Here is a 46,890-nt window from a genome sequence, read left to right as displayed (position 1 = left end):
TTAAGGAGACGCTCAGAAGAAGAAAAGCACTTGTCTATCTTCTGAACAAAGGAATCTGCCAGCTCCAGAATGTTTTGGATAAAAACAGGGGAGCAGGACTTGGCCTAAAAGATTTTGCAAGATTTGGTGTGATAAAGAAGGTGTGTCAACAACAGGGGTTTTTGCTGGACAATCCCCCTTCAAAATTGAAAGATAGGATTGTATCACTCCATAAACCATATCTACGGCCAATAGTAAGAGGGAAAGAAAAAAAACCTGTAGAGTTCGGTGCCAAAGCCCACGTTCTTCAGGTTGATGGCCTTACATTTATTGACAAACTCGATTTTACTGCATTCAACGAGTGTACCAGGCTAAAACTATCGGTAGCGAAGCATAAAAGGTATTTTGGTCCTGCCAGACAGCTTGGTGCGGACAGAATATATGCTACGAACAAAAACCGTGTATTCTGCACTGGGAAAAAAATCTTTACCTGCTTCCCAAAGAAGGGCCCGAAAAAGCTAAGTAAGGCAGAAAAAACTTTGAGCTCGGAAATTTCCAAACAGAGGGCAACCGTGATGGAGGGTGTTTTTGGAACAAATAAAAACTATTACGGACTTGGAAAAATCAAGGTGAAAGGGGAAAAAAGAGAGAAATTGATGATATTTTTTGGAATCATGACAGCCAACGCTGTCCTGATCGCTAAAAGAAGGAAAGCCAACGAAAGCCCACCGAACCAAAAATCAGCCTAGAAAAGCGTCCAAAAAGCACCTTTATGGGACAGGTGTGTCCATACGGAAAATCCAAGACGTTTTCTTACAAAACCTGACCCAAAATTGTACTTTTCCGTGCATAAATTGACTCTTGAACTACACTCAAATAGCTCAAAAAAAGAAAGTAGAGCTTAGTTTTTGCCCTACTTTCAAATTCCGAAGGAATTTTCCAAGAAGCCCTTGTTAAGCTTAACCTCTGCAAAAGTCACTGTTTTTTCAATTTCATTGATTGCTACTATATCTATTTCATCCAAATTTCCTTTAGACCACCATAGTCATTTGTGCCTGTTTTTCAGACTTGGTTATTAATTTGTCGAGTGCGACGAGTTCTTCTTCTCTGTTATAAAATTTCACCTTCTTAATTATTGTAATTTAAATTACAGTAATTTTTTTTTACAATAAAAACAATCCCTGATACATTTCTTCGAGCTTACTTACTTGGATCACTTTGATGGAGTATTTGGTCATATCCATGCCTTTGACTGCATATTTGGAGACCATGATTCTTTTGAATCCTAATTTCTCAGCTTCGGCAATCCTGTTTTCTATCCTGTGGACAGCTCTAATCTCACCACCCAAACCAACCTCTCCTGCAAAGCATAAATCTGAAGGAACAGGTGTGTCTTCATAGGAAGAAATAAGGGACGCACATACGGCCAAGTCCAAAGCGGGATCATCTACCCTCAATCCTCCAGCGACATTCAGGAAAACATCCTGTTGTCCCAAGCGCATACCTCCTCTTTTTTCCAGTACAGCCAAGAGCATATTGAGTCGCTTGGCATCATGTCCTGTACTGCTCCGCTGTGGAGTGCCATAGGTGGCTGGACTTACCAAAGACTGGATCTCTATCAGAAGTGGCCTATTCCCTTCCATCATCGCTCCGATGGCAACTCCATTGAGTAATTCTTCCCTTTGGGTGAGTAATATCTCAGAAGGGTTCGCTACAGGACGAAGTCCTTCTGTACGCATTTCGTATATCCCAAGTTCATGGGTGGAACCGAATCTGTTTTTTGAAGTACGGAGTATTCGGTAAGTCAAATGCCTGTCTCCCTCAAATTGCAAAACAGTATCCACCATATGCTCCAAAACCTTTGGCCCTGCTATTGCACCGTCTTTGGTGATATGGCCAACCAAAAACACGGGGGTACCGGTTTCTTTGGCAAACTTCATCAACTCAGCGGTACATTCCCTCACCTGGCTCACCGATCCTGCTGCAGATTCTACATGTTTGCTATGCAGTGTTTGGATAGAGTCAATCACCAAGACATCTGGGTTGAGTACTTCTATCTGTTGAAAAATAGCCTGTGTGTTGGTTTCTGAAAGTACATAGCAATTCTCAGATTTGAGTGGCATTCGCTCTGCGCGCATTTTGATCTGGGATTCGCTCTCTTCACCTGATACATAAAGGATTTTGGTCTGGTTCAGCATCAGGGCAATCTGAAGCATCAAGGTGGATTTCCCGATCCCGGGTTCGCCTCCAATCAAAACCAAAGAGCCTGCAACGATTCCCCCACCAAGTACCCGATCCAATTCAGCATCGTGTGTGATCAACCTAGGCTGATCTTCAAAGTTGATTTCCTGCAATCTTTTTGGAACACTCGCTCTTTTTTCTTTTGCTCCACCTTGCTTCCAAGAACCTCTGCCCACTTCTTCTTTTTGGACGACTTCTTCAACATAGGTATTCCACTCTCCACAGGATGGGCATTTGCCAAGCCATTTCGGGCTTTGTGCCCCACAGTTTTGACAGAAAAAAGTTGTTTTTGTTTTAGCCATGCAATTTAGGATTTTAGAGGGTAGATTTTAGATTGGGTGATTTGGGGGGTGGGTGAATTATTAAGTAATTCGTGGATTGGTTAGGTAAAGTTTAGAATCTAGGGAGTTAGCCTTTTCACTTGTTCTATTTCACAGCTTACATCTTTGTCTTGAGTCTCACGTCTTGTGTCCCCGATATTCACCGGGGCAGGCTTTGCATCTTTTCTCTTGCTTCACTGATTTGGCTCTCGCCTCTAAACCTCTCGCATCTCGTCTCTCATTCCACCGTCCAACCTTCCTGCCTCCCCATCGCTTAGTGTGCTTCCAGCCAATCTTTGCCCAAGCCTACTTCCACTTCCAAAGGGACTGCAATCTTCACGGCATTGGACATGATTCTCGGTATTTCCTTTTTCAGCAATTCGACTTCGTCTTTGTGGGCGTCGAAAACCAATTCATCATGTACCTGCAGGATCATTTTTGATTTCAGGTTTTCTTGGATCATCCAATCATGAACCTGGATCATGGCTACTTTGATCATGTCTGCGGCAGATCCTTGGATAGGGGCATTGATGGCATTTCGTTCTGCAAATCCACGCATCGTTTGGTTCCTGCTATTGATGTCTCTCAGATATCTTCTTCTTCCTAGGATGGTTTCTACATATTCATGTTTTCTCGCTTTTTCGATGCTGTTGTCCATGTATTCCTTCACAGCGGAGAATTCCTTGAAGTAGGAGTCTATAATTTCCTTGGATTCTGATCTGGGGATACGGAGTCTTTGGGAAAGTCCGAATACGGAGATGCCATAAATAATCCCAAAGTTTGCGGTCTTTGCCTTTCTTCTCATGTCGGAGGTCACTTCTTCAAGTGGGACTTGGAAGATTTTGGCAGCAGTCGTGGCATGGATATCCCTTCCGTTTCTAAATGCCTCAATCATGGATTCATCCTTGGAGAATGCAGCCATAATCCGCAATTCAATCTGGGAATAATCGGCTGCTAGGATCACATGGTTTTCATCTCTCGGCACAAAGGCCTTTCGGATTTCCCTGCCTCTCTCTGTCCTGATTGGGATGTTTTGAAGATTTGGGTTGATCGAAGAAAGCCTACCTGTCGCTGCTACAAATTGGTTGTAGGTGGTGTGGATCCTTCCTGTTTTGGGATTGATCATGGTTGGCAATGCATCCACATAGGTGGATTTAAGCTTGACCATCTGACGGTATTCCAAGATAGCGGAGGCAATTTCATGTTCTCCGGCCATTTTGCTCAACACTTCCTCTCCAGTTGCGAATTGGCCAGTTTTGGTCTTTTTGGCTTTTGGATCCAAAGCAAGCTTCACAAATAGGATCTCACCTAGCTGCTTGGGTGAAGCCAAGTTAAATTCTTCTCCTGCGAGTTCGTATACACGTTTTTCTATGGCTTTGCTTTCTTCTTCCAACACTCCGGATAGTTCAGCCAAGCTGTCCGTATCGATTTTGACACCTTCAAATTCCATCGCCGCCAGTACATTGATGAGTGGATTTTCGACTTCATGAAGGAGTTTTTCCAAGGCATTTTCCTTGATCATCGGATCGAAAGTCTGCTTTAGCTTCAGGGTGATGTCTGCATCTTCCCCAGCATATGCAGCTACCTCATCTATTTCTACATCACGCATGTTACCTTGGTTCTTGCCTTTTTTTCCGATGAGGGATTCTATGGACACAGGTTTGTAATTCAGGTACTGTTGGGCGAGCCAATCCATAGAATGCTTGCCTTCAGGTTCGATTAGGTAATGTGCCAGCATGGTGTCATAGAGTTTTCCCTTGACCTCCATCCCGTAGTTTTTCAAAACCAAAATGTCGTATTTTACATTTTGGCCTATTTTTGTGATGTTTTTATTTTCGAAAACACTCCGGAATAATTCCAGTTTTTCTATAGCTTCTTTTTGGTCAGCAGGGAATGGTATATAAAAAGCCTCTCCTACAATGTATGCAAAAGACAAGCCCACCAATTCAGCTTCATTAGGGTTGAGGGATGTGGTCTCGGTATCAAAGCAAAATTCCTCTTGCAATTCCAGATAGCCAATAAGTTCTTTGATGGCAGCTTCCCCGTCTACCAAATGATAATCATGTGCTGAGGTAAGGATGTTGTCGTGCAGCTGTATCGCAGGCAATGGATTTTCTTCCACAGAGACTTCAGGTTCATTCTCTTCTTCCAAAGGTGCAGGCCCTGTGAAAAGTCCAAGCTGTTCGCTTACTTTTATTTTTGGTTTTTTGATAGCTTCGCCAAAGACTCTTTGGGTCAATGTCCTGAATTCCAATTCAGCAAAGAGGGCTTTGAGTTGCTCTTCCTTTGGACCGTTGTATTTCAGGGCAGTTTCATCAAACGCTACAGGAACATCAAGACTGATAGTTGCCAGTTCTTTGGATAGGAGACCTTGTTGCCCAAAATTTTCCACATTTTCCTTTTGTTTTCCCTTCAGCTCATGGGTGTTTTTCAACAGTTCTTCAATCGAGCCATAGGCTTTCAGCAGTTTTACGGCTGTTTTTTCTCCGATACCCGGGATTCCGGGAATATTGTCTACTGCATCTCCCATCAAGCCCAATATATCCCTGACCTGATCTACATTTTCGATGTCCCATTTGGCACAGACTTCTTTTGGTCCCATGACATCCACTGCATTCCCCATAAATGCGGGCTTGTATAGGAAAATATGTTCCTCCACCAACTGCCCATAATCCTTGTCAGGAGTCATCATGAAGACTTGAAAGCTGGTTCTTTCTGCTTTTTTTGCGATCGTCCCTATAATGTCATCAGCTTCAAATCCGTCCAATTCCAAAATAGGGATATCGAATGCTTCCACGATTTGCTTGACCCATGGGATTCCAATCTCTATGTCTTCGGGCTGGGCTTGCCTATTTGCTTTGTAAGCTTCGAACTGTACATGTCTGAAAGTAGGTGCCTTAGTATCAAAAGCTACCGCAATGTGGGTGGGTTTTTCTTTTTCAAGGACTTCCAGGAGTGTGTTTGTGAAGCCCAGCATGATGCCGGTGTTGAGCCCTTTGGAATTGATTCTTGGGTTTTTGCTAAATGCAAAATGTGCTCTGTAGATCAAAGCCATTGCATCGAGTAGGAAAAGTTTTTTATCTCCTTTTGAAGACATGGGAAGATTGTTTTTTGAGTAGAAAATATTTTCGGGGTTACGGAAATTTCCGCATCGCTATGAAGGGCTAAATTACAAATAATAATGAAAAGGAATGGTGCTATTAATTATCAATTGAGGAATAAAATTATTACATTACAGTAAGGATAGCCTTCAATGGTCTGATTTTTGGACTGGATACATTGATGGAGGCTTTTAAATCCATTATTCTAAATTTATTTACTAACCTAAACAAATCAATATGAAAAAGGTAGCGTATTTTTTATCAATTGTATTTCTGTTTATGGCTTTTGGCCCAACGGCAATGGCCAAAGATTCTAAAAAGGAAAATACAGAGCTTACGGTAGAACAGCAGGAAAGACTTGATGAAATCAATGAAAGAGTTGAAGAAATCAAATCTTTGGACTTTGCTGATTTGACAAAATCAGAGAGAAAAGAAGTTAGAAATGAATTGAAAGAGATGAGAGCTGAAGCCAAAGCAATGGGGAATGGTGTTTACCTTTCCGTAGGTGCAATCATCATCATATTGTTGATTCTTATTCTAGTGACTTAATCAATACGGGAATTCAAATAAAAAAAGCCCTGCAATAGCTGCGGGGCTTTTTTTATGCTAAATGGGGAAATTTGCATGAAAAATACATCCTTCTCCATATTCTACCATTTCAGGTTCCTAATTGGTTGTTTTTATATTCTTAGGAGATTTTGCCATTGATAGCATCTACCAATTCCCTTTTGAGCTTTCTTTCCCTATCAAGTGTGTTTTTTCTGTGCTGTTCAAACTCCTCTACCGTTTCCTCAAGATTTTTTCTTGCAAGGGTAATCACTTTGTGGCTTTTGCTGTATTTGTAGAGGAAGAATAAAAATGCCGCCAATAGACCTGTCACAATAGTCCACATGATTGAGTTGTAGGCGCTTTTGTGGATAGGAAGACCAAAAAAGAAAAAGCTATCCCTAGCTTTATTGGCAGCTTCCAATTCTGCCTGTGTATTGTTTATTTCCTCCTCCAATTGATTGATTTTTGCCTGTTGGTCTTTGACAGTTACATGGATGTCGATCAATTCCTTTTTGAAAACATGAAGCGAGTCTATGACGTTGGATTTGATTTTGTCAAGATTGGTTTTTTTGACAACTTTATATTCTTGGAAATTATTTGAAATGCTGTTGAGATAGTCAAACTGGCTAGAGATAGTTCCACTGTTCAAAGAGCCTGTTTCTGCAGTGTTTTCCTGAGCATGACCGGAGTTGATAAAAAATGAAGTTGCGATCAATACTAATAGAATTGTTTTATTCATGAGGTGATTGGTGTTTTTTTGCGTAATATACTTATTATTTGTTTTTTGCGTTTCTGATTTCGAACTGCACTCAATAACTGTGCCTTAGTAGACTGATTGATTGACTAAAAATACTTAAACGCAATGGAGATCAAAAGTTATATGTTTTTTTTTGATATTTATGGGAAAGATTTTGTTTGCTTGCCTATCATGTAGCCAAGGTTATCCATAGTTATTGAAGTTTAGTATGGGGAAGCCAGAACAAAACAAAAGGATCACCCAGGTAATGAATTCCTAAGTGATCCTCTAAGTTCTTCGTGCCAAACTGCCTTTTATTGCCCCACGAAGAAAATTGCGTTTGCCATAATCAATTTCCCTGACTCCCAAAAGCTTCTGAACATTGGATTGTCAACAAGGTAGACTATCCCACCTCTTCCCTGGTATTCCACTCCATATACCATGGTTTGGTTCATTTGCGGTTTGAGCTTGTTGCCTATAAATCCAAATCTGTATTGGTCCAGACTTTGGATTGTTCCTACATTGACGCCACTGGTTAGGTAGGCATAGCGCCTTCCGTTATTCTTCAGCGTATAGTAATTTTCTCCTACCCCAAATGAAAGTGGGTGGGTTTGGTCCATTTTTACTTCAAAAATAGCACCTGCAGCCGAAGTGGAAATCCCCATTCTTTCACGGTCTTGGAAGGATCCCAGTCTTTCGGTCTTCTGCGATTCCATGTCGATTTTTTGTTGTGCTTTTTTCTCTTCCTCGGTGTCAAATCTACTCAGACTAAAACCTTCCTTGTCAGAAAACATACCTACTGCACCTTCTACGGCGATAGCTTTGCCTCCAGCTTTTACCCAATCCATTACTTTTGTGAAGTTGTCTCCATTCAGATAGTTCCCGGATGGTAAAATCAACACATCATATTTGCTCAAATCAAATCTTCCCAACATGTCGGCCTCCAAAATTGTCAGTGGGTAATCCAATTCTTGCTCAAAGTAATACCAGATTTCACCAAAATTAAGGGATGAAGTCCCCTGGCCACCCACAAGTGCTACTTTTGGGGCTTTGATGATTTTGACGTCCGAAGAGCCGAAATCTTTTCCCTTGTCAACATAGGATGAGTTGGAAGTGCTCAGCTTGATCTCGAATTTGTTTGCCAGATCAACCACTGTTCTGTCATAATCGGCTACATACTGGTTGCCATTTCTCATAATCAAAAGTGTACCTGCATCGTATGACTCACCATTGATTTCAAAAGGATATTCCGATACTCTGGTCCTAATCCCGGTTTTCAGCAATGCTCCCAAAAACTTTGCATGTTTGGTGGCATTCCATGGGGCTATGTATGCCAATGGCGTTCCATTGACACTGTTTAGCTCAAATGCTGGTTTTTCAAATGGTTTTGCTGCTTCCAATTTAGATTCCAAGGCATAAGCCTGCAATCCATAGGCGTAGGGTAAAGCCCAACTCGTGATGTCATAAGTGATGCTGTCCTCCAAAATCGCCTCAGGCTCAAACAAAATTTGTGTCAACACTGATTTTGGTTGGTAAGCATTGACGATGATGTCTTTTTCTGTGGTGGAAAAAGACGTTGACTTCCCAGTATTGTAATCCAGTCCCCGAAGGCCAGAACGGTTTCCGGCAAAGCCATAGCCGATTTTGTTTTTGTCCAATAGTTTCAACAAGGCATCCAAACGGTCAGACTGATCCTCTCCTTTGATGACAAAGCTCTTGTACTTGGCTTTCGGGTTATTGCTGTTGCTTTTGAAATAAGTTGCAAATTCATCAGCCAATCTTTCTGCATTCTTTGAAGTGACTTCAATAGCGGAGATTCCGGCTGTATGTTGGTGGATTATCCTCTCTTCCAAGGTGACCGTGTCCCCCAAAGCATTGAGCATCCCAAGGCCTGCACGGCCCGATCCTCCTTTTTCGATGGTCATACCGATTGCCCCATTATACATTGGGTAGGTGTCTCCATAAGCTGGGTAGAGTAAATCAAACCTTTCTTTGGTAAAATACTGCCAGTTGTTTGCATCAAATTTTTCGGCGGTATTTTTTCCATAAATTTCCTGAAACTCATGCTGAAAGGGTGATACCTGTTCGTGGATTGGCTTGGCTGCAGGGGCAAAGTAAAATGGTTCGTTGATGCCTTGCTCATGATAGTCTACAAACAAATGTGGCATCCATTCGTGGTAAAGTTTGATTCTCTGCTCTGTCTCAGCTTGGGTCTGCCATGCCCAGTCCCTGTTGAGATCCATCAGGTAATGGTTTGGACGGCCTCCCGGCCAAGGTTCATAATGCTCGGTAGATTGTGGGTCAGGCTGGAGTAGCTTGTTGCCCTTTTGGTTGTACCAGACGGTATAGCGGTCTTTTCCATCAGGATTGGCGCAGGGGTCTACTATAAGGATTTGGTTCCTGAGCCATTCTTTTGTCTGTGGATTGTTGGGATCCGCTGCTTCCCAAAAAGTCATCATCGCAGCTTCTGTAGCTACAGCTTCATTGCCATGTACATTGTATTGCATCCAGTTGATGGCTACTTTCGTACTGGGGTTTCCTTCGAGCATCCCTGTTCGCTTAAGATTATCTGTTCGGATTTGGTCCAGGTTCTGCATGTTTTCCGGAGAGGAAACAATGGCTACAAACAAGGGTCTGTGCTCCACCGTTTCTCCATAATATACGATTTGGACATTGGGTAATGTACTTGCCAAATGTTCGAAGTAATCGACTACTCTGTGGTGAGGAGTAAATCTTTCTCCTGCTTTGTAACCCAAAAAATCATCTGGGCTTTGTTGGGCAAATGTCATTGCCGACACGAATATCGAAAGGATAAGGGTGTATATTTTTCTCATAAAGTTAGGTAAATCTGATTTTGAATTAACGGGGTAATTTACACCCTTTGAATGAATGATTCAAACCGTCCTTGGAAAATTACTGTTTGGTAAGAGTTTCTGTTTTTTCGTCTCTAAGCTCTATCTGAATGCTCTCACTATCCAAAAAAACCTGAAGCCTTATCAAACTTCCTTTCCAAACCACCATGTCATCAAATACCATATCATTCGGTGGGCCTAATCTTTTCTCAAAATAGGATAAGAAATCCGAGTAAATAGATCTTAAAAATGGAAATTCATTCTTTTTAAACGTCCAACGAACTTTGTAAAGTTCTTCTTTATAAAAGTGTAACCGTGTATCACTTGATTTGGATCCATTGATTACGTCCATTTTATTTCCTTCATAAATCGCCTCCTGCATCCCTTTTTCAAGGTTTCTCTTGTAACTTTTTGCCAAGAATTCATTGTTTTGATAAATGGATTCTTTGCCCGTAATCAAATACAGTTCTGGCTTCAGGTCTTGCAATTTAGCGCCAAGCTCTAGGCCATTGATTGCATTGTATGAATCAATCTGCGTTTGTGATAAGGAAAATGTAGAATTTAAAAAAAGCAAACATGCAAATAAGGCAATCTTTAAGTATAGGCTATAGATGTATTTATAATTTCTTTTCATAATTTCTTTAATTTTCACTTTCTGATCCTGCTCCATAGCTTGGTTGTAAACCTAGGTCTGTCTTCCATTACATTCAAATCATCTTCACTCACCCTTTTGACACTTTCTATTGTATAGAATGCTTTGTCATTGAATGATTTTACTTTGCCGACAAATTCCGTCAGGGCTTCTCGTTTCATGACTGTGAAAAGAAGGTTTACCTTCCCAAATCTCCCTTCTGCCCCAACCGAGGTGAATCTGAAATCTTTTTCTTTCATATATTCTATCAATTCAGGCATGGGGGTTGGGGTAATGACACGGACCAAGACCCTTCCGAGGGCCAATTTTTCTTCAATTGTCATTCCAACGAATGTCCCCATCGCAAAACCGCCTGCATAGGCAAGATAGGACATTGGGTTGTTGATGTTTTGAAAAATCTGACCTATAGCCAACAGCCAGATCAATGCTTCAAAAAAACCTAAGATGGGAGCGATTTTTTTCTTGCCATTGAGCATAAACATGATCCTAAGGGTGTTGATGGACACATCCATCACCCTTGCGAAAAAGATCAGCAATGGCATGATGAGGTAGTTGAATATTTCGGTAGATATTCCAAATGACTCTAAATATTCCTGCATCTTGATAGGTGTTTAAATTGTAGAATGTTACAAAGGTAATGAAAATAGACCTCTGGACATGGCTCTTCGGAGATTCAATTGGAGGATAGTGCTAGTAGACTTCTTGTCAATTGATTATATTCGGTCTGGTTAATTTGAGTTTTCCAATATGGTAGTAGTATAAAAGTGACAACCCATGTTGTGGGTCTTTATAGAGATTGTATTGGAAAGGTTTTGTATGTGTTTGATGATAAATTTTGATGATTATGAAGAAACAGATTGTACTGATTTTGACGTGGCTGGTTTTATACTCTTGCAATTCAAAAGAGATGACCCTTTTTGAAGAAATTGGTCCTGGTTATCCCATTCTAAAAAAGGTGCTGGAAAACAAGGAGGCATATAAAGTCCAGATTCTTTTTTCCCAGATCAACAGGGATAGCTTGGGGAATCCTGTTTTGGAGGATTATTCGTTCAATCTTGATGATGGGGAATACTTTTACCCAGCAAGCACGGTTAAGCTACCTGTAGCTGTATTGGCTTTGGAATGGTTAAATGAGCAAAAGATAGATGGGCTTACTGCCAATTCCATCATGCTTACCGATTCGGTGAGGGATTCCCAGATTCCTGCATTGTACGACAGTACCTCCCAAAATTTTCTTCCGGGCATAGCCCATTATATCAAGAAGATACTGTTGGTCTCGGACAATGATGCTTATAACCGACTGTATGAATTGTTGGGGCAGGAATATATCAATGGTAAATTGAAAGAAAAGGGGCTGGAAAATACCATCATCAACCATCGGCTGAGTATCGCTATGAGTCCTGAGGAAAACAGGAATCTAAACCCAATCAGATTCATCGATGAAGGTGGGGATTTGTTGATGGAAATACCCGCTAGAGAGACTTCAGTGATCTACCAAAATCCTGAAAGGCCATTTGTGGCCCAGGCATACAGAAGTGGAGGGGAATTGGTTTCCGAACCGATGGATTTCACATTTAAAAACAGATTCTCTATCAGTGATTTTCATGGAGTGTTGCAGCGGATAGTTTTTCCGGAGCTTTTTACAGAAGCTGAGAGGTTTCATATTTCGGATGAACATAGGGATTTTGTCTTGAAGTATATGTCCATGCTTCCCGGACAAAGTGATTATCCCCGCTATGAATTGCCGGATTATTACGATAGCTATTCCAAGTATTACATGTTTGGGACAAATAAAGACCCGATGCCAGAGGAGTTCAAGATATTCAACAAAACCGGGCAAGCTTACGGACATCTGCTTGATGGATCATATTTTGTCAATGAATCGGAAGGTGTTGAGTTTTTTGTAACTGCTGTGATTTATGTCAATGAGAACAATACCCTCAATGATAATGTCTATGAATACGATCAGGTTGGGTTTCCTTTTTACAAAGAGCTTGGCGATTATTTGTATGACCTGGAATTAAAAAGAAAGCAGATAAACAAACAGTAAAGAAATTGGCCTATCAATTATCATCTTGATAGGCCAGTTGTTTTTATGTTATTGTCTGTGATTATTCCGGTAAGTAAAAGATATAGAGTTGTTTGTCTTTGGGTTAATGTCCATGTTCTGCCATGAATTTATCCAAGTCCTGGAGGGTGATTTTTCCTTCGTAAAACGCCCTTCCGAATACTACGGCTGTTACTCCATTGTCCTTAAGCTGCTTAAAATCATCAGTGGATCTGACGCCTCCATTTGCGGCTAAGTGGATCGTGGGGAATTTCTCGACGATTTCTTTATAAAGTTCGAAATTTGGTCCTTCCATGACACCATCTCTGGTTACATCCGAACACTTTAGGTACTTTAGGCCTCTCGAATAGAAGTTTTCGATATGGTCAAATAGATCCACCTCCGTTTTTTTTGTCCAGCCTCGGGTTTTGATTTTATGGTCAGCAGGATTGGTGTCTGCGGCCAGGTTGATTTTTTCCCTGCCATATGACATGATCCATTGGGCAAACCTTTCAGGGAAAGTGACTGAGACAGAAGCGGCAGTGATGGCCCGTGCGCCATGCTCAAATGACTTGATCACGTCACCATCTGTAGATACTCCTCCTGTAAAATCAACATTTAGGTTGGTGTATCCGGCAATTGCTTCCAGGATATGGTAATTTTTTGGCTCACCCCTTCTTGCTCCATCAAGATCAACCAAATGAAGCCACCTGATCCCATGATCTTCAAAAGCCTGCGCGATTTCCAGGGGATTGTTGGAAATAACTTCCTCTGTAGAAAAGTCACCTCTCTTGAGACGGACACATTTTCCGTTTATAAGGTAGATTGAAGGGATAATATCAAACATGGTAGTATAAGCTTTAATTGAGTTTATTTGGAAAGTCCACTGGTGAATCTGGATTGGTGGATGATTCACCTTTGTTTCAGATTTCTAAAGATAATAGAAGAACGCATTATTTGATAATTCTCCTTTAAATTGTTTGGTTTCTAATCGGGAGGAGCTTCAAAATAGGCGTATGCCTAGTTTCAATAAATAAGACGGCCAATTTTTCCATTGGCACCAGATGCCCAAATACTGCTTTGGGATTTGTCCATAAATACTGCATGGAAGCCCTCTTCCGAAAATTTCTCCCAATTGATCCCCCCATCTTTGGAAAAATCACTGCCATTGGTCCCTACGGAAATCACCCAATGATGTCTGGGGAAATAGGCTACCCCTGATCGGAATCCTGTGGGTAAATCCCCTGATAAAAGCTCCCATTTTTCTCCCAATTCCTGGGAATAGATTGCATTGTTCTGTGACAGATCTGGTTGTAAATAATCTCCACCAACTGCAATTAAGTTATCATGGTCCAACTTTGAAATCGAGAAAATCCCCTGTGAAGGTTCTCCTTGTAGGATGGGGGTTTCTATGGCTTCCCATTTGTGTCCACTGTCATTCGAGCGATAGACTTTGCTTTTGATTCCGCCACTTGAAAACCAGATATAATCTCTATCTACCAATATCGTTGATCCGCTTGCTGCAAAGGATCCCTCTCCAAGCTCTGCCATTGGACTGGATTCTAGCCAAGACCAGGTCTCACCTCCGTCGGTAGTTTCCAAAACCATCCATTTCCCTTCGATCGGGTCGCCAATTGCATAACCTTTTTTGTTTTTGTAGAATGAAATACCATCAAGGAATGCTTCTTCAGGACCTTGGTATTTTTTCTGCCAAGTCTTGCCGCTGTCTACCGTTTTGTAGATGACAGAAGGTTGTCCAGCCGATACCGCAACAGCCGTGGAAGCGCTGAGGCCTTCTATGTCTCTGAAATCAACTGAATCCAATCCATCGATAATTCCTGTTGACCAATTTTTCCCACCATCCAAAGTAAGAAGCCAGGTACCCTTAGAGCCACTTGCCCAGATGATTTCTGAGGTAAGTGGCGATAATCCTCGGATTGAAGCATCTGTGGGTACATCCATGATCTCCCAACCAGTTGGGGATTCAATGTAGGCTTGTTTGCGATTTTCCTTGCATGAAACAAAAATGGAAATCGAACTTAGTAAAATCAGAAGTCTAGTTTTCATAAATAATGATATAAGAGTCTCCGCAATTATGCCAGTAAGATTTTAATAAGCAGATAATTGTTATTGGTTATCAGTAGATCAGTCATTGGTGCATTAAATGGCATAAAGCGCAAGTGTTTTATTAAACTTGGTTTTGTTGATTTACAAAATCATACCTGAAAGGTCTTCCGACCTATTAAGCAGTTTTTATTTATAATCTTTTGGCCACTTCTGACTTTGGAATCCTGATACTCCACATACCCCTGAGTTCGCCAATCTTGTGGTTCTTCGCTTTATCCTCCGGATACAATTGCTGCAATTTTTCTAAAGTTTCCGCATCGATATCTGTACCCGGTGCTCCATGACAATTCAGGCAAAGGGCATTTTGGATATGGATCGCTTTGGTATAAAGTAAAACCTCTCCTTTTTCCAGCTTTTGGATGTTTGGTTCGCTTTTGATGTTGTTTTCTGCATTGTAGGCATAGGCGTCCAAAATCGAAAGCTCATTTTCTGTGGGTTGATCTGTGGGGTTTCTATAGTCTAAGGAAGCTCTTTTGATGGAAACTTGGTGTTTCTGGCTTACCTCTTTCAGTATTGGCAGGGCCTTGGTATTGCAAAAAGCTATGGCTTCAGGTATGCCTTTGTCGGAGATTGCGGTCTGGAGTGCGGAAAGCAGTTGGTTTTGTGCTTCTGTACTGATTTCATCCCCCCATTTCATGGCTTCCTCCAAGATGTCAACCTCGCTCAGTTTTTTGACTTCCATACTTTTGTTCACCTCCTCGAAGATGTCTTTGCTGATTTTTTCGTTGGAGTTGCAGGACAAAAGTATGGTTGCCAAGCATAATATAGATAATGTTCTTTTCATGCCCCTATTTTTCTTTTCCTAAAAATAAGGCTAAAAAACGGTTTCTTAAAAGGTTAATATGGTTATGCGCTTCTTTTCCAGTATTAATGGTTGCATTGGATCAATCCCGATAAACTGGGACAAGTTGTCTATAAATAACTTGTATCAATTTGTATCGAATTGAATCAGAAAGCAAGTATTTGTTTTATTATCCGCATCATTCCGTATATACATAAAGGTTAGATGCTCTTAGTGCAGAATAAACTTATAGGTGGTTTTATTTGATAGGTAAAAGATTACAGTATAGAGGTATCCGCGTTAAAAAAGTTTTTCCAAGACTTTTTTTCCTACGAGATCCCCTTGTTTTTGTCCTTCTACTATGCCATCCATATAATGGATTCCTCCATAAAACCTTGAAATAGCGGCTTCTTCGGCGGCATGCCCAAATGAACTGAAGCTTCTGGCAGGAAGTCCGTATTTCATTTCCACTGTATCTGTATAGGCAAATCCACCTCCAAAATAATGCGTCAGGATAACAGCCGAGGCTGTGGAAGCTACTGAGTGTCCACTGAGATATTCAGGAAATGGAGGGGTCTGTAGCAATGGGGTATATTTTGGGTCAATGTGTTTCCGGATGGCCGTCTCAGGCCTTATTCTGTTGCTTCTGTATTTTTCATCCCAGCAGGCCATAAATGCGTCTTGTAGCGTCATCGCCAACACGGTGTTGATTTCCATCACTTTGATGAATTCCAATTCGGCATCTTTGCATGCGATATTGGCAATTCCCATCCAATGGGCTCCGGGTGATATTTTTTTTAAGCCGATCATCAGATGTCCCCTGTCTTCCAATGCAAAGGGGTTGCAGTCCCAAAATGATGCGATGGTCTTTTTCTCTTCCGTAAGACTCTGGGAATAGACTTCATCTGCCAACTTGAAGAATTCCGAATCTTTTCGATCTGAAAATGATATAGGTGGAATAGGGGTGAACTGGCTGGAAGAGTCTAGAAAAAATGGGCGAACGGTGTGGAAATAGGGTTCTACTGGAGGGAAATATCCAGGAGGTGTTGGATACCAGCTGCCTTCAGTTTTTAGGGCGCTATAGCGGGGGAGATTGCTGGTTTGGTTGTACCTATCGGAAAGCGCAAATTTCAAAATCTGTTTGCTGATCGATTTGGCATAGACTTCCGAATCAAGGATTGTCTGTTGGGAAAATCCCAAAGCAATGTGTTTGGCTTTGAAATTTTCAATATGGTCTGAATGGTTGAATCCTGATGGTTGGAGTGAAGATGCAGTGTGCAACATTGCCAATACTGCACTGATCTGCGGATGTATTTGGGACTTGCTGTTTTTTTCTTTCGATATTCCAGGGTATTCATTGATTTTTGCTGTAAGAATATTTGTGGCAGAATCATCCAATGCTTCCAGTCCCGACAGGCATATATAGGCAAAAAACCTCGCCGCCAAAGGAGGGTTGGTGACATCATGTACCATGACTTCTGTTACCTGATCAATGACCTGGGAGATTTCATAGGGAGAGATGCCTTCAGGTTGATTTGAAGAAGGTTGACATGAATATATGGTAAGCAATATCAACCCTATGATGCTGTTGCTGAATGCTGTTTTTAGTGTTCTTTTGAGCATACTTCGTTTTGGTTATCCCCAAGCCAATTTGAGGTTTTTTTCTGTCCTCTAGTGGAATGGTATGTATTTTTAATATCCCCTCCCTATTGTTGATATCATTCAAAGTCCCTACAAGCCAATACCTACCTCAAATCATTCGCAACATAGTAGGGTAAGCCATAAATCAATCCTTAAATTCATAGCGGACAATTCCACTTCCAACAATATTGAACAGGAATGTGTTTTCTTTCTCTTTTATGATATTTCTGGTGTCTCCTATCAATTGTAGTCCTGATAGGTTTTGGGTAATGTATTTCAGATCCCCATTCTTACCTATTTGAAACAATAGTCCATGATTCGCATCTATCTTTCCGATTCTCAACCTACCAGTTTCTGTATTTCCTGCCATCAAAAGATATTTTTTCCCTGTGTTCGGGTTTTGGAAATACTGGATGGCATGTACTGGTGCAAACTGTGCTTCCAATGGGATTTCCTGAGGTCTATATTTACCATCCCCACCCATTTTGAACACAGCTGTTTCTAGGGTTTCGGCAACTAGATGTCCTGCACCTTTCATTTCCTCTGGATCAAATATATCCCCAATCTTTGCAGAAGAATAGCTTTCATAACTGGAAAATTTTGCTCTTTTGTTGGTGAACTGTTCCAATAACTCATCCCTGGTCAAATAGGGGTATGATTCTCCCTGTATATAAAAAGTAAGTATGGGGTCCACTGATCCATTTTGGTCAAAATCTTTGTAAAACAGCTCTGCTGGTTCATTTGGTTTCGCTTTTACCTGGCTGTTTAACCCATAGTTTCCTACGATAATCTCTGGAGTTCCGTTTCCGTCTAAATCCTGAATGGCCAATGTGTTCCACCAACCTTTGTATTCTTTATCAAAGTAGTTTTCTGTACCAAGGACCAGCTTGTTTCCTTGGTTTAAAAATACCGTGATGGGCATCCATTCCCCAACCAATATCAGATCCTCTTTGCCATCTCCATCCATATCTGTCCAGGCAGCATCGGTAACCATTCCAATGTGTTTCAATGCTGCATTGTATTGCTCAGTCTGATCATTGAATTTTCCATTTCCGTCATTGATCAGGATATAGCTTCTGGGCGCTTCAGGATATTTGCCTGGGATGACCCGACCACCGACAAACAAATCTGGATGACCGTCACCATTGATATCCGAAACCCTGACGCAGCCAGTGCTGCTGAGCATTTTTGGTAAGTGGGCTGGAGAAGGTATCAGCCCGCCTAGTCCATCATTGAGATATAGCATGTCTTGCAATGCCGGGTCTTCCGGCGAAAAATGGCCATAGCCACCCCGGGCAACATAAATATCCAAGTGTCCATTTCCATTGGCATCAAAAAACAACACATCAGTATCCTCAGAGGTTTTTTGTTGGTCAAACATGTCTGATTGTGGATGCAGTTTATATCCGCCTGATTTTTCTTGTAGATATAGCTTGGCAGAAAACCCTGCCAAGCCTCCTATAAAGATATCATCAAGCCCATCCCCATTGATATCTCCCATTCCCATGGCTGTTTTTGATGCAGACAGTGGATTGACTAGCAATGCCTGTCTCTTGAAATCATTGGTGACCCTTACTTGTTGGTTTTGGAATGGTGAATTGACTAGGCTAAAAAGTTTGTTGGGATCATTCTCTTTGGTTGAAATAGGCTTGATAGCTTCACTTTCGAGGATGGTCAGCTTTTGGTTGGAAACAATAGACTTCAGCGTTTGGGTATCTCCTTTGGGCCATTCTATGACCAACGAATCTACTTTTTCGGAATCTCCAAGTCCAAAATGAATGACTGGTGACACACTTGATTGGTAGCCCCGTGTTGGCATCTGTTCAATCATCTGAAATCTTCCATCATGAAAGATACTTACTTTAGCACCTAGTCCAAACCTGTTTTTGCCTTCTCCCTCCAGAGCGACTTTTAGGTAATTGTTGTCTAGGTGGATCTCGGATGTATTGTTGAATATCGAGGCTGGAAGATTGACGTTATTGACTATAAGTTCCAAGTCCCCATCATTGTCCAGATCAGCATAGGCAGCCCCATTGCTGTTGGAAACATGATCCAGACCCCAAGCTTTGGTCATATTTTCGAAGGATATCCCAGACTGGTTTTTGAAAACATAATTGACAATGTCGGAGGCAGGGATTTTGTTGACCAGCTCCAAGACATTTTGCCTTTTGAGGTTTCCCTCGTGGGTCTGTACATAATCCCCCATGTATTTTAGGAAATCCAAATTTGTATAGTCCCTCAAATACCCATTGGTAACGAAGAGGTCTTTCCAGCCATCGTTGTCAAAATCGGCAAAAAGAGCCGCCCAACTCCAATCTGTATTTGAAATTCCTGCAAGCTGGCCTATTTCACTGTAATGTCCATTTCCATGGTTGAGGTGAAGCATATTCCTCATATATTGGTGATGAAAGCTGGCACTGACCATGAAGTCAAATTTTTCATAATTATCGGGAGCCATCAGGAGTTTTTGTCTTTTATTGCCTTCGGGAAGCATGTCTATGGTGAAAATGTCTATAAGCCCATCATTGTTGATGTCTGCCAATTCATTTCCCATAGAAAACTGACTGATATGCCCCAAAGATTCTTTGATGATGTCTTGGAAAGTGCCGTCTCCATTGTTGATGTACAAAAAATCAGGTGCCATATAATCATTGCTGACATATATATCCAGCCACCCGTCTCCATTGAGATCTGCAATGCCTACACCCAAGCCATAAGAAAGTGCGGAATTTTGGATGCCTGCCATTTGGGTAACTTCTACAAATTTCCCCTTGTCATTTCTGAACAATTGAGAACCCGCTGGATCTTGGTGTTTCAACAGCTCAGCTGTACTGGCTTCATCCAGTACCGGCAGTGACTTGGGATTGTGGTTTAATAAAAACATGTCCAAATCACCATCTTTGTCATAGTCAAAAAACACAGCCTGAGTGGAGTAGGAGTCAATGGCCAAGCCATAATCTTCCGCCTCGTCCTTGAATACCGGAATGCCCGATTCATTGACTCCTTGGTGGATAAATAGTTGGTTCTTTCTTTTTTCTGGTGCGACACTTCCGGAATAGCATACATAAATATCCAATAGCCCATCCCCGTTGACATCGACCATAGTGACTCCAGTAGTCCAGGGACCTGGTCTGCCCGCTACACCTGAGGTTTCGGTAATGTCTTCGAATTTAAGGTTTCCTTTGTTTAGATAAAGTCTGTTGGGAACCATATTTCCCGTGAAATAAATATCATCCAAACCATCTCCATTGAGATCCCCCACAGCCACGCCACCACCATTGTAAAAATATTCGTACATCAGGACGTTTGTATTTAGCCCTTCGGTCAGGTCATTGCTGAAATCTACGCCTGTATACTCAGCTGTCAGCAATTCAAATATAGGTTGCACAGAATCATCTGATTTATTGCTTTCCGCAGAGTCAATGGACTCTGAGCATCCATTTAGGAAAAGCAATGTACAGATCAGTAAAGTTAGAGTAGGGGACTTCAGCATAGGGCAATTTATCAAAACATGGCAAATAAAGAAGCAACTTAACCAAAAAACCAAAGGTTATGGGTTAAGTTGCTTGTCTTTGGGTTAATAGGTTGCTAGTATCCTGGGTTTTGAATCAGCTCAGAATTCCTGTTCATTTCATCGAAATGTATAGGCATCCAATACATTTTGTCCAGCCACAGTCTATTTTCCTTACCGGGATCAATATCAAATACCTGATAGGTATAATCATAGATGTCCGGGTCATATCTGTAGAGGGAGTTGGACTGTCCTGGCTTCAAGGTGCCACGGATTTGTATTCCATTGGCTTGCCTTCCCAAGGTCTGTGGTGCAATCATCCACCTTCGGGTGTCGTAATATCGTTGCTCTTCGAAGGCGAGCTCTACCCGTCTTTCATTGATATATTTTTCTCTCAGTTCTTGACCGGAAGCAGTGATGGCTGGCATTCCTGCCCTAAACCTGATTTTGTTTAGCCAAACCTTTGCTTCATCTTCTTGCCCAAGTTCTATACACGCTTCGATGTAATTCATGACTACTTCTGTGACCCGGATAGCTGGCCAGGGAATTTCTTGCCATGTGTTTTGATCAACATGGGCAGGATCTGGTTCGATGAATTTTCTGACATAATAGCCTGTATAACTTCCGTTCCAATCTTCTATGGCACTACTTCTGGTGTCCAGACCCCAATGGGTAACTTTGGCCCCCGATGCATTAGTGATTTCATAACTACCCGTTTGGATTTGTCCAAGAGGATCTCTTGCTTGGTTGGCCGGTGATCTGGGCTTCCACTGGGCACCATCGTAAAGGAAAGTTGCATAGAATCTTGGGTCTCTGTTGTCATATGGAGCACTGGCATGACTAGGATTGCTCCAATCGAAGTCACTCCCATCCATCATTTCATAATCGTCGATCATCAATTGGACAGGCGTGTTTCCTGCCCAGTTGTTGTAACCATTTGGACCGTTGAATAGACCTTGCCGTCCGCCCCATTCAGGTTTGGAGTTGAGGTAGTACCTCCCAAAGATCATTTCATTTTCCCCTCCATTTCTTGAAAGGGAGTTGTTGTTATACACTGTCGCTGCCTCTTCAGGGTTTAATGGGGCTGTCAATTCCAGCTGGTTTCCGGGCATGAGATCCATGGCAGCTTTGGCAGCGTCTTTTGCTCGTTGCCATCTTTCGATTCTATTACCACCGGTGTACCCCAACAATTCCTTGTTAGAATAATTGGAAATTGTAGGGGAGTTGGCAGATGCGGTTGGGATATCATGAAGGTCACTTGCAGCATATAGCAAGACTCTGGCTTTGAGTGCCAAGGCGGCGACCTTGTTTGCTCTTCCCCTGACGAGGTTATGTCCGTCTAGGAGTTGGGCTGCATTGTCAAGATCTGATATGATGAAATTGACACACTCTTCAAAAGTGTTTCTTGGAATTTCATAAGTTTCTTCACCTAGCTCGTAGGTCCTGTCTGCAATGGGAAATGCACCATAATTTCTCAGCAACTGGTGGGAAAAATATGCACGCATAAATGTTGCTTCTCCCAATAACCGGTCGGCAATTCCACCTGTATTTTCAAATTGTGGTTCAGTCAGCTTTTCAATGGCAATATTGGTGGATCGCAGTCTTTCATACATATTTGACCATGCCCTTGACTCGTCTATCCAGCCCGGATTCTCGGGATTGGATCTGGATTCTGTCACAATATTGATACTTCTACCCGGATGGGTAAAGATGGCTTCATCAGTCAAGGAAGCAAGTGCCTGTTCATTGAAACCACCCCAAAACAACCCACCATAAATATCGGTAACAAAGGCTTCTGCCAAGCCAGGATCATTCCATACTACTGATTCTGAGACTTCCCCTAAAGGTGGAGTGTCCAGAAAATCATCGTTACAGCTCCCCAGCAACCCTAGTAGCGAGAAGGCGAATAAATAAATTCTATTATATCTTTTCATAACTAAAGCTCAAATTTTAAAATGTGACTGAAAACCCACCATTGATTACCCTTGCCTGTGGATAATATTGGCCTGTGGAATTGTTAGATTCAGGATCAAAAACCTTTAGCTTATCCCATGTTATCAGATTGAGTCCATTTACGTAAAACCGAAGGTTGCTTACACCTATTTTCGAGCCAAGATGGGTAGGTAGTGTATAGCCAATCTCAAGGTTTTTCAATCTGATGTAGTCAGTTTCCCTATACCAATAGGTATTGTTGTTGTCCCCATCAGAATAATATTGGTCACCTCTGTTGGCTATTCTTGGATGGGTGCTGCTGGGGTTTTCGACTGTCCATCTGTTTTCGTAGAAATCCAGGAGATAGTTTCCTATATTCCCGGATTCTGCAGCACTCACAAGCATGATCGCCCCGGTAGCTCCTTGGAAAAGGACAGACAAATCAAAGTTTTTATAACTCCCATTCATAATCATACCCCCCTGGAATCTTGGAATGTCATTTTTGTCTAACCTAACCCTGTCCAATGGTGAAATGACGCCATCTCCATTTACATCCTTGAATTTCATGTCTCCCGGGCGGAGTTCGTTGGTAATCGCTGAATAGTCCAGAGTATTGCTTGCAATATCTTCCTGATCTCTGAATACGCCATCATAAATGTAGATCGGACCCGGGGCATTCATTGGCCTTCCTGTACTTCTCTGCCAATCTGGGGCTCCAGGAGGTTCGTCCCAGAATAGGATTTTGTTTTTGGCATATCCACCATTGACACTAACACTGTACTTAAAATCACCTTTTGTACCTCGGTATCCCAAGTTGATATCAAAACCCTTGTTCTCGATTTCACCGATGTTTTCGGCAGGCAACAGCGAAGAAAGTCCTGTGCTTTGAGGGATCGAGGCGTTCCTTCTCCATAGGATGCTTGTCCTTTTATTATAAAAAACATCAAATTCGAAGAATATCCGGCCCTGTAGCAATTGGCCTTCTATACCTATATTGCTGTTGTTGGCCACTTCCCAAGTGATCATATTGTTTGGGACCCTGGTTTCAAACAAAGTTTTTGCTTCCTGCCCTTCGAGTATATGGCTCCTAAATCCATAGGTCGATAGGAACTGATACTCCTGAAGCGCATCTTCGTAGTAAATTTGGTCATTTCCCATTTGTCCCCAGGAACCTCTGATTTTGAAGAAGTCAAATGCAGGGAGTGAGTTTTTCCAGAAGTTCTCTTCGGAAACTACCCAGCCTGCCATCACACCGGGAAAGAACCCATATCTCGTATCCCTTGGGAAAATGTAAGAAGCATCATACCTCCAAAGGAACTCCATGAGGTATTTTTCCTTATAATTATAAGCTACTCTACCGAAATAGTTCAATCGCCCACGTTCAAATGCTCCACCTCCATTGTCTTTCTCGTCATCACCTCCAGCGAACATTTGGTCTATGGCTGTGGAAATAAAGAACCTTCGATATGCGAAGAAATCATCTGCCTTTACAGTTTCCTTGTTGGTTCCTGCCAAAGTCTGGAAGCCATGGTCCCCAAATTGTCTTTCATAGCTCAATACACCACCTAATAAGATATTCATCTGGTTGTAGTTGGATTGTCTCAACCTTGGTTCCGCCGGGCCTCTTTCGGTCGGAATGAGGATTGGGGTTGTGCCATCTGCCTCGAAGCCACTTCCTCTTTGGTACAAAATCCAAGGGGTTTCCCATGTTTTATTGAATTGGCTAAGATTATCCACAGCGGCTGTACCTGTGAATTTCAATCCTTCTATTCCCGGGATTTTTATGTTCAATGCACCATTTGTCTGAAAATAGTCCTTTAATTCTCGGTCATAGCCTGTGGCATTGGTGGTGATTACCACTGGATTTTCTCCATTTTCGATATCAGGTCCGGGTCTTCCATCAGGCCAAAAAGCCGGTTCATTCGGCTTGCCACGCATCTGCATCCTGAAAATTGCCGAAGCAGGCCTGGTAGGGAAAAACCTTTCTTCCCTTCTACCCAATACCCCGAGTTGCACGTCGATATAATCATTGATCTTTGCATCGAGGTTAAGGCGCATATCGTACTGCTTGTAGCCTGTCGCAGAGTTTTTATAATAAGCGTCCTGGTTTTGATAACCCAAAGAAGCCATGTAATTGACATTGTCGCTACCTCCGTTTAGTTGGACATTGTGTCTGGATTGGGGTGACCAAGTTTTGAGCGTGGCGGCATACCAATCAGTGTTTGGGTAGTTCCATGGGTCTGTACCTGCCCTGTGCAGAGCCAAGGCTTCTGGACTAAAAGGTGCATTCCGTATTTGGCCGTTTGGCCTGGTATAGGTGCCTGTAGTGGCAAATCCGGTAGTGGCAGCCTGCCATTCAGATACAGGAAGTTCATAAATACTTAAGTCATTGAGCATTTCTCCATATTGGGCAGCATTTGCAAGTCTTGGGACGACGGTTGGTTGGGCAAAACCTTGGTTGAATTGGTAAGTAAGTTCAGGTTTCCCGCTTTTACCCCTCTTGGTCGTAACCAAGATTACCCCATTGGCAGCCCGTGCCCCATAGATCGCCGCAGAGGCATCTTTCAGTACAGAAATAGATTCTATATCGTTGGGGTTCAGTCTTTCTATACCTCCGGCCCTTGCTGGAATCCCGTCAATTACTATCAATGCGTCATTGTTTCCAAGGGTGTTTGACCCTCTGATTCTGATGCCGGAACCATCATGGCCAGGTTCGCCACTTCTGTTGACTGCCACTACACCGGACATTCTTCCAGCGATAGAGTTGGTCAGGTTCATGGCCGGTGACTTGACGAGCTCCGAGCCTTTGACAGTAGCGACCGATCCCGTGATGGTTTCTTTCTTTTGTTCACCATATCCTACGACTATCACCTCACTTAGGGATTGAATGTCGGTAGCCAATGTTATGTTCAGGATGGACTGCCCGGCTAATTGTACCTTTTGTGAAGTAAACCCTATAAAAGAAAAAACAAGGACACCGTTTTCCGGAGCCTCGATGGTAAACTTCCCGTCAATGTCTGTTACAGTACCTACTGTGCTGCCTTCCAGAAGAATAGTCACTCCCGGCAATGGATCGCCCAATTCATCTACAACGACACCTGATACGGTCACATCCGCATTGTGTATGATGGAGACTGGATCGTTTTTTGATTTTTTGGTAGTGGGTTTGACATGTATATTGTTGTTTACCTGAACAAAGCTCAGCTCTGTTTGTCGGGTCAAAGTTTCCAATACCTCATATACTGTTTTGTCATATTCGGCAATGGTCAACTTTTGGCTTTGAGAAAGGAGGTTATCTTTGAAAGTAAACCTGAATTCTGTCTGGTCTTCTATTACCTTAAATACCTTTTTAATTGGCTGATCCTTAAGGTTCAAAGACACTTTCACTTCTTCAATGGTCTTTCTCTGTGCATTGCCGGTATTTGCCAGTAATACCGAGCACATGAACAGCTGTATCAAAAAACCATACAACATCCTTTTTGACAGCATAATAAGTTGTCTAAGTATATTTTTTTTCATAAAATTGAGTGGTTTAAGTGTTGAAATCTTGAACTATTGCCTCTTGGATGTAAGAATAGTATAGAGGCAATCCAGAAGGCAGGATGTAGTTCCCCCCAGAACTTATTCTGCCTTCGTTTTTTATGTGGAATTTTCTGCAATGCTTTTCATAGTCTAGTAGGTTGAAATGGTTATGGTTTTATTGTTGATATTGTAAGTGAAACCAGAAGTAAGTTTGATCCCCTCCAATACATTTTCTAGGGTCTCATTTTCATAGGCACCTGTGTATGTCCAGCCCGGTTTGATTTTTCCTTTTTGTAAGACTTCTACACCGTACCATTTTTCGATCTTCATCTTTACCTCTTCAAAGGTGCATCGTTTAAAAATCAAGTGCTTGTCTTTCCATCCTGTGATCTCCAAAGGGTCAAAATCCGTTTTGTAGAATGCACCATCACCTTTCATGACGAGCATCTCCTTGGGATCCAACAAAACTTGATTTCCCAACTCGTCATTGATTTTTACTTTTCCGGTAACCAGAGCCACCGATACATCTCCTGCATTGGTTTGGTTGACATTGAAGCTGGTGCCCATTACATGAATGATTTTGCTGTCAGTCTTCACGACAAAGGGACGCCCATCTTTTTCGACCTCAAAAAATGCCTCTCCAGTTAAGGTCACGGTTCTAGAAGAATCGGAAAATTCACGGGGATATTTGAGCTCACTTCCGGCATTAAGGTAGATTTTGGTCCCTTCCGAGAGTGTGATCATTGATTTTTTGCCAAAAGGATTGCTTCTGGTGATATAGGATATTTTACTTGTATCGGTTGGCTCTTCAGTAGTTTGGGAAATCACATTGTAACCCAACCAACATATCAACCCAATAAAAATGGAAGCAGCTATTCTCCTAATCGAAAAAAAAATGTACCAGCTGTTGGAGCTTTTCTTTTGTCTGCGGTCTGTTTCCGTGTTATCATGTTTGATGATATTCTCAAAGGTCTCAATGTAAGTTTTATCGCTTAATTCAAGGGCTTTCTTATATTGGATTGCTTGGATGATTGCAGCGGCACTTTGAATTGTCTCCCTTTTTTCAGGATGCTCAGCTAGCCATTTTTCCCAAAAATGCCTGTTGTCATCATCTGGGCTTACCACCCATTGGATGAAAAATTCGTCACTTAGGAAATGTTGTATTTTATATTCGTTGTATTTCATTCTCTTCTGGATTGGACCAATATTTACTTGGGACTCCCAAACATTTTGGTTTCAATTATATTTTTTATGCTTTCCAATGCCCGATAAATCAATTTGCGAGCTGATTTTACCTCGCTGAATTCCAGGATATCAGCAATTTCTTTATAAGACATCCCTTCTTTGTATAATAAGAGGACTGCCTGTCGCTGTCGAATTGTTAATTTATTCAATGCATCTTCAATGAGTCGGGTCTTTTCTGTCTCCATTTCCAACTGGATCAATTTTGTCTCGTGGGATACTTCGATCAGAAATGATTTTTCAAAGGATTCTATGTTTTTTGACTCAATAGATTTGTTCTTATTGAGTTTTCTGATGATTTCTCTTTGAAGGGATTTTAATAGATAAGCTTTTATGCTGTGTACTTCTTTCAACTCTCCCCTTTTTCTTCTCAGGTAGATAAAAATATTCTGGATGCAGTCCTGAACCACTCCAATGTCATTGGTGATTTGTATCCCAAATTCAAACATGGACGGGGCATGGAAACGGTAGATGTAATTAAATGCTTTTTCATCACCCTTGTTAAAAGCTGCCCAAATCTCGATGTCAGGTTTTTTTTCATATTGCTTCACGGCTTCGGCGTGCCCGATCAATATGACTGACTGATTATTTTGTTTTTTAGTGCTGTTGGTCATTATGGGTTGGTATTTCTTAGAATACTTAATATTAAGAGGAAGCAATTCGATAAAACGACCCCATAATATTTTAAAAAAAAATCTTTTGGAAAAATTTTCTCCAGTAAATAAAAAGTAAGAAATCTTTCTTAGACAGTGTTTGGTACTTTTTTGAAAAAATATGCTTATCTGCTTGGGTATTTTACTTCCTGTATTAGTAAATATATGCTTATATTGTTGTATTTAATTATATTTTTGTAAATAAACCTTCCTGAATAAATGCCCTTGAAATGAAAAGATTTATACTATTGATGCTTTTCTGTTTTTCAATACAATTCTTCACCCAAGCCCAAACTTGGAGAAGGGTAGGTGGCTGGGGGAACGAGTTTACCGGGATCTCTTGGGTAAATGATGAAGTGGGCTATATGTCAGGGAATCAGGTTATCCTCAAGACAATTGATGGAGGTCTGAGTTGGTCAGAGCAGAAAGCCCCGACGAAAAACAAAATGAATGGCATAGATTTTTTCAATGAAAATGTAGGGTTGATTGCTGGAGACAATGGAGAGGTGTATAGGACAACAAATGCTGGCGTTTCATGGGTTTTGATAGCCTTGAATACCGAGAGTTCATTGAGAAAAGTAAAATTCCTTAACCAGAACAGGGCATATATCATTGGTGACAATGGGGAAGTATACCGATCCACCAACAGTGGGCAGTCATGGGCAAGGCAAGCTGTAGGGACGAATGTTGATTTGACCGGATTGACCTTTGTCAATGTGGATACAGGCTACGTGTCAATGGCAAACGGAAATGTCTTGAGAACAGTGAACCAAGGAAATAATTGGGCGATACTGAATACTGGGAATGCCAAAAAGTTGAACGATATTTATTTTTTGAACGGGAGAAATGGTTATGCAGTAGGTGATGGGGGTGCCATTCTCAAAACGGTAGATGCAGGGGCCAATTGGGGCTTGGTCAATTCCGGTACAGAGAGGGATTTGTTGGGTGTGTCATTTAACAAGTCCAACAGCAATCTGGGAGTGGTAGTGGGTAAGAGGGCAACCTTGCTTAGGACTACCAATGGTGGGCTTACTTTTGATGGGATCAATAGCAATAACACACAGGATTATCTCGCGGCAAGTTTCAGGGCCAACTCAAATATTGTTTTTGCAGTTGGTACCAGTGGTTTCGTATTGGCATCGACCAACTCAGGTGGTTCATGGACGGTGAGGCTGTCAGGAATAGACAATGACTATTTTGCGACGCAGTTTAGAACTGAGAATATAGGCTATTTTGTGGGGGCAGATGGAAAGTTTTTTGTCACTACCAATGGGGGAAACAGCGTTTTGGATCGTTCTAGGCCTTTGACGGTTGATTTCAACAACCTCTTTTTCACCACCAATGCTTATGGGTATATCATAGGAAATGGAGGGACTGCTTTGAGAACATCAAATACTGGTGGGAATTGGACATCGCTCAATTTAAATACAAATTTGGATCTTCGGGGAATCTATTTTTTCAACAATAACATAGGATACATTGTAGGCGAAAATGGCTTTATTTCAAAAACAGTAAATGCGGGCTTGAATTGGGAGCTGGGCACTGTAGGCAATACCACTACGAATCTGAACGAAATCCTTTTTTTTGACGATTCCTTTGGTTTGCTGGTTGGGGAAAATGGCTATTTGAGCCGAACCGAAGATGGCCAAGAATGGGTTCAGGTAGCTGTACCCACTTCCGCTTCTTTGGTCGATTTGACATTGGTGGATGAAAACACCGCATTGGCAGTAGGAGAGGGTGGAACGATCATCAAGACTGAGGACAGGGGGCTTACTTGGAGAAAAATCGTCACATCTTTCGACACGGATTTTACGGGAGCAGATTTTTTGGATGAATCGGTAGGTTTTATTTCTGGTAAGGAAGGCTTGATTCTAAAGACAGCAGATGGAGGTGAAACATGGACCAAAATGCCAACTGGTACTTTTCAGGATTTTACTGATTTGAGTTTCGGATCTCTAAGTGTAGGGTATGCAGTAGGGGAGCAAGGTACTTTATTTCAGTATAGATGTGCAGTCCCAGATACCCCAACTTTGATTTTTGGGGAGGCTAATATTTGTTTGAGCCAACAAATCTATAGAGTCCAAAGCTCAGGGGAGTCTGGGGAGATTTTTGAATGGAGAGTGGATGGAGGAACGATATTGGAGGGGCAGGGTACCAATAGAATTGTCGTGAGATGGGATATTCCCGGAAGAAATGCGGTATTGGTAAGGGGGCAAAACGAATGTGGGAATGGCGGGACCAAAGGCCTTGAAGTATTGGTGTCTGTCACCCCGCAGAATATACCGGAGATCGATGGGGGAGGTGTAGTTTGTTCGGGTTCATTTGTGACATATTCTGTGGAAGATGTACCCGGGACTGAGTTTGTGTGGTTGGCTACCGGGGGATTGGTAAGAGAAGGGCAGGGGACGGCCACTGCAACGATAGAATGGACTGGAAATGGTTCCCAAACCTTGTCTGTGACTCCAAGAAATCCATGTGGGTCAGGTACTTTGTTTTCCAAACCCATCACCATCCAAAATGCCCCTACAGCACCTTCTTCAATCAACGGAGCCGAAATGGCGGGATTGATAGCGTATGATTATGAGGTGGTAAATATTGCTGATATCAATTATACCTGGTCAATTTCAAACAATGGAGGGACTGTTCTCGAAGGTCAAGGGACTAATAAGGTCAGGGTTAAGTGGGAGAAAGAGGGAAGTTTTGATCTGACGGTGACTCCAATGAACAGCTGTAATACTGGTCCTGCCAGCACTTTGAAAGTTGATGTTAATCTGATTACAAGTATCGAAGATGAGAAATTGGCAGAGGTTTTTGTCCAAGTATACCCTAATCCTTCCAATGGAAATATCAAGATTATGACCTCCGGACTTTCAGGTATTCGGGAAATCAGCATCGTCAATAGTCTGGGGCAGGTTTTGCAACAGGTCAAGCCGAATCAAAGCGTCTTTGAATATAATGTCAATAATTTGCCAAAAGGGCTGCATACTTTGATCCTTAGAACAAGGGATCATGAATTTTTCAAAAAAGTAATAGTTGAATAGGTTTTTGGATTGCAAAATAGCAGGGAATTCGCTTTTGTCCAAAAACTGACTTCGAGGGTTTGAACCTAATCACCATTGGACTATATCCCCACGGACTAACCCGCCTAAATTGGACAACTCTCGAAGGGTTTCTCACTTTGAAATTGTTCAAAGCAATTTCCTTGGGGAAAAAAGTAGATAATTCGTGATCGATATTTTTTTTATTTTCTCTCCATTATCAAGATTGTTTGCAGAACAATATTTTGTTTATTGAAAATAATGACAAGTAAATTCCTATTTTCAAAATATTAAGTATAAAATTATTTTTAATTCAGAATAATATTTTGATCAATATTTTGATTTTGATTTAGAAATTTTGCTGATTTGCAGTCATAACCCCAAATTTATGATGAATAGAGAATTTCATCCTGAGAGTTTGATGATGACTCATGGATACAAACCAGAACTTTCTGAAGGAGCGATCAAATGCCCTATTTTCCAAACCTCCACTTTTGTTTTTAAATCTGCGGAAGAAGGGAAGGCATTTTTCCAGGTTGCCTATGGGCAGCGGGAGAAAGAGCCAAATGAAGAGCTGGGACTGATTTATAGTAGGTTGAACAATCCGGATTTGCAGATATTGGAAGAGCGCTTGTGTCTCTGGGATGGAGCAGATGAATGTGCGGTGTTTGAAAGTGGGATGTCGGCTATTTCTACGGTAATGTTGGAATTTCTGAGACCTGGAGATATTATGCTGTATAGCAAGCCAGTATATGGTGGTACAGATCATTTTGTAAACAAAGTATTGCCTCAATACGGGATCAAAGGGATAGGTTTTACCAGTGTACAGAGCAAGGAAGAAATTCTGGAATTGGTAAAAGGCGAAGAAACAAGAGTAAAGATGGTGTATGTCGAAACACCGGCGAATCCAACCAACGCACTTTTTGACCTACAGATATGTAGGGCTGTGGCAGATGAATTGTCAGAAGGGGAAAAAGAAGTTGTGGTGTGTGTGGACAATACTTATATGGGGCCACTTTGGCAGCATCCGTTGAAGCATGGGGCGGATTTGATTGTATATTCGGCGACAAAATATATAGGCGGTCATTCGGACCTGATTGCTGGAGCGGTTTTGGGAAAATCCAAGCATATGGTCAGAGTGCGTACCCTCCGGACTTTTCTTGGGAATATGGCAGGTCCTTGGACGGGATGGTTGCTGATGAGAAGTCTTGAGACCTTGAAAGTGAGGATGACAAAACAGGCAGAAAACACAGTGAAGGTGGCTGATTTTCTTCAATCCCATCCAAAAGTGGAAAAAGTATATTACTTAGGTCACTTGGAGGAGGGTACTGTCCAACATGAAATTTTCAAAAGGCAGTTGACTTCTGCTGGAGCGATGATTTCTTTTGATGTAAAAGGTGGAGAGAAGGAAGCATTTACTTTTTTGAATAATCTTAAACTGATGAAATTAGCTGTTTCTCTTGGGAGTACCGAATCGCTTGCCGAGCATCCTGCCACTATGACCCACAGTGATGTTTCGGCAGATGACCGTGCATTGCTGGGTATTTCCGAAAAGTTGGTGAGGATTTCGGTAGGCGTAGAGCATTATACCGATATCATTTGGGATATTGAGCAAGCACTTGAGAAGGTATAGACAGGGTTTAAGAATCGACATTGTCAATAAAAAGAAGCCCATACCCTTCATGAATTAGGTATGGGCTTCTTTTATTTTTGAGATCTAGATGTGGGAAATGTGGAGAGGGGGTTGGGGTGCTGTTTTTTTGTTGAACTTTTGGGAAAATGTTAAATAGTGTCTAACTTTTTTCGTTTATTTCGTTTATTATTGTAGAACGAAGGATAATTGCAGCTATGGAAACATTCAATATAGTAAATAGACCATCAAAAGAAGACCAAAAATTGGCATTGAAATCATATGATGCCTTGGTCTCTGTGATTAGTCAATTGAGATCCGAAAACCCTGAGATAGAAATAGAAGAGACTCAAGAGAGGTTTAAAATACCTTTAAGCGCATTGATTTTTTTGAAAGATATTTTAAAGTCGATGGGAGAAGGGAAGCCTTTTTCGCTTGTGCCTGTTGCCATGGAAGTTACAACGCAGAAAGCTGCGGAGATATTAGGGTGTTCAAGACCTCATTTGGTAAAATTACTCGAAGCAGGTGAAATTGAGTATACTAAAGTTGGCAGACATAGGAGGGTTAGGTTTGATGAAGTAATGAATTACAGGAAAAAAATGAAGGAGAGGCAAAAGCTGAAAATTATTGAGATTATGAAGTCGGATGAAGATTTGGGTTTGTATGATACATAGTGTAAGATTTATTTGTGTATTGGATACTAACGTGATTTATCCGATTGAAATTAGAGACTTACTTTTTTGGTTTGCTTTCTATGATATGTATACACCAAAGTGGAGTGAACATATTTTTGACGAGTGGATTGATGTAATGAAACGGAAAGGGGTTAAGGAGGAAGAGGCGATTAAAAGAGTGAATAATGCCAATATAGCGTTCCCTGATGCTTTGGTTAGAAACTATTCTGGGTTGATTAAAGGTTTGACGCTTCCAGACCCAAATGATCGACATGTATTGGCTGCTGCTATTAAAACAGATGCGAACATTATTGTGACCAACAATCTTAAAGATTTTCCCGAAGAATATTTGGCTTCTTTTGGTTTATCAGTCAAGTCAGCAGATGATTTTTTGACTGATATCATCGATCTAAATCCTGAGAAAGCAATTGGGGCATTCAACGATTTGGTACTAAACAGAACAAATCCAAGTTTAAATGAATATGAAGTTTTGAATATCTTAAGAAAGAGAGGCTTGAAACAAACTGCAGATTATTTGCATTCATTATTGTAGCTTTCAAGAAGATTTTTGGATCGGTTGAAGTGTTTGAGATATTGGCTAACCCATTTTTTCAACTTCTGCCCTGATAATGACATATTGGAAAATATCTCCAATTTTGTCTTCTTTGATGTAGGCATCTTTGAGTATGGCTTCAGGGATAAAGCCAGACTTTTCGAGAACTTTCATACTTGCAGTATTGAAGTCAAATACTTGGGAGAAAATCCTTTTGATATTGGGGAATTTATCCAGGACATATTCGCAGTATAACTGGACGGCTTCGGTTGCGATTCCTTTTCCCCAAAATGGTTCCGCTATCCAAAAGCCTATTTCCAAGCTGGTTCTCAATTCGTCTTTGCATATTTCCCCACCTACCGAACCGACCAGTTGATCGTTGTACTCTATGGCGAAATTTTGTGGAGGATTGAACTTGATATTGTGTTCTATCCAATGACGGGCATCATGTATGGTGTATGGTTGTGGGAAAGTGTCTTTTAAATTCTTTGCTATTTTCGGGTTGTTCGCAATCGGATAGAGGTTGTGAAAATGACTTTCATTCCATCTTGCCAATGCAATATTTCCCTTGCCTGTAATCTTCATATGGTCTCGTTGGGTTAGATTACCTTAAGTTACCTTAATTTTCGAAGAAGCCAAATAATTTGTTTCACAGGTAATTGGAAAAATAAGTTAGTTGAAGAATTGGTGTATCGGAAATAGGGTTTGAAAGTTACAAAGTTGCAATGTTATAAAATTGGGAAAATTGGAAGATTAGTTGAAAGGTTCGAAGGTTACAAGGTTGGAAGGTTAGGTAGACCTAGCAATATGGGTAGCCTTTGTACATTGTACTTGGTACAAAAAGATTGGAAAATTAGTTGGAAGGTTACAAGGACATATTCTCATTTCTTTTGTCATGTCTTTGTCACGCTTTGATTTTACTTGATATTTTTTTTATTTGCAATCCTCATAGATACCTCTTAGTCCAGGTAAAGAGATCTCTCCTGCCGTCGAGGTGACCTAGTCGTTGAAATCACACTTTTGTCTTGAATCTTGTTTCTCGTCTCTTATTTCTTTCTTTCCTCCTTCCTCCTTCCTCCTTTTTCTACTCTTCCATCCCTGTGGTTTTCATTTTTTCTACATTTTCTGCAAACCGCAGGGCGGAGATGAAATCTTCAATATTGCCCTCCATCACATCTGGGAGATTGTAGACAGTTTTGTTGATTCTGTGATCTGTGACGCGGCTTTGGGGATAATTGTAGGTTCTGATTTTGTCGGAGCGATCACCACTTCCTACCATAGACCTTCTTTGGGCGCCTACTGCATCATTGTGTTTGGCAAGTTCGATTTCATAGAGCCTTGATCGCAATACTTTAAGTGCTTTTTCGAAGTTTTTGATCTGCGATTTCTCATCTTGACATGTCACGACAAGCCCGGATGGAATGTGGGTCAATCGTACAGCTGAATAAGTAGTGTTTACCGATTGTCCACCTGGACCAGAGGAACAGTAGGTGTCTTTTCGGATTTCATTCATGTTGATGTTGACTTCTACTTCGTCCATTTCTGGAAGTACAGCAACAGAAGCAGCAGATGTATGTACCCTTCCTTGTGTCTCAGTCATTGGTACACGCTGTACCCGGTGTACGCCGGATTCAAATTTCATCATGCCATAGACATCTGCACCGGTGATCGTACTGATGATTTCTTTGTAGCCACCCGATGAGCCAAAAGTCAAATCGAGCACAGTAAGTTTCCAGTTTTGTTTTTCACAAAATCGCTGGTACATCCTAAATAGATCTCCTGCAAAAATCGCAGCCTCATCTCCACCAGTTCCACCTCTGATTTCCAAAATACAATCTTTGGAGTCGTTGGGGTCTTTGGGGATTAGCTGTTGCTTGAGGTCTTCTTCCAGCTTGATTTGACGGTCTTTGAGCTCATCCAATTCGGTTTTTGCCATTTCCCTGAAGTCAGGGTCTTTTTCTTTCTCCAGGATTTCCTTGGAACTTTTGATATTGTCCAATACCAGTGTGTACTCGTCCAAAAGCTCTACAACTTTTTCCAAATCCTTATATTCTTTGGAAAGTTTGGTGTATTTGCCCATGTCGGACATGGCATCCGGTTGGATGATCAATTGTCCGACTTCAATAAATCTATCTTTTAGCGCTTGTAATTTGTCAAGCATAAGTTTTGCGTTTTTTTTTGATAAGAATGGCAAAGATAACTCCTCTAAGCCTAGGAAGAAAATAATTGGAAATATTGGGGGTAAATGAAAAGAGATTGCAATGCGATATACTGAGTTTGCATTACAACACCATCAATGCTCAATATTTATGGAAATTTGTAGATATTCTTGACAGCGTTTTCCTACTTGTGTAAACTTCGAATGCTACTTCAATGATTTCGAATACCCGGATGATCAGAAGTTGCATGTTGAAACATGTCAATTTCCATCAAAAGCCTCTCTCAAATACTTTGCGGTATAGTTGTCTGTCACCTCCATCAAAGCTTCCGGTGTGCCTTCAAAGGTGATATTGCCACCTCTTTCCCCTCCTTCTGGACCGATATCTATCACCCAGTCGGCTGATTTGATCACTTCGGTGTTGTGCTCGATGATGATGACGGTATGTCCCTGATCTATCAGTGCATTGATAGAATGGAGGAGTTTTTTGATGTCGTGGAAATGCAAGCCAGTAGTCGGTTCGTCAAAGATGAAAAGAATGTGCTCTCCCGATTTGTTTCCCCCTTTGCCAAGAAACGAAGCCAATTTTACCCTTTGTGCTTCGCCACCAGAGAGGGTGTTGGATGATTGTCCCATTCCGATGTAGCCAAGTCCTACTTCTTGAAGTGGTTGGAGTTTGTTGATGATTTGGTTTTTTCCATGGAAAAATTCCATGGCTTCATCTATCGTCATGTCAAGAATATCAGAGATGTCCTTGTCTTTGTATTTGGCATCCAATATTTCCGCTTTGAACCGCTTGCCTTTGCAGGATTCACAGGTCAGGTGAATGTCAGCCATAAACTGCATCTCTACAGTCTGCGTGCCTTCGCCCTGGCATGCTTCACAGCGCCCTCCATCTACATTGAAGGAGAAGAAAGCTGGCTTGTAACCTCTTTGCTTGGAAACAGGAAGTTCGGAGAATAAGGCCCTGATAGCGTCATATGCTTTGACGTAAGTTACAGGGTTGGAGCGGGAAGATTTCCCGATTGGATTTTGATCGACAAATTCGATTTGGCTGATTTTTTTATAATCTCCTTCCAGCTTGTCAAATTTCCCCGTTTCGTCGATGACAGTACCATGGATCTTGCCCAAAGCTGGGTAAAGTACTTTTTTGATTAATGTAGATTTTCCTGACCCACTGACACCTGTTACCACTGTCAGTGCATGGAGAGGGAATTTTGTAGTGATGTTTTTGAGGTTGTTTTCCCGTGCACCTTTGATGACAATGCTGTCTTTCCACTTTCTGTTGGATTGTTTGATGTTGATTTTTTCCTCTCCCTTGAGATATTGGGCAGTGTAGGTATCCGAAGTGGATATCAACGCTTCCAAGTTGCCTTGGAACATCAAATGCCCTCCTTTTACCCCTGCATCAGGGCCAATGTCAATGATTTCATCGGCTGCTTTCATGATTTTTTCCTCATGCTCTACTACGATGACGGTATTGCCCATGTCGCGAAGTGCTTTGAGGACTTCTATCAACCTATCTGTGTCCCTCGGGTGGAGACCAATGCTTGGTTCATCCAAAATGTACATGGATCCTACCAGGGCAGAGCCCAAAGAAGTCGCAAGTTTGATTCTTTGGAACTCCCCACCAGAAAGGGAGGAAGTGAGCCGGTTGAGTGTCAGATAGCCCAAGCCTACTTTGTCTATGTATTCTAATCTATTAAGGATTTCTTTTAATAGTCTATTTGCCACTTTTTGCTCAGCGGGACTGATTTCGAGGTTTTGGAAAAAATCCAAAGCTTTCTCGATGGGCATCAGAACAATATCAGTGATCGAGTGTCCTGTGATTTTGACGTATGAAGCGTCTTTTCTTAGGCGTGTTCCCCTGCAATCTGGACAGGTAGTTCTTCCCCTAAACCTTGACAGCATTACACGATACTGGATTTTATGGGTTTTGCTTTCCAATTCACTGAAGAATTCATTCAATCCTTTGAAGTATGAATTACCAGTCCAAAGCAATTCCTTTTCTGCTTCAGAGAGGGCCTCATAAGCGCGGTGGATTGGGAAATCAAAGTAAATCCCTTTTTTGACCAATGGTTCGAGCCATTTCCCTGTTGTCTCTCCACGCCATGGAGCAATCGCCCCTTCATATACGGAAAGTGATTTGTCAGGTATCACCAAATCGGGATCCAAACCAAGGACTGACCCAAAGCCTTCGCAGGTTCTGCATGCGCCATAAGGATTGTTGAAACTGAAGAAGTTCACCGATGGCAGTTCGAATGTGATATTATCCAGTTCAAATTTGTCGGAAAAGGTTCTGTTTGCTTTGTCTGGAATCAGGATGGTGCATTCACCATGTCCTTCAAAAAACGCGGTCTGAACAGAATCGGCGATTCTGAATTGATTGTCTTCGTCTTCTTTTTGCACAGTAGCCCTGTCGATCAGAATCTCGTAATGGCCTTTTGGCATCTTCTTTTCAGTAACCAAATCTTCCACAAAATAAGCTTCCCCATCAATCAAAATCCTGGTAAAGCCCTTTTGTAAAAGCAGTTCTAATTCTTGTTTGATAGATCTTGCATTCAGGATTTGGAGAGGGCAAGAGATCATCACCCGATCACCTTCTTCAAAAGAATGGATGAAATCGACCACATCAGTGACCGTATGGTGTTTGACTTCTTCACCGCTTACTGGGGAGAAAGTCCTTCCGATTCGACTGAAAAGTAGTTTGAGATAATCATAGATTTCTGTTGTAGTGCCAACGGTCGATCTGGGGTTTTTGGTACTTACTTTTTGCTGGATCGCAATGGCAGGGGATACACCTTTGATGTATTCCACATCCGGCTTTTCCATTCTCCCCAAAAATTGCCTTGCATAGGAACTTAAGCTTTCCACATACATCCTCTGCCCTTCGGCAAAAAGTGTGTCAAATGCCAAAGAAGATTTTCCCGATCCCGAAAGCCCAGTCACTACTACCAATTTGTTTCTTGGTATGGCTACACTTAGGCTTTTGAGGTTGTTTACCTTGGCATTTTTGATGATGATATATTCCTTGGGGTCAAGGTCGTCGATGGGTATTTTCTGAACTGGCATGCTTGAATTCATAACTTACAAAGTTACCCAAAAACCTATATAATGATAATTTGTTGGAGACTTTAGCTTTGGATTTTTGATAAAATCGAATTTTCCTGATGGAAATTTGTTTTCTTTGGATCAAGGATAGTCAACCGAGTAAGTATATGAAAGTAGAGAAAAACAAAGTAGTGGCCGTAAGCTACGAACTCCATGTGGATGATGGGGAAAATGGCAAGCAGTTTTTTGAAAAGGTAGAAAAAGAAAAGCCATTTCAGTTTCTGTTTGGGACAGGACATGTATTGCCTGCTTTGGAGGCGGCAATGGAAGGGAAGGAAGCTGGAGAAAGCTTCGAAGTGTTTATAGATTTTGAAAATGCCTATGGTGATTATGATGAAAGCAAAAAAACCATTGTCCCCAAATCAAATTTCAAAGAGAATGGCAAGAAAAACAAGGATTTGCTCAAAGTGGGAAAGGTAATTCCAATGAAGGACGACCAGGGAAACCAACTCAGGGGAGAAATCACCAAAATCGACTACAAGGGTATCCATATGGATTTCAACTCACCTTTGGCAGGTTTTGATTTGTATTTCAAAGGGGAGATTATTTCGATCAGAGAAGCAGATCCTGAAGAAATCGACCATGGACATGTGCATGGACCTGGAGGTCATGAACACTAAAGGAAGGGTAAGAATGTGACGGTTTAGCCAGGAGGAGAACAGGAGGAGAAGGTGATGGCTTGATATAGGGGGGCAAAGTCGATGATGGACCAATGACCCAGAAGGGCTTGCCTGATGCAGGCAAGGTTGGATTTATTCAATTGAAAAATTTAGCAAGAGACAAAGATGGGAGTTACATAGCCTTAGAGTGCGCTTGGGCGTACTCTAAGGTTGTCATTATGAAAGAATAGAATACACAGAACTTAACTCAGATGGCTGAGGAAATCGAGATGGGGGACATATTTTTGCTGAAAATTGATGCCTCTGGTCATTTCTCTAGAGAGGCAGCTATCACTGAAATCAGAGGAATGTAAGAGGCAAAATGTTAAAACGAATATTCTGAAAGTAACCTGATAAAGTTCTAAAAAATTGTCTGTTAAACAGGATTGACTTTCAGTGATATGTTAAGGTTTAACTAGCTTTAACCATTTCGAAGCCACCCAATCCGCAAGACCAAGTACAATGGGCACTCCTATTTCTCAAGTACTCCTTACCATTGTGACTTACCAATAACCAAATCCCCTAATAACCCAATCAACTAATCTCCAACAATCCGTAGCGGCCAAGCTCTTTACCCCACAATCTTCCAATCCTCAATCAACTTCTAATTTTTCGTGCGTTAGCCACCTTTCAAACTTTTCAACATTGCAACTTTCCAACATAGTCTTCCAACCTTCCGGCCCCCCTAATCTTCAAATTTTTCAATCTCTAATCCCTTAACCTTCCAACTTTTCAACTTTACAATTTAACCCTTACCCTCCTTTCTTCTTCCACTTCCCTTGGGTCTTCATTTGATTCCTGTTTCGCTTGGCTTTGGAGTTTTTGTTGCCACGCTTTTCTTTTGGTTTATTTGGATTTGGTTTAGGGCGGGCTTTTTTGTCATGGAAACCTCCTTTGAAATCAGGGTTTTCCTTACGTTTTTGTCCGTCAATCTCACGCTCATAGATTTGTTTTTCTACAAATGGTGTAGGAGTGATAGAGACTTCGTCAGGGATGTTGGCTTCCGTGACAGTCATCCGGATGATGTCTTCGATCTTCTCAAAATGATAGATTTCAGCAGGATTGACGAACGTGATGGCTGCACCATCCTGTTCGGCGCGACCCGTTCTACCAATTCTATGTACATAATCTTCGTAGATCAAGGGCACATCAAAATTGACCACATGGCTGACCATGGTGATGTCCAGTCCTCTAGCGGCTACATCTGTGGCTACGAGAATTCGCACATTGCCAGCCTTAAAGTCCTCCATGGAATTGATTCTCGTGTTTTGGCCTTTGTTTGCATGGATCACCCTGATTTCTCCAAGGTTTTTTCTGCTCAAATAAGTGTAGACAGACTCTGCGTTCTTTCTTGATTTGGTAAAAATTATCACCCTTTTTACATTTTCATCCGCAAGGATGTGCTCAAGAAGATTTGTCTTGGTTTTGATGTTCGGAACAAGGTATTTGATCTGGTGGATGGTCTCTGCCGTAGTAGCTTGGGCGGATATTTCTACCCTTTCAGGGAATTCCAAAAATTCGGTGGAAAGTCTCTCCACTTTTTCACTGAAAGTGGCGGAGAAGAGGAGGTTCTGTCTTTTGGTTGGAATCACTTCCAAGATTGCCCTGATTTGGGGGGTGAAGCCCATGTCAAGCATTTTGTCAGCTTCATCCATCACCATGGTTTTGATTTCACGGACGAAGATTTCCCCTTTTTTGTACAAATCCATAAACCTTCCAGGGGTTGAGATGATGATGTCGACACCAGCCTTCAGTTTTTCAATCTGTGATTTGGGACCCAATCCGCCAAAAAGACATACGTACCTCAAGTCTGTATATTTCCCAAAGCTGATGACAGCTTCTTCGATTTGCATACAAAGTTCCCTGGTAGGTGCCAATATAAGTACACGTGGGTTTTGTCCTTGCGCATATTTTGCTTTGAATAAGATAGGGAGTACATAGGCTGCGGTTTTGCCAGTACCTGTCTGTGCGATTCCCAAGACATCATGTCCTGCCAACGCAAGTGGAATGGCCTTGTCTTGAATTGGAGTAGGTTTGGTGTAGCCCGCTTCTTTGACTGCTTCTAAAAGCTGTTTATTTAATTTAAAATTTTCAAAAGATTGAGTGCTATCGGACATGATTGATTATTTTTGAAGAATTGGGAAAAAGACTTGAAATTAAACTCAATGAAAGTTTTTTTGGTTGGTATTTAGTAATGGCTTTATCCCTTTTGACAATTACTGATTAAGCAGATTTTCACTTAATAAATTAAAATTTCATGAAAAGCATATTGATTACCGGTGCAAATATAGTAAATGAAGGCAAGATTACCCCCTTAGACATACTTATCAAGGACGGCTTATTTTATAATGTGGGAAATGACCTCTCGGAATTTGATGCCGATATCAAGATTGATGCGAGTGGGAAATATGTTTTTCCTGGGCTAATCGATGATCAAGTGCATTTTAGGGAGCCGGGCTTGACCCACAAGGCGGATATTTACACCGAAAGCAAGTCGGCAGTGGCTGGAGGGATTACGACTTATATGGAAATGCCGAATACAGTTCCCCAAGCGACGACTTTGGAGCTGCTGGAAGATAAATATAAAATCGCCTCGGAAAAATCCCTCGCAAACTACTCTTTCTATTTTGGGGCGACCAATGATAATATCGATGAAATTCTGAAGGTAGATCCGGAAAGTGTATGTGGAATCAAGGTTTTTCAAGGTTCTTCGACTGGGAATATGCTGGTAGATAATCAAGAGAGTCTAAAGCGGATTTTTTCAGAATGTAAATTGCTGATCGCTACACACAGCGAAAATGACAATATCATCAAGGAAAACCTGGAAAAATACAAAGCAGAATTTGGTGATGATATACCACCTTCATACCATCCAAAGATCCGGACTGCAGAAGCCTGCTATGACGCTTCCAAAAGGGTGGTTGATTTGGCAAGACAGTATGGGTCAAAGCTACATGTCCTCCATATCAGTACAGCGAGGGAGGTAGAATTGTTCGATGAAAATTTGCCATTGGAAGAGAAAAGAATCACAGCAGAGGCCTGTGTTCATCATTTGTGGTTTTCTGATGGAGACTATGAAGAAAAGGGTAATTTTATCAAATGGAACCCAGCGATCAAAACCGCTGATGATAGGGATCGTATTTTGGAAGGTGTTCTAAAGGGCAATATTGATGTCATTGCCACGGATCATGCCCCACATACTTTGGAGGAGAAGAGCGGGAATTATATGAAAGCTCCTTCAGGCGGGCCATTGGCGCAGCATAGTTTGGTGGCTTTGTTGGACATGTATCATGACAGGAAAATCAGGTTGGAGGAGATTGCACAGAAAACAAGCCATAATGTCGCCATCCTTTTTGAGATAGATAAGCGGGGGTATATTAGGCCGGGATACCATGCCGATTTGGTGATTGTAGACTTGGAGAGTCCTTGGGAAGTGAGCAGGGAAAATGTGCTTTCAAAGTGCGGGTGGTCGCCTTTTGAGGGACATACTTTTAAGTCGAAAGTTACGCATACGGTCGTTTCGGGACACTTGGCGTACGAAAATGGGACGTTCCATGAAGAGAAGAAAGGTGAGAGGTTAAAATTTTCAAGAAAATAAATAGAAATTATTTGCTTTGAAAAAACCGAAATACTACTTTTGCAGTCCAATCAGATAGATGATCTGAGAAAAGTAAATATATGGTGGTTGTAGCTCAGCTGGTTAGAGCGCTGGTTTGTGGATCCAGAGGTCGCCGGTTCGAACCCGGTCTTCCACCCTTAAGCCCCTCGTAAAGAGGGGTTTTTTCATTTTAATGAAAAGTCTTGGCATTAATTTTGAGTCAATAAAATTCAAACTAAAAATCAACTATACGGCAATGTTTACATTATATAAAGCCTCGCCAAAATTTCCAAAGATTCAGCCTTTGAATACCAAATTCATACAGCGCTACATTGAGAAGTTTGAAGAATCGATCAGGAACTTCGAAGAGTTACAAAAAGAGAGGGTTAGCTCTTAACATCAGAATATTTTAAAGGTTATGGAAACATAACCTTTATTTTTTGCCTAATAGTTTTTCTTTTGAATTGTAAAAACTATTTTTATGGAAATCTCCAAACTTTTAACCAAATGAGTTACATCCATTTTGACAAATCCCAATTAATTAATCTCAATTATTCCCTAGATCGCGAAATTATCAGAACCAACAGAGGTGGTTCATATACAAGCACAACGATTATTGGATGTAATACGAGGAAATATCATGGGTTGTTGGTGTCTCCTCAGCCACAAATCGACACACAGCTTCATGTACTTTTATCCACTGTTCACGAGACAGTAATTCAAAGGGGAGCAAGTTTTAACCTAGGCATCAATAAATACCCAGGGAATTATTCGCCCAGAGGCCACAAGTATCTGGAAGATTTTGTATCAGAGCCAATCCCAAAATTGACCTATCGGGTTGGCGGTGTCTTGTTGCAAAAAGAGCTGATTTTGGATACCAACCGAGACAGGGTAATGATCCGCTACACATTGTTGGAGGCCCATTCTCCAACGAAAATCAGAATCAGCCCATTCTTGGCATTTAGGGGCTATCATAATTTGTCAAAAGAGAATGAAAAAGTAAACAGAGACTTTCAAAAAGTATCAAATGGGGCAGTTTTCCAGCTTTACCCGGAATATAGTCCCTTGTTTATGCAGTTGTCCAAAAAGAGTGGGTTTGTGTCTAACCCAAATTGGTACCACAATGTAGAATATATTTTGGAGCGGGAAAGAGGCTATGAATACCAAGAGGATTTGTTTGTGCCTGGGTATTTTGAATTTGACATAGAAAAAGGGGAATCGGTGATTTTCTCAGCTGGCTTGACAGAGGCTGATCCAGGTACCAGGCAGCGTGCATTTGAAAAGGAATTGGCAAGAAGGATTCCCAGAAATAATTTTGAGAATTGCCTGAAAAATTCCGCAGGACAGTTTATTCAAAAAAGAGATGGTAAAACCCATGTGATTGCGGGATATCCATGGTTTGGCTGGTGGGGCAGGGATACTTTTATAGCTGTGCCGGGCTTGACTTTGGCCAATGGTGATAAGGAGGTGTTTCTGGATATCATTGACACCATGGTGGCGGACTTGCATGGAGCGCTTTTCCCGAACGTAGGAAGTGGCGTGATGCGCAACATGAATTCAATGGATGCCCCACTTTGGTTTTTTTGGTCACTTCAACAATATGTGGAAGTGACGGGTGACGACAAGACGATCAAGAAGAGGTATGTGGAGAAAATGAAGGGCATCATTGATGGGTATCGCTCAGGTACAGATTTCAACATCCATATGATGGAAAATGGGCTTATGTATGGAGGAGAGGAAGGGATAGCCCTGACATGGATGGATGCCGTGAATTCGGATGGACCGGTGACCCCAAGGATTGGCTGCCCAGTTGAAATCAACGCGTTATGGTACAATGCCCTGCGTTTTTACCATGAGTTGACCTCTGAGCAAGAGATCTTTGATTTGGCAGAAAAAGTAAAATCATCTTTCAATGAGGTGTTTTGGGATGAAAAAAGAGGCTATTTGGCAGATTACGTCGACGGGGATTTTAAAGATTGGGCTATCAGGCCAAACATGGTTTTTGCGACATCTTTGCCATACAGTCCCCTTGAAGAGGGACAAATGGATAGCGTATTGGAGATTGTTAAATCCAAACTGTTGACTACAAGAGGACTTCGCTCACTTTCACCAGATGATCCAGGTTATAAAGGTTATTATTTTGGCAATCAGTATACCAGGGATGTTGCGTACCACAATGGTACAGTCTGGCCTTGGTTGTTGGGGCATTTTGCAGAAGGGTATCTGAAGCTGCATGGCAAATCGGGTAAAAATTTCATAGAGAAAATCATAAAAGGTTTTGATGGGGTGATGTCGCAATATGGTGTTGGGGCGATAGCGGAGATATATGATGGAGATCCACCGCATCGTCCAAAAGGGGCAATATCCCAGGCATGGAGTATTGGTGAGTTGTTGAGAATGATGTATTTGGTTAATAAAGTATAAACAATTTTTATGAAGGTTTTAATGTTTGGGTGGGAATTCCCACCACATATCTCCGGTGGTCTTGGGACTGCCTGCTATGGATTGGTCAAAGGGCTGGTGCACCACAAGCAGGATATTATTTTTGTTGTCCCGAAGCTTTGGGGTGATGAAGAGCCTCTTGCCGATTTTGTAAATGCAAGTGGAGTGACGATTGATTACAGGGAAAAGAAATTTAGACAAATCTGGAAAAACCTGACCTATTTGGAAGTAGGGAGTTTTTTGGTGCCATACCTAAGCCCGGAGGAGTTCAAAAAATATACGGATTACGCCATGCATGACCGTGTGGACGTAGACGAAAGTGTTTTCAGCAATAAGTTTGAGTTCAGTGGGAAGTATGGCAAGGACCTGATGATGGAAGTCTCAAGGTATGCACTGGTAGCAGCCCAGATTGCCAAGTCCAAAGAGCATGATGTCATCCATGCACATGACTGGTTGGCATATCCTGCTGGTATTGCTGCCAAGCACATGAGTGGCAAACCACTGGTAGCACACATTCATGCTACGGAATTTGATCGATCTGGAGAGTCTGTCAACAAGCCCGTTTTCGATATAGAATATGCAGGGCTGCACGCTGCAGACCATGTGGTGGCAGTAAGTCATTTGACCAGAAACATTGTCATCAATAAATACGGGGTACACCCAGACAAAGTGAGTGTGCTGCACAATGCAGTATTGGATTCAAGTATCATAGAATCCAAAGTGAAAAAGAAAGTACCGGAGAAAATTGTCACATTCTTGGGGAGGATTACTTTCCAAAAAGGGCCTGAATATTTTGTGGAGGCAGCAAAAAAAGTGATAGATAGAGACCCGAATGTACGGTTTGTAATGGCTGGGAATGGTGATTTGCTCAATAGGATGATAGATCGTGTTGCCGAACTCGGTATGGGGACCAGATTCCATTTTACGGGGTTTCTCAAAGGCCAGGATGTAGATGACATGTATGCCATGTCGGATGTATATGTCATGCCTTCTGTTTCCGAGCCTTTTGGGATTGCACCTTTGGAGGCAGTCCGGCACAATACACCAGTGATTATCTCAAAGCAATCCGGAGTAGCGGAAGTGCTGCAAAATGCTGTCAAGATAGACTTTTGGGATGTGGATGCGATGGCAGATGCAATTT

The 46,890-nt window shown here is 41.7% G+C and carries 32 protein-coding genes and 1 tRNA gene (1 of these 33 cut by a window edge); 13 read left to right on the top strand and 20 right to left on the bottom strand.

The window, feature by feature from the left end:
* A partial coding sequence (locus tag ACFSKL_RS13050) for a transposase family protein (RefSeq protein WP_465252695.1) occupies nt 1-728 on the top strand: 728 nt, incomplete at its 5' end.
* Nucleotides 729-898: 170 nt separating this feature from the next.
* Here the strand turns inward: ACFSKL_RS13050 and ACFSKL_RS13045 are convergent.
* The 3 genes from ACFSKL_RS13045 to polA form a co-directional block, all read right to left on the bottom strand.
* Nucleotides 899-1,003 (bottom strand): hypothetical protein, encoded by a 105-nt coding sequence (locus ACFSKL_RS13045; RefSeq protein WP_376886654.1) that lies wholly within the window; start codon nt 1,001-1,003, stop codon nt 899-901.
* A gap of 139 nt (nt 1,004-1,142) precedes the next feature.
* Entirely contained in the window at nt 1,143-2,522 is a 1,380-nt protein-coding gene (gene radA / locus ACFSKL_RS13040) for a DNA repair protein RadA (protein ID WP_376886653.1), read from the bottom strand.
* A 292-nt stretch (nt 2,523-2,814) separates the two neighbouring features.
* Nucleotides 2,815-5,637, bottom strand: a complete 2,823-nt coding sequence (gene polA, locus ACFSKL_RS13035) for a DNA polymerase I (protein ID WP_376886652.1) — start codon at nt 5,635-5,637, stop codon at nt 2,815-2,817.
* Between the two features lie 241 nt (nt 5,638-5,878).
* Here polA and ACFSKL_RS13030 point away from each other — a divergent pair, with 241 nt between their 5' ends.
* On the top strand, nt 5,879-6,190 hold the full coding sequence (locus ACFSKL_RS13030; RefSeq protein ID WP_376886651.1) for a hypothetical protein: 312 nt from the start codon (nt 5,879-5,881) through the stop codon (nt 6,188-6,190).
* 139 nt (nt 6,191-6,329) lie between these two features.
* On the opposite strand, the gene ACFSKL_RS13025 is transcribed toward ACFSKL_RS13030, so the two are convergent.
* The 4 genes from ACFSKL_RS13025 to ACFSKL_RS13010 form a co-directional block, all read right to left on the bottom strand.
* Nucleotides 6,330-6,929, bottom strand: coding sequence for a hypothetical protein (locus tag ACFSKL_RS13025; RefSeq protein ID WP_376886650.1), 600 nt, complete (start codon nt 6,927-6,929; stop codon nt 6,330-6,332).
* Between the two features lie 311 nt (nt 6,930-7,240).
* Nucleotides 7,241-9,760 (bottom strand): M14 family metallopeptidase, encoded by a 2,520-nt coding sequence (locus tag ACFSKL_RS13020; RefSeq protein ID WP_376886649.1) that lies wholly within the window; start codon nt 9,758-9,760, stop codon nt 7,241-7,243.
* Nucleotides 9,761-9,839: 79 nt separating this feature from the next.
* Nucleotides 9,840-10,412, bottom strand: a complete 573-nt coding sequence (locus ACFSKL_RS13015) for a hypothetical protein (protein WP_376886648.1) — start codon at nt 10,410-10,412, stop codon at nt 9,840-9,842.
* Between the two features lie 14 nt (nt 10,413-10,426).
* Nucleotides 10,427-11,029 (bottom strand): DUF2179 domain-containing protein, encoded by a 603-nt coding sequence (locus tag ACFSKL_RS13010; RefSeq protein ID WP_376886647.1) that lies wholly within the window; start codon nt 11,027-11,029, stop codon nt 10,427-10,429.
* 245 nt (nt 11,030-11,274) lie between these two features.
* Here ACFSKL_RS13010 and ACFSKL_RS13005 point away from each other — a divergent pair, with 245 nt between their 5' ends.
* Nucleotides 11,275-12,480, top strand: a complete 1,206-nt coding sequence (locus ACFSKL_RS13005) for a serine hydrolase (RefSeq protein WP_376886646.1) — start codon at nt 11,275-11,277, stop codon at nt 12,478-12,480.
* A gap of 103 nt (nt 12,481-12,583) precedes the next feature.
* On the opposite strand, the gene ACFSKL_RS13000 is transcribed toward ACFSKL_RS13005, so the two are convergent.
* From ACFSKL_RS13000 to ACFSKL_RS12960, 9 genes are all read right to left on the bottom strand, one after another.
* The gene (locus tag ACFSKL_RS13000; protein ID WP_376886645.1) at nt 12,584-13,324 is read right to left on the bottom strand and encodes a 1-(5-phosphoribosyl)-5-[(5-phosphoribosylamino)methylideneamino]imidazole-4-carboxamide isomerase; all 741 of its coding nucleotides are present in this window, start codon (nt 13,322-13,324) and stop codon (nt 12,584-12,586) included.
* A 179-nt stretch (nt 13,325-13,503) separates the two neighbouring features.
* Nucleotides 13,504-14,544: a YCF48-related protein gene (locus ACFSKL_RS12995; RefSeq protein WP_376886644.1), complete on the bottom strand. Its 1,041-nt coding sequence runs from the start codon at nt 14,542-14,544 to the stop codon at nt 13,504-13,506.
* Between the two features lie 190 nt (nt 14,545-14,734).
* A complete protein-coding gene (locus tag ACFSKL_RS12990) occupies nt 14,735-15,388 on the bottom strand; it encodes a Tll0287-like domain-containing protein (RefSeq protein WP_376886643.1) in 654 nt (217 codons plus the stop codon).
* A 297-nt stretch (nt 15,389-15,685) separates the two neighbouring features.
* On the bottom strand, nt 15,686-17,008 hold the full coding sequence (locus ACFSKL_RS12985) for a vanadium-dependent haloperoxidase (RefSeq protein WP_376886642.1): 1,323 nt from the start codon (nt 17,006-17,008) through the stop codon (nt 15,686-15,688).
* A gap of 163 nt (nt 17,009-17,171) precedes the next feature.
* The gene (locus ACFSKL_RS12980) at nt 17,172-20,519 is read right to left on the bottom strand and encodes a VCBS repeat-containing protein (RefSeq protein WP_376886641.1); all 3,348 of its coding nucleotides are present in this window, start codon (nt 20,517-20,519) and stop codon (nt 17,172-17,174) included.
* A gap of 95 nt (nt 20,520-20,614) precedes the next feature.
* Nucleotides 20,615-22,471, bottom strand: coding sequence for a RagB/SusD family nutrient uptake outer membrane protein (locus ACFSKL_RS12975; protein ID WP_376886640.1), 1,857 nt, complete (start codon nt 22,469-22,471; stop codon nt 20,615-20,617).
* Nucleotides 22,472-22,487: 16 nt separating this feature from the next.
* Nucleotides 22,488-25,988, bottom strand: coding sequence for a SusC/RagA family TonB-linked outer membrane protein (locus tag ACFSKL_RS12970; protein WP_376886639.1), 3,501 nt, complete (start codon nt 25,986-25,988; stop codon nt 22,488-22,490).
* Nucleotides 25,989-26,141: 153 nt separating this feature from the next.
* The gene (locus tag ACFSKL_RS12965) at nt 26,142-27,176 is read right to left on the bottom strand and encodes a FecR family protein (protein ID WP_376886638.1); all 1,035 of its coding nucleotides are present in this window, start codon (nt 27,174-27,176) and stop codon (nt 26,142-26,144) included.
* Between the two features lie 23 nt (nt 27,177-27,199).
* On the bottom strand, nt 27,200-27,847 hold the full coding sequence (locus ACFSKL_RS12960) for an RNA polymerase sigma factor (RefSeq protein ID WP_376886637.1): 648 nt from the start codon (nt 27,845-27,847) through the stop codon (nt 27,200-27,202).
* A 269-nt stretch (nt 27,848-28,116) separates the two neighbouring features.
* On the opposite strand from ACFSKL_RS12960, the gene ACFSKL_RS12955 reads away from it, so the two are divergent.
* From ACFSKL_RS12955 to ACFSKL_RS12940, 4 genes are all read left to right on the top strand, one after another.
* Entirely contained in the window at nt 28,117-30,927 is a 2,811-nt protein-coding gene (locus ACFSKL_RS12955; RefSeq protein WP_376886636.1) for a YCF48-related protein, read from the top strand.
* Nucleotides 30,928-31,312: 385 nt separating this feature from the next.
* Nucleotides 31,313-32,557, top strand: coding sequence for a cystathionine gamma-synthase family protein (locus ACFSKL_RS12950; protein ID WP_376886635.1), 1,245 nt, complete (start codon nt 31,313-31,315; stop codon nt 32,555-32,557).
* 215 nt (nt 32,558-32,772) lie between these two features.
* The gene (locus ACFSKL_RS12945; RefSeq protein ID WP_376886634.1) at nt 32,773-33,228 is read left to right on the top strand and encodes a helix-turn-helix domain-containing protein; all 456 of its coding nucleotides are present in this window, start codon (nt 32,773-32,775) and stop codon (nt 33,226-33,228) included.
* On the top strand, nt 33,200-33,781 hold the full coding sequence (locus tag ACFSKL_RS12940) for a PIN domain-containing protein (RefSeq protein WP_376886633.1): 582 nt from the start codon (nt 33,200-33,202) through the stop codon (nt 33,779-33,781). Before ACFSKL_RS12945 ends, ACFSKL_RS12940 begins: the two co-directional genes overlap by 29 nt.
* 45 nt (nt 33,782-33,826) lie before the next feature.
* Here the strand turns inward: ACFSKL_RS12940 and ACFSKL_RS12935 are convergent, their stop codons facing one another.
* The 3 genes from ACFSKL_RS12935 to uvrA all read right to left on the bottom strand — a co-directional run bounded on the left by ACFSKL_RS12935 (nt 33,827) and on the right by uvrA (nt 39,023).
* On the bottom strand, nt 33,827-34,366 hold the full coding sequence (locus tag ACFSKL_RS12935) for a GNAT family N-acetyltransferase (RefSeq protein WP_376886632.1): 540 nt from the start codon (nt 34,364-34,366) through the stop codon (nt 33,827-33,829).
* A 499-nt stretch (nt 34,367-34,865) separates the two neighbouring features.
* The gene (gene prfA, locus ACFSKL_RS12930; protein WP_376886631.1) at nt 34,866-35,942 is read right to left on the bottom strand and encodes a peptide chain release factor 1; all 1,077 of its coding nucleotides are present in this window, start codon (nt 35,940-35,942) and stop codon (nt 34,866-34,868) included.
* A 258-nt stretch (nt 35,943-36,200) separates the two neighbouring features.
* The gene (gene uvrA, locus ACFSKL_RS12925; RefSeq protein ID WP_376886630.1) at nt 36,201-39,023 is read right to left on the bottom strand and encodes an excinuclease ABC subunit UvrA; all 2,823 of its coding nucleotides are present in this window, start codon (nt 39,021-39,023) and stop codon (nt 36,201-36,203) included.
* A gap of 134 nt (nt 39,024-39,157) precedes the next feature.
* Between uvrA and ACFSKL_RS12920 the strand changes: the two genes are divergently transcribed.
* Nucleotides 39,158-39,670, top strand: a complete 513-nt coding sequence (locus tag ACFSKL_RS12920; protein WP_376886629.1) for an FKBP-type peptidyl-prolyl cis-trans isomerase — start codon at nt 39,158-39,160, stop codon at nt 39,668-39,670.
* 791 nt (nt 39,671-40,461) lie between these two features.
* Here ACFSKL_RS12920 and ACFSKL_RS12915 read toward each other — a convergent pair.
* Entirely contained in the window at nt 40,462-41,826 is a 1,365-nt protein-coding gene (locus ACFSKL_RS12915; protein ID WP_376886628.1) for a DEAD/DEAH box helicase, read from the bottom strand.
* Nucleotides 41,827-41,966: 140 nt separating this feature from the next.
* Between ACFSKL_RS12915 and ACFSKL_RS12910 the strand changes: the two genes are divergently transcribed.
* The 5 genes from ACFSKL_RS12910 to ACFSKL_RS12890 all read left to right on the top strand — a co-directional run.
* A complete protein-coding gene (locus ACFSKL_RS12910; RefSeq protein ID WP_376886627.1) occupies nt 41,967-43,307 on the top strand; it encodes a dihydroorotase in 1,341 nt (446 codons plus the stop codon).
* Nucleotides 43,308-43,389: 82 nt separating this feature from the next.
* Nucleotides 43,390-43,465: transfer RNA gene (locus ACFSKL_RS12905), tRNA-His, on the top strand.
* Between the two features lie 98 nt (nt 43,466-43,563).
* Nucleotides 43,564-43,704, top strand: coding sequence for a hypothetical protein (locus tag ACFSKL_RS12900; protein WP_376886626.1), 141 nt, complete (start codon nt 43,564-43,566; stop codon nt 43,702-43,704).
* A 110-nt stretch (nt 43,705-43,814) separates the two neighbouring features.
* Complete coding sequence (locus tag ACFSKL_RS12895; RefSeq protein WP_376886625.1) at nt 43,815-45,731, top strand: amylo-alpha-1,6-glucosidase; 1,917 nt, start codon at nt 43,815-43,817, stop codon at nt 45,729-45,731.
* A gap of 9 nt (nt 45,732-45,740) precedes the next feature.
* On the top strand, nt 45,741-46,890 hold the 5' portion of the coding sequence (locus ACFSKL_RS12890) for a glycosyltransferase family 4 protein (protein WP_376886624.1). 131 nt of this gene lie beyond the right edge of the window; 1,150 of the gene's 1,281 nt are visible here — the first part of the coding sequence; it begins with the start codon at nt 45,741-45,743; its stop codon lies beyond the right edge, outside the window.

The sequence above is a fragment of the Belliella marina genome (assembly GCF_042682445.1).
GTDB lineage: Bacteria > Bacteroidota > Bacteroidia > Cytophagales > Cyclobacteriaceae > Belliella > Belliella marina.
This window is presented reverse-complemented; position numbering and strand designations above follow the sequence as displayed.

What these genes read in the sequence shown, in the direction of transcription:
- uvrA (WP_376886630.1), bottom strand. Translation starts at nt 39,023, where the DNA reads ATGAATTCAAGCATGCCAGTTCAGAAAATACCCATCGACGACCTTGAC.
- ACFSKL_RS12895 (WP_376886625.1), top strand. Translation starts at nt 43,815, where the DNA reads ATGAGTTACATCCATTTTGACAAATCCCAATTAATTAATCTCAATTAT.
- ACFSKL_RS12915 (WP_376886628.1), bottom strand. Translation starts at nt 41,826, where the DNA reads ATGTCCGATAGCACTCAATCTTTTGAAAATTTTAAATTAAATAAACAG.
- prfA (WP_376886631.1), bottom strand. Translation starts at nt 35,942, where the DNA reads ATGCTTGACAAATTACAAGCGCTAAAAGATAGATTTATTGAAGTCGGA.
- ACFSKL_RS13030 (WP_376886651.1), top strand. Translation starts at nt 5,879, where the DNA reads ATGAAAAAGGTAGCGTATTTTTTATCAATTGTATTTCTGTTTATGGCT.
- ACFSKL_RS12955 (WP_376886636.1), top strand. Translation starts at nt 28,117, where the DNA reads ATGAAAAGATTTATACTATTGATGCTTTTCTGTTTTTCAATACAATTC.
- ACFSKL_RS12945 (WP_376886634.1), top strand. Translation starts at nt 32,773, where the DNA reads ATGGAAACATTCAATATAGTAAATAGACCATCAAAAGAAGACCAAAAA.
- radA (WP_376886653.1), bottom strand. Translation starts at nt 2,522, where the DNA reads ATGGCTAAAACAAAAACAACTTTTTTCTGTCAAAACTGTGGGGCACAA.
- ACFSKL_RS13020 (WP_376886649.1), bottom strand. Translation starts at nt 9,760, where the DNA reads ATGAGAAAAATATACACCCTTATCCTTTCGATATTCGTGTCGGCAATG.
- ACFSKL_RS12965 (WP_376886638.1), bottom strand. Translation starts at nt 27,176, where the DNA reads ATGAAATACAACGAATATAAAATACAACATTTCCTAAGTGACGAATTT.
- ACFSKL_RS12950 (WP_376886635.1), top strand. Translation starts at nt 31,313, where the DNA reads ATGATGAATAGAGAATTTCATCCTGAGAGTTTGATGATGACTCATGGA.
- ACFSKL_RS12910 (WP_376886627.1), top strand. Translation starts at nt 41,967, where the DNA reads ATGAAAAGCATATTGATTACCGGTGCAAATATAGTAAATGAAGGCAAG.
- ACFSKL_RS12920 (WP_376886629.1), top strand. Translation starts at nt 39,158, where the DNA reads ATGAAAGTAGAGAAAAACAAAGTAGTGGCCGTAAGCTACGAACTCCAT.
- ACFSKL_RS12960 (WP_376886637.1), bottom strand. Translation starts at nt 27,847, where the DNA reads ATGACCAACAGCACTAAAAAACAAAATAATCAGTCAGTCATATTGATC.
- ACFSKL_RS13025 (WP_376886650.1), bottom strand. Translation starts at nt 6,929, where the DNA reads ATGAATAAAACAATTCTATTAGTATTGATCGCAACTTCATTTTTTATC.
- ACFSKL_RS12985 (WP_376886642.1), bottom strand. Translation starts at nt 17,008, where the DNA reads ATGCTCAAAAGAACACTAAAAACAGCATTCAGCAACAGCATCATAGGG.
- ACFSKL_RS12980 (WP_376886641.1), bottom strand. Translation starts at nt 20,519, where the DNA reads ATGCTGAAGTCCCCTACTCTAACTTTACTGATCTGTACATTGCTTTTC.
- ACFSKL_RS12900 (WP_376886626.1), top strand. Translation starts at nt 43,564, where the DNA reads ATGTTTACATTATATAAAGCCTCGCCAAAATTTCCAAAGATTCAGCCT.
- ACFSKL_RS12940 (WP_376886633.1), top strand. Translation starts at nt 33,200, where the DNA reads ATGAAGATTTGGGTTTGTATGATACATAGTGTAAGATTTATTTGTGTA.
- ACFSKL_RS13000 (WP_376886645.1), bottom strand. Translation starts at nt 13,324, where the DNA reads ATGTTTGATATTATCCCTTCAATCTACCTTATAAACGGAAAATGTGTC.
- ACFSKL_RS13015 (WP_376886648.1), bottom strand. Translation starts at nt 10,412, where the DNA reads ATGAAAAGAAATTATAAATACATCTATAGCCTATACTTAAAGATTGCC.
- ACFSKL_RS12970 (WP_376886639.1), bottom strand. Translation starts at nt 25,988, where the DNA reads ATGAAAAAAAATATACTTAGACAACTTATTATGCTGTCAAAAAGGATG.
- ACFSKL_RS12975 (WP_376886640.1), bottom strand. Translation starts at nt 22,471, where the DNA reads ATGAAAAGATATAATAGAATTTATTTATTCGCCTTCTCGCTACTAGGG.
- ACFSKL_RS12990 (WP_376886643.1), bottom strand. Translation starts at nt 15,388, where the DNA reads ATGAAAAGAACATTATCTATATTATGCTTGGCAACCATACTTTTGTCC.
- ACFSKL_RS12935 (WP_376886632.1), bottom strand. Translation starts at nt 34,366, where the DNA reads ATGAAGATTACAGGCAAGGGAAATATTGCATTGGCAAGATGGAATGAA.
- polA (WP_376886652.1), bottom strand. Translation starts at nt 5,637, where the DNA reads ATGTCTTCAAAAGGAGATAAAAAACTTTTCCTACTCGATGCAATGGCT.
- ACFSKL_RS13010 (WP_376886647.1), bottom strand. Translation starts at nt 11,029, where the DNA reads ATGCAGGAATATTTAGAGTCATTTGGAATATCTACCGAAATATTCAAC.
- ACFSKL_RS13005 (WP_376886646.1), top strand. Translation starts at nt 11,275, where the DNA reads ATGAAGAAACAGATTGTACTGATTTTGACGTGGCTGGTTTTATACTCT.
- ACFSKL_RS12995 (WP_376886644.1), bottom strand. Translation starts at nt 14,544, where the DNA reads ATGAAAACTAGACTTCTGATTTTACTAAGTTCGATTTCCATTTTTGTT.